55 protein-coding genes and 5 pseudogenes are annotated in these 56,719 nt (G+C 58.4%); 28 read left to right on the plus strand and 32 right to left on the minus strand.

The window, feature by feature from the left end:
- Window positions 1-63: 63 nt before the first annotated feature.
- The 3 genes from P406_RS10530 to P406_RS10540 all read right to left on the minus strand — a co-directional run bounded on the left by P406_RS10530 (window position 64) and on the right by P406_RS10540 (window position 2,229).
- A complete protein-coding gene (locus tag P406_RS10530) occupies window positions 64-618 on the minus strand; it encodes an HAD family hydrolase (RefSeq protein ID WP_046236137.1) in 555 nt (184 codons plus the stop codon).
- A 32-nt stretch (window positions 619-650) separates the two neighbouring features.
- Complete coding sequence (tesB, locus tag P406_RS10535) at window positions 651-1,520, minus strand: acyl-CoA thioesterase II (RefSeq protein WP_003424653.1); 870 nt, start codon at window positions 1,518-1,520, stop codon at window positions 651-653.
- A gap of 139 nt (window positions 1,521-1,659) precedes the next feature.
- The gene (locus P406_RS10540) at window positions 1,660-2,229 is read right to left on the minus strand and encodes a GNAT family N-acetyltransferase (RefSeq protein ID WP_003313831.1); all 570 of its coding nucleotides are present in this window, start codon (window positions 2,227-2,229) and stop codon (window positions 1,660-1,662) included.
- Between the two features lie 120 nt (window positions 2,230-2,349).
- On the opposite strand from P406_RS10540, the gene P406_RS10545 reads away from it, so the two are divergent.
- Window positions 2,350-3,267: a histone deacetylase family protein gene (locus P406_RS10545; protein ID WP_004411874.1), complete on the plus strand. Its 918-nt coding sequence runs from the start codon at window positions 2,350-2,352 to the stop codon at window positions 3,265-3,267.
- 105 nt (window positions 3,268-3,372) lie between these two features.
- Window positions 3,373-4,611 (plus strand): TIGR03862 family flavoprotein, encoded by a 1,239-nt coding sequence (locus P406_RS10550; protein WP_046236138.1) that lies wholly within the window; start codon window positions 3,373-3,375, stop codon window positions 4,609-4,611.
- A gap of 160 nt (window positions 4,612-4,771) precedes the next feature.
- On the opposite strand, the gene rhlE1 is transcribed toward P406_RS10550, so the two are convergent.
- Both rhlE1 and yedA read right to left on the minus strand, forming a co-directional pair.
- A complete protein-coding gene (rhlE1, locus tag P406_RS10555; RefSeq protein ID WP_003340788.1) occupies window positions 4,772-6,100 on the minus strand; it encodes an RNA helicase RhlE1 in 1,329 nt (442 codons plus the stop codon).
- Window positions 6,101-6,162: 62 nt separating this feature from the next.
- Entirely contained in the window at window positions 6,163-7,077 is a 915-nt protein-coding gene (gene yedA, locus P406_RS10560; RefSeq protein ID WP_046236139.1) for a drug/metabolite exporter YedA, read from the minus strand.
- 167 nt (window positions 7,078-7,244) lie between these two features.
- On the opposite strand from yedA, the gene P406_RS10565 reads away from it, so the two are divergent.
- A complete protein-coding gene (locus P406_RS10565; RefSeq protein ID WP_003313835.1) occupies window positions 7,245-7,712 on the plus strand; it encodes an Lrp/AsnC family transcriptional regulator in 468 nt (155 codons plus the stop codon).
- Between the two features lie 4 nt (window positions 7,713-7,716).
- On the opposite strand, the gene P406_RS10570 is transcribed toward P406_RS10565, so the two are convergent.
- The 3 genes from P406_RS10570 to P406_RS10580 form a co-directional block, all read right to left on the minus strand.
- Window positions 7,717-8,328 carry a 3'-5' exonuclease gene (locus P406_RS10570; RefSeq protein WP_003392086.1) on the minus strand — a complete coding sequence of 204 codons (612 nt, stop codon included), beginning with the start codon at window positions 8,326-8,328 and terminating at the stop codon, window positions 7,717-7,719.
- A gap of 21 nt (window positions 8,329-8,349) precedes the next feature.
- Window positions 8,350-8,826, minus strand: coding sequence for an NYN domain-containing protein (locus P406_RS10575; RefSeq protein WP_003313837.1), 477 nt, complete (start codon window positions 8,824-8,826; stop codon window positions 8,350-8,352).
- Between the two features lie 397 nt (window positions 8,827-9,223).
- Window positions 9,224-9,928 (minus strand): DUF2076 domain-containing protein, encoded by a 705-nt coding sequence (locus P406_RS10580; RefSeq protein WP_046236140.1) that lies wholly within the window; start codon window positions 9,926-9,928, stop codon window positions 9,224-9,226.
- A 197-nt stretch (window positions 9,929-10,125) separates the two neighbouring features.
- On the opposite strand from P406_RS10580, the gene P406_RS10585 reads away from it, so the two are divergent.
- Both P406_RS10585 and P406_RS10590 read left to right on the plus strand, forming a co-directional pair.
- On the plus strand, window positions 10,126-10,788 hold the full coding sequence (locus P406_RS10585) for a YciC family protein (RefSeq protein ID WP_003368738.1): 663 nt from the start codon (window positions 10,126-10,128) through the stop codon (window positions 10,786-10,788).
- A 33-nt stretch (window positions 10,789-10,821) separates the two neighbouring features.
- Window positions 10,822-11,964, plus strand: coding sequence for an endonuclease/exonuclease/phosphatase family protein (locus tag P406_RS10590; RefSeq protein ID WP_046236141.1), 1,143 nt, complete (start codon window positions 10,822-10,824; stop codon window positions 11,962-11,964).
- A gap of 65 nt (window positions 11,965-12,029) precedes the next feature.
- Here P406_RS10590 and P406_RS10595 read toward each other — a convergent pair.
- Window positions 12,030-12,467 (minus strand): annotated as a pseudogene (locus P406_RS10595) (hypothetical protein); the annotation flags it as partial.
- A gap of 306 nt (window positions 12,468-12,773) precedes the next feature.
- On the opposite strand from P406_RS10595, the gene P406_RS10600 reads away from it, so the two are divergent.
- The gene (locus P406_RS10600; RefSeq protein WP_024663132.1) at window positions 12,774-13,031 is read left to right on the plus strand and encodes a hypothetical protein; all 258 of its coding nucleotides are present in this window, start codon (window positions 12,774-12,776) and stop codon (window positions 13,029-13,031) included.
- Window positions 13,032-13,164: 133 nt separating this feature from the next.
- On the opposite strand, the gene P406_RS10605 is transcribed toward P406_RS10600, so the two are convergent.
- Both P406_RS10605 and P406_RS10610 read right to left on the minus strand, forming a co-directional pair.
- Window positions 13,165-13,527 carry a hypothetical protein gene (locus P406_RS10605; protein WP_046236142.1) on the minus strand — a complete coding sequence of 121 codons (363 nt, stop codon included), beginning with the start codon at window positions 13,525-13,527 and terminating at the stop codon, window positions 13,165-13,167.
- Window positions 13,528-13,587: 60 nt separating this feature from the next.
- Window positions 13,588-14,043: a winged helix-turn-helix transcriptional regulator gene (locus tag P406_RS10610; protein ID WP_046236143.1), complete on the minus strand. Its 456-nt coding sequence runs from the start codon at window positions 14,041-14,043 to the stop codon at window positions 13,588-13,590.
- A gap of 185 nt (window positions 14,044-14,228) precedes the next feature.
- On the opposite strand from P406_RS10610, the gene P406_RS10615 reads away from it, so the two are divergent.
- From P406_RS10615 to P406_RS29785, 4 genes and pseudogenes are all read left to right on the plus strand, one after another.
- A complete protein-coding gene (locus P406_RS10615) occupies window positions 14,229-15,470 on the plus strand; it encodes an MFS transporter (protein WP_370737598.1) in 1,242 nt (413 codons plus the stop codon).
- On the plus strand, window positions 15,467-16,363 hold the full coding sequence (locus tag P406_RS10620; protein WP_046236145.1) for an EamA family transporter: 897 nt from the start codon (window positions 15,467-15,469) through the stop codon (window positions 16,361-16,363). The genes P406_RS10615 and P406_RS10620 overlap by 4 nt, the downstream gene beginning before the upstream one ends.
- Before the next feature lie 436 nt (window positions 16,364-16,799).
- Window positions 16,800-17,138 (plus strand): DUF7693 family protein, encoded by a 339-nt coding sequence (locus P406_RS30495; protein WP_046236146.1) that lies wholly within the window; start codon window positions 16,800-16,802, stop codon window positions 17,136-17,138.
- 77 nt (window positions 17,139-17,215) lie between these two features.
- A pseudogene (locus tag P406_RS29785) lies at window positions 17,216-17,470 on the plus strand (AbrB/MazE/SpoVT family DNA-binding domain-containing protein).
- 116 nt (window positions 17,471-17,586) lie between these two features.
- On the opposite strand, the gene P406_RS10635 reads toward P406_RS29785, so the two are convergent.
- The 9 genes and pseudogenes from P406_RS10635 to P406_RS10670 form a co-directional block, all read right to left on the minus strand.
- Complete coding sequence (locus P406_RS10635) at window positions 17,587-18,288, minus strand: HEPN domain-containing protein (protein ID WP_046236147.1); 702 nt, start codon at window positions 18,286-18,288, stop codon at window positions 17,587-17,589.
- Between the two features lie 739 nt (window positions 18,289-19,027).
- Window positions 19,028-19,111: pseudogene (locus P406_RS29790) on the minus strand (IS66 family transposase); the annotation flags it as partial.
- A 3-nt stretch (window positions 19,112-19,114) separates the two neighbouring features.
- Window positions 19,115-19,198 (minus strand): annotated as a pseudogene (gene tnpB / locus P406_RS30240) (IS66 family insertion sequence element accessory protein TnpB); the annotation flags it as partial.
- A gap of 47 nt (window positions 19,199-19,245) precedes the next feature.
- Window positions 19,246-20,646: a phospholipase D family protein gene (locus P406_RS10645; protein ID WP_052735673.1), complete on the minus strand. Its 1,401-nt coding sequence runs from the start codon at window positions 20,644-20,646 to the stop codon at window positions 19,246-19,248.
- Between the two features lie 245 nt (window positions 20,647-20,891).
- Complete coding sequence (locus tag P406_RS10650; protein WP_046236149.1) at window positions 20,892-21,395, minus strand: hypothetical protein; 504 nt, start codon at window positions 21,393-21,395, stop codon at window positions 20,892-20,894.
- On the minus strand, window positions 21,388-22,560 hold the full coding sequence (locus P406_RS10655; RefSeq protein ID WP_046236150.1) for a DUF3800 domain-containing protein: 1,173 nt from the start codon (window positions 22,558-22,560) through the stop codon (window positions 21,388-21,390). The genes P406_RS10650 and P406_RS10655 overlap by 8 nt, the downstream gene beginning before the upstream one ends.
- A 60-nt stretch (window positions 22,561-22,620) precedes the next feature.
- Complete coding sequence (locus tag P406_RS10660) at window positions 22,621-22,989, minus strand: hypothetical protein (RefSeq protein ID WP_046236151.1); 369 nt, start codon at window positions 22,987-22,989, stop codon at window positions 22,621-22,623.
- A 313-nt stretch (window positions 22,990-23,302) separates the two neighbouring features.
- Window positions 23,303-25,840 (minus strand): ATP-dependent helicase HrpB, encoded by a 2,538-nt coding sequence (gene hrpB, locus P406_RS10665; protein ID WP_046236152.1) that lies wholly within the window; start codon window positions 25,838-25,840, stop codon window positions 23,303-23,305.
- Window positions 25,841-25,939: 99 nt separating this feature from the next.
- Entirely contained in the window at window positions 25,940-26,524 is a 585-nt protein-coding gene (locus P406_RS10670; RefSeq protein WP_235810300.1) for a hypothetical protein, read from the minus strand.
- Window positions 26,525-26,630: 106 nt separating this feature from the next.
- On the opposite strand from P406_RS10670, the pseudogene P406_RS10675 reads away from it, so the two are divergent.
- Together P406_RS10675 and P406_RS10680 are read left to right on the plus strand one after the other, a co-directional pair.
- Window positions 26,631-26,855 (plus strand): annotated as a pseudogene (locus P406_RS10675) (cupin domain-containing protein); the annotation flags it as partial.
- 244 nt (window positions 26,856-27,099) lie between these two features.
- Window positions 27,100-27,468 (plus strand): hypothetical protein, encoded by a 369-nt coding sequence (locus P406_RS10680; protein WP_046236154.1) that lies wholly within the window; start codon window positions 27,100-27,102, stop codon window positions 27,466-27,468.
- Window positions 27,469-28,049: 581 nt separating this feature from the next.
- On the opposite strand, the gene P406_RS10685 is transcribed toward P406_RS10680, so the two are convergent.
- On the minus strand, window positions 28,050-29,228 hold the full coding sequence (locus P406_RS10685) for an MFS transporter (protein ID WP_046236155.1): 1,179 nt from the start codon (window positions 29,226-29,228) through the stop codon (window positions 28,050-28,052).
- Between the two features lie 192 nt (window positions 29,229-29,420).
- On the opposite strand from P406_RS10685, the gene P406_RS10690 reads away from it, so the two are divergent.
- A complete protein-coding gene (locus tag P406_RS10690) occupies window positions 29,421-30,761 on the plus strand; it encodes an aminotransferase-like domain-containing protein (protein WP_046236156.1) in 1,341 nt (446 codons plus the stop codon).
- Between the two features lie 92 nt (window positions 30,762-30,853).
- On the opposite strand, the gene P406_RS10695 is transcribed toward P406_RS10690, so the two are convergent.
- Complete coding sequence (locus tag P406_RS10695) at window positions 30,854-31,867, minus strand: J domain-containing protein (RefSeq protein WP_046236157.1); 1,014 nt, start codon at window positions 31,865-31,867, stop codon at window positions 30,854-30,856.
- Between the two features lie 122 nt (window positions 31,868-31,989).
- Window positions 31,990-32,373 carry a RidA family protein gene (locus P406_RS10700; RefSeq protein WP_003340858.1) on the minus strand — a complete coding sequence of 128 codons (384 nt, stop codon included), beginning with the start codon at window positions 32,371-32,373 and terminating at the stop codon, window positions 31,990-31,992.
- 167 nt (window positions 32,374-32,540) lie between these two features.
- On the opposite strand from P406_RS10700, the gene P406_RS10705 reads away from it, so the two are divergent.
- Window positions 32,541-33,236, plus strand: a complete 696-nt coding sequence (locus tag P406_RS10705; RefSeq protein ID WP_280136211.1) for a tRNA (adenine(22)-N(1))-methyltransferase — start codon at window positions 32,541-32,543, stop codon at window positions 33,234-33,236.
- 330 nt (window positions 33,237-33,566) lie between these two features.
- On the plus strand, window positions 33,567-34,106 hold the full coding sequence (locus P406_RS10710) for a DsbA family protein (RefSeq protein WP_046236159.1): 540 nt from the start codon (window positions 33,567-33,569) through the stop codon (window positions 34,104-34,106).
- A gap of 9 nt (window positions 34,107-34,115) precedes the next feature.
- Here P406_RS10710 and P406_RS10715 read toward each other — a convergent pair whose 3' ends face one another.
- Together P406_RS10715 and P406_RS10720 are read right to left on the minus strand one after the other, a co-directional pair.
- Entirely contained in the window at window positions 34,116-35,087 is a 972-nt protein-coding gene (locus P406_RS10715) for an alpha/beta hydrolase (protein ID WP_046236160.1), read from the minus strand.
- Window positions 35,088-35,162: 75 nt separating this feature from the next.
- Window positions 35,163-36,089, minus strand: coding sequence for a Gfo/Idh/MocA family protein (locus tag P406_RS10720; protein WP_046236161.1), 927 nt, complete (start codon window positions 36,087-36,089; stop codon window positions 35,163-35,165).
- 275 nt (window positions 36,090-36,364) lie between these two features.
- Between P406_RS10720 and pmcY the strand changes: the two genes are divergently transcribed.
- Together pmcY and P406_RS10730 are read left to right on the plus strand one after the other, a co-directional pair.
- Window positions 36,365-36,784 (plus strand): periplasmic Zn2+ metallochaperone PmcY, encoded by a 420-nt coding sequence (gene pmcY / locus P406_RS10725; protein ID WP_003340868.1) that lies wholly within the window; start codon window positions 36,365-36,367, stop codon window positions 36,782-36,784.
- Window positions 36,785-36,809: 25 nt separating this feature from the next.
- Complete coding sequence (locus P406_RS10730) at window positions 36,810-37,703, plus strand: cation diffusion facilitator family transporter (protein WP_046236162.1); 894 nt, start codon at window positions 36,810-36,812, stop codon at window positions 37,701-37,703.
- A 6-nt stretch (window positions 37,704-37,709) separates the two neighbouring features.
- Here the strand turns inward: P406_RS10730 and P406_RS30010 are convergent, their stop codons facing one another.
- Window positions 37,710-38,429, minus strand: coding sequence for a DUF6515 family protein (locus P406_RS30010; RefSeq protein WP_046236189.1), 720 nt, complete (start codon window positions 38,427-38,429; stop codon window positions 37,710-37,712).
- Here P406_RS30010 and P406_RS30015 point away from each other — a divergent pair.
- Both P406_RS30015 and P406_RS10745 read left to right on the plus strand, forming a co-directional pair.
- Entirely contained in the window at window positions 38,373-38,921 is a 549-nt protein-coding gene (locus tag P406_RS30015; protein WP_167338280.1) for a hypothetical protein, read from the plus strand. The two genes, P406_RS30010 and P406_RS30015, sit on opposite strands and share 57 nt — an antisense overlap.
- Window positions 38,922-39,269: 348 nt before the next feature.
- Complete coding sequence (locus P406_RS10745; protein WP_002555305.1) at window positions 39,270-39,749, plus strand: Lrp/AsnC family transcriptional regulator; 480 nt, start codon at window positions 39,270-39,272, stop codon at window positions 39,747-39,749.
- A 13-nt stretch (window positions 39,750-39,762) separates the two neighbouring features.
- Here P406_RS10745 and P406_RS10750 read toward each other — a convergent pair whose 3' ends face one another.
- The 4 genes from P406_RS10750 to P406_RS10765 form a co-directional block, all read right to left on the minus strand.
- On the minus strand, window positions 39,763-40,395 hold the full coding sequence (locus P406_RS10750; protein WP_003419294.1) for a pseudouridine synthase: 633 nt from the start codon (window positions 40,393-40,395) through the stop codon (window positions 39,763-39,765).
- 79 nt (window positions 40,396-40,474) lie between these two features.
- A complete protein-coding gene (gene amn / locus P406_RS10755) occupies window positions 40,475-41,938 on the minus strand; it encodes an AMP nucleosidase (protein WP_003392026.1) in 1,464 nt (487 codons plus the stop codon).
- Between the two features lie 52 nt (window positions 41,939-41,990).
- Window positions 41,991-43,640, minus strand: coding sequence for an acyl-CoA dehydrogenase family protein (locus P406_RS10760; RefSeq protein WP_046236163.1), 1,650 nt, complete (start codon window positions 43,638-43,640; stop codon window positions 41,991-41,993).
- Window positions 43,641-43,760: 120 nt separating this feature from the next.
- Window positions 43,761-45,755: a sensor histidine kinase gene (locus P406_RS10765; protein ID WP_046236164.1), complete on the minus strand. Its 1,995-nt coding sequence runs from the start codon at window positions 45,753-45,755 to the stop codon at window positions 43,761-43,763.
- 365 nt (window positions 45,756-46,120) lie between these two features.
- Here P406_RS10765 and P406_RS10770 point away from each other — a divergent pair, with 365 nt between their 5' ends.
- The 4 genes from P406_RS10770 to P406_RS10785 all read left to right on the plus strand — a co-directional run bounded on the left by P406_RS10770 (window position 46,121) and on the right by P406_RS10785 (window position 49,971).
- Window positions 46,121-46,918, plus strand: a complete 798-nt coding sequence (locus tag P406_RS10770) for a hydroxymethylpyrimidine/phosphomethylpyrimidine kinase (protein ID WP_032703322.1) — start codon at window positions 46,121-46,123, stop codon at window positions 46,916-46,918.
- A gap of 23 nt (window positions 46,919-46,941) precedes the next feature.
- Window positions 46,942-47,559: a thiamine phosphate synthase gene (gene thiE / locus P406_RS10775; protein ID WP_046236165.1), complete on the plus strand. Its 618-nt coding sequence runs from the start codon at window positions 46,942-46,944 to the stop codon at window positions 47,557-47,559.
- 283 nt (window positions 47,560-47,842) lie between these two features.
- On the plus strand, window positions 47,843-49,126 hold the full coding sequence (hemL, locus tag P406_RS10780; RefSeq protein ID WP_046236166.1) for a glutamate-1-semialdehyde 2,1-aminomutase: 1,284 nt from the start codon (window positions 47,843-47,845) through the stop codon (window positions 49,124-49,126).
- A gap of 296 nt (window positions 49,127-49,422) precedes the next feature.
- Window positions 49,423-49,971, plus strand: a complete 549-nt coding sequence (locus tag P406_RS10785) for a tetratricopeptide repeat protein (RefSeq protein WP_004411930.1) — start codon at window positions 49,423-49,425, stop codon at window positions 49,969-49,971.
- A gap of 42 nt (window positions 49,972-50,013) precedes the next feature.
- On the opposite strand, the gene P406_RS10790 is transcribed toward P406_RS10785, so the two are convergent.
- Window positions 50,014-50,340 carry a DUF1820 family protein gene (locus P406_RS10790; protein ID WP_003313868.1) on the minus strand — a complete coding sequence of 109 codons (327 nt, stop codon included), beginning with the start codon at window positions 50,338-50,340 and terminating at the stop codon, window positions 50,014-50,016.
- 139 nt (window positions 50,341-50,479) lie between these two features.
- Here P406_RS10790 and miaB point away from each other — a divergent pair, with 139 nt between their 5' ends.
- The 5 genes from miaB to lnt all read left to right on the plus strand — a co-directional run bounded on the left by miaB (window position 50,480) and on the right by lnt (window position 55,897).
- Entirely contained in the window at window positions 50,480-51,808 is a 1,329-nt protein-coding gene (gene miaB / locus P406_RS10795; protein ID WP_046236167.1) for a tRNA (N6-isopentenyl adenosine(37)-C2)-methylthiotransferase MiaB, read from the plus strand.
- A gap of 176 nt (window positions 51,809-51,984) precedes the next feature.
- Window positions 51,985-53,007 (plus strand): PhoH family protein, encoded by a 1,023-nt coding sequence (locus P406_RS10800; RefSeq protein ID WP_003313870.1) that lies wholly within the window; start codon window positions 51,985-51,987, stop codon window positions 53,005-53,007.
- On the plus strand, window positions 53,000-53,500 hold the full coding sequence (gene ybeY / locus P406_RS10805; RefSeq protein ID WP_046236168.1) for an rRNA maturation RNase YbeY: 501 nt from the start codon (window positions 53,000-53,002) through the stop codon (window positions 53,498-53,500). The genes P406_RS10800 and ybeY overlap by 8 nt, the downstream gene beginning before the upstream one ends.
- Window positions 53,501-53,505: 5 nt before the next feature.
- Window positions 53,506-54,348 carry a CorC family transporter gene (locus tag P406_RS10810; RefSeq protein WP_003368790.1) on the plus strand — a complete coding sequence of 281 codons (843 nt, stop codon included), beginning with the start codon at window positions 53,506-53,508 and terminating at the stop codon, window positions 54,346-54,348.
- Between the two features lie 28 nt (window positions 54,349-54,376).
- Window positions 54,377-55,897 carry an apolipoprotein N-acyltransferase gene (gene lnt, locus P406_RS10815; protein WP_003419312.1) on the plus strand — a complete coding sequence of 507 codons (1,521 nt, stop codon included), beginning with the start codon at window positions 54,377-54,379 and terminating at the stop codon, window positions 55,895-55,897.
- A 50-nt stretch (window positions 55,898-55,947) separates the two neighbouring features.
- On the opposite strand, the gene P406_RS10820 is transcribed toward lnt, so the two are convergent.
- The gene (locus P406_RS10820; protein WP_046236169.1) at window positions 55,948-56,718 is read right to left on the minus strand and encodes a YdcF family protein; all 771 of its coding nucleotides are present in this window, start codon (window positions 56,716-56,718) and stop codon (window positions 55,948-55,950) included.
- Window position 56,719: the final 1 nt, after the last annotated feature.

Genomic DNA, 56,719 nt, shown 5'->3' on the forward strand with positions numbered 1-56,719 from the left:
GCATTTCTGGACGCTCTGCGTCCTCATGCCGACGCGAATCATTGGCACTATCGGCAGCTCAGATCACCCCAGCATCCCGCGCAGCACTGTGCAATCCTGCGCATGCCAGTCCGTCAGCTCTGGCCATGGGTTGTCCTTCAGGTTGACCAGAACGGTCTTGGCTCCCGCCGCACGGCCGCAGTTCAGGTCATGCATGTAGTCGCCGATCATGACCATCTGCTCCGGCTCGACACTCCAGCGAGTGGCCAGCTGCAGCAAACCTGCAGGGTCCGGTTTGGGAGTCGCCTCGTCGCGGCCCAGCACATCCTCGACGGCAAAGCAGTCATCCAGGCCGATGGCCTTCAAGGTGATATAGGCCAGCTCCTGAGCGTTACGGGTGAGTATGCCCAGCTGATAGCCGCGCGCCGACAACTCGCGAACCAGCTCGACCGCGCCTTCGGCAGGCTGCGAAGCCAACGCCAGCTCGCGTTCATGCTCCAGCAGCCAGGCGTGCTTGGCCGCCGATTCCTCAGCGGGCAGCGCAGCAAGATGCCCAAGAATGTCGTCGTCCTGGGGGATGCCCAATTCACGTTTGATGGCCGGGAAGTCGTGGATAGGGACGGTCAAGGTACCGTCCATGTCGAACACTCAGTGCCGTATACCTTCGAGTGTCATGCCCAATCCTTACGATGGCGGATCAGCCCTTCCTGACTGACCGATGCGACCAGTTGCCCGGCGCGGTTGAAGATACTGCCGCGCGAGAAGCCGCGCGAGTTGCCTGCCCAGGGGCTGTCCATCGCGTAGAGCAGCCAGTCATCGGTGCGCAGGTCGTTGTGGAACCACAGCGAGTGGTCAAGGCTGGCAACCTGCATGTCGCGCTGCCAGACCGTCTTGCCGTGCGGCAGCAATGAGGTGGTCAGCAAGTTGAAGTCTGAGGCATAGGCGAGCATGTAACGATGCAGCGCCTGCACGTCCGAGAGGCTGCCATCGGCGCGGAACCACACGTATTTCACGGGCTCGCCGGGCTTGGGATCGTAGGGATCCTCGGAAGTCACCGGGCGGAACTGGATCGGTTTGGGGCGCAGAAACTTGTCGTGCATCGCTTCGGGAATCAGGTGCGCGCGGCGGGTCAGCAACTCCAGCTCGGACGGCAGGTCTTCCGGGCCGACAATCTGCGGCATCGTCGCCTGGTGCTCGAAGCCCTCTTCGTCGTACTGGAACGAAGCGCTGCAGGTAAAAATCGGCTTGCCCTTCTGAATGGCAGTGACGTGGCGCGTGCTGAAACTGCCGCCGTCACGTACGCGGTCCACCTGATAGACCACCGGCAAACCGGCATCGCCGGGACGCAGGAAGTAGCCGTGCAGCGAGTGAACATGACGGTCCTCTTCGACCGTCTGACTGGCGGCGGACAGCGACTGACCCAGTACCTGACCACCAAACAATTGGCGAAAGCCCAGATCCTGGCTATGCCCGCGGAACAGGTTTTCTTCAATGGCTTCCAGCGTCAGCAACTCAACCAGATCATCCAGCACTTGGCTCATTCTCATTCCTCTCGTACATCGACTTTGCACTGGTACGGCAACAGCAGTCGCTGCATTTTCCGACAGGCCTCGGGCCCATCCCACTGGAACGGAATGATACAGACTTAAGATGGTTGGCTTAATTCAATCTGCACCCTGATCAAGGCTTCAGCGTCTTGAGCCACTGCTCATGGCTGATCCGGTACAGCACGTGCGGCTTGAGCGGGTGGCCGTCCTCAAGGTTCGGGTGATCGAAACTGCCGGACTCATCCTGCTGCATACCGATTGCCTGCATCACCTTTTGTGACGGCTGATTATTGACCGCCGTGAACGACACGATCTCCTTCAGCTCCAGGCGCTCGAAACCACAGCCCAGCGCGGTCCATGCCGCCTCGCTGGCAAAGCCCAGGCCCCAGTGGTCATAAGCCAAGCGCCAGCCGATCTCCACGGCCGGTGTAAAAGGCGCCTTGAAACCCACCACATGCAGCCCGGTAAAACCGATGAACTCGCCGGTGTCCTTGCGCTCCAGCGCCCAGAGCCCGAAACCCAGTTCGGCAAAATGACCGCGCAGCCGCCCGATCATGGCAGCACTTTCAAGGTGGCTCAGGGGCTTCGGAAAATAGCGCATGACGCGAGGGTCCGCACTCATCCGGGCGAACGCCGGCAAGTCATCGTCACGCCACTGCCGCATCCGCAGTCGGGCGCTATCAAGCTTGAGTATCGGTTCCATCGATTCCCCCGTGTCACGAGACATGAATGGGCGTCAGTGCAGCCGTCTGCTACGCCACACAACTGGGCGTACGGATGCTTTACTGGCACTATCGGGCTTCGGCCCTTCAACGGACGCAAAATGTCCCTACCGCTTATCTACCACGAAGACTACAGCCCGGACTTCCCGGCGGATCATCGCTTCCCGATGGACAAGTTTCGTTTGTTGCGCGATTACTTGATCGACAGCGGCCTGACCAGTGACGTTCAATTAATGCGTCCCGAGTTGTGCCCGGCGGACATTCTGGCGCTGGCTCATGACCCTTCCTACATCAGCCGCTACCTTAGCGGTGATCTGTCGCGCGAAGACCAGCGGCGTCTCGGACTGCCGTGGAGCGAGGCCCTGGCACGCCGAACCATCCGTGCGGTAGGCGGCTCACTGCTGACGGCCGAACAGGCCCTCACGCATGGCCTGGCGTGTCATCTGGCGGGCGGCACCCACCATGCGCACTATGACTACCCGGCGGGTTTCTGCATTTTCAATGACCTGGCGGTGATCAGTCAGTACCTGCTGCAAAGCGGCCGCGTGGACAAGGTCCTGATCTTTGACTGCGATGTGCATCAGGGTGACGGCACGGCACGCATTCTGGCCGATACCGAGGACGCCATTACCGTCTCGCTGCACTGCGAAAAGAACTTCCCGGCACGCAAAGCGCAGAGCGACTGGGATATCCCGCTGCCAATGGGCATGGGCGACGCCGATTACCTCAATGTGGTCGACGACCTGCTCAACTACCTGCTGCCGTTCTACAAGCCGGACCTGGTGCTGTATGACGCAGGCGTGGATGTCCACAAGGATGATGCGCTGGGCTATCTGCAGCTCACCGACCAGGGGCTGGCCAATCGCGACGAAGCGGTGCTGCGTCATTGCCTGGGCCGCGACATTCCGGTCATGGGCGTGATCGGCGGTGGCTACAGCAAGGACCGCCAGGCACTCGCAAGGCGCCACGGTATCCTCCATCACAGTGCGCAACGGGTCTGGAACGACATGGGCCTGTGACCCTGCGCGGTACTTCGCCTCAGTCGCAGCGCATGACGTGCGCCACACCTTGAAAGAACGCTCGGGTAGAATGCCCCACCCCTCTGCTATCGATCTTCGCTGACCATGACCGACCTCGCCCCCTCCACCGCCCGAACCGTCGCCATCATCGGAGGCGGCCCTGCGGGGTTGATGGCAGCAGAAGTGTTGAGCCAGGCCGGACTGAAGGTCGATCTGTACGACGGCATGCCATCGGTTGGGCGCAAGTTTCTGCTCGCCGGGGTGGGCGGTATGAACATCACCCACTCCGAGCCTTACCCGGCTTTTCTGGCGCGCTATGCCGAACGTTCGCCGATGATCGAACCACTGTTGCGCGGCTTTGACGCTGATGCCCTGTGCCAGTGGATTCATGCGCTGGGCATCGAGACCTTTGTCGGCAGCTCGGGGCGCGTGTTTCCCACAGACATGAAAGCCGCGCCCCTGCTACGCGCCTGGCTCAAGCGGCTGCGCGATGCCGGTGTCACGATTCATACGCGGCATCGCTGGTCGGGCTGGAACGCTGATGGCAGCCTGCGTATCACGAATGCTGACGGTGAACTGGCGATCAAACCTGCAGCCACGTTGCTGGCGCTGGGCGGCGCCAGCTGGGCGCGGCTGGGTTCGGACGGGGCCTGGCTGCCATGGCTGCAGGCAAGGCAGGTCGAGGTTGCGCCTTTGCAGGCCGCCAACTGTGGTTTCGAGGTAAGCGCCTGGAGCGACCTGCTGCGCGACAAGTTTGCCGGTGCGCCACTGAAAAATATCGCGATGGGCCTGCATGGCCATGCCCTGCGTCTGGGCGAATGTGTGCTGACCGCGACGGGTGTGGAAGGCAGCCTGGTGTATGCGCTGTCGGCGCAGATTCGTGAACAGATCAACCTTCACGGCTCAGCGGTTGTGGATATCGATCTGCTGCCCGGCAAAGCGCTGTCGGACGTTCAAAAAGCCCTGAGCAAACCCCGCGGCTCACGTTCGATGTCCAAGCATCTGCACAGCCAATTGGGGCTGGACGGCGCGAAGGCAGCGCTGTTGCGCGAGCTGGCGCCTCGTGAAGCGTTTGCCGATCCGCTGTTGTTGAGCGAGGCGATCAAGGCGTTACCACTGCCCCTGATCAAACCGCGCCCCGTCGATGAGGCCATCAGCACCGCAGGGGGCGTCACCTTCGAGGCCATGGACGAACGTCTGATGCTCAGGCAATTGCCAGGCGTATTCTGCGCCGGTGAAATGCTCGACTGGGAAGCGCCGACCGGCGGCTACCTGCTGACCGCCTGCTTCGCCAGCGGCCGCGCTGCGGGTTTGGGGATGGTCGAGTGGCTGAACTCACAGTGATTCCTGTGCGTATGCTCTGCGCTCAGCGTTATACATAAATCCTTCTGTGGGAGTGAGCTTGCTAACGAAGACGATGGTCCTGCCACCCTACTTCCAAAGTCTGTCATGGCCTCTTCGCGAGCAAGCGAAGCGTCGCCCGGCTCGCTCTCACATGTGTATATCAAGGCTTCTTCTTGCGCGGACCGGTGTTGAAGACCGGTACTTTACGCACCGGCTTGACCACCGGCGCAGGCTCGGACTCGCCGCTGTCGACCCATTTGCCCAGGTTGCGCTTACTGCCCGACACCTTGGGTTTCTTCGGTTTCTTGGGCTTTTTCAGGATCTGGCCGCTGGCATCCGTGCTCGGCACGCGATGCTCCGGTTCGAAATCCTGCTCTTCCTTGCGCTCCAGGGTCTGGCGGGTCAGCACTTCGATGGCTGACAGCAACTCAACCTCATCGGCACACACCAGCGAAATCGCCTCCCCCGTCAGCCCCGCACGGCCGGTGCGGCCAATACGGTGGATGTAATCCTCGGCCACGATCGGCAGGTCCAGGTTGACCACGGTCGGCAGGTCATCGATGTCCAGACCGCGCGCCGCCACGTCGGTGGCCACCAGAATCTTCACTTCATTGCTCTTGAAGCGGTCCAGCGCACGCTGGCGAGTGGCCTGCGGCTTGTCGCCGTGAATGCCGTCGGCGTTCATGCCCAAACCCTGCAAGCGATCCACCAGTTGATCGACGCCAACCCGGGTCTTGGCGAACACCAGCACCTGCCCCCAGCGATGCTTCTTCATCAGATGGATGAACAGATCCGCCTTGCGCTTCTTGTCGACAGTCACGACCCATTGCTTGACCGACGACGCCGCGACGTTGCGCGGGCTGACTTCGATGGTCAGTGGGTCATTGAGCATCTGCGCAGCCAGCAGACGAATCTCGTCGGAGAACGTCGCGGAGAACAGCAGGGTCTGGCGCTGCTTGGGCAACACCGCATAGATACCGCGCAATTCCTCGGCAAAGCCCAGGTCGAGCATACGGTCAGCTTCATCGAGGATCAGCGTCTGTAACTGGGAGAACTTGACCGCGTTCTGGCGATGCAGATCGAGCAAGCGGCCTGGGGTCGCGACCAGCACGTCCACGCCCCTGCGCAGTTTCATCATTTGCGGGTTGATGCTCACACCGCCGTAGGCCGCGTAGGTGGTCAGCGGCAGATGCTCGGCGTACTGACGAATGCTTTCGTGAACCTGATCGGCCAGCTCGCGGGTCGGCGCCAGCACCAGCGCGCGAATCGAGTTGGGCGCGACTTTCGGGCCTTCCATGGTCAGCCGTTGCAGCAGCGGCAGGGCAAAACCTGCGGTCTTGCCGGTGCCGGTCTGTGCAGCAGCCATCAGATCGCGGCCCGCCAGTACCGGAGGAATTGCCTGAGTCTGTACAGGCGTCGGAGTCTGGTAACCGAGCGCTTCGAGGGCGCGCAGCAAGGGTTCGATCAGGCCGAGAGAGGCGAATGTCATGGAAATACCGTAGGAAAGATTCAACGCAAGGCGCGCAGTTTAACCTGTCCGGCGCGCCTCGGTTAGCTTGTGCGTGTCGATACGGCCTCTCGCGGCGGCGACCGGCGCCATTGCGGCAGGCCAATCAGCACCACGGCACTGATGATCACCACCATGGCCATGCACTCTTCGACACCAATCGTTTCGCCAGCGAACACCACGCCGAGCATCACTGCCACGGCCGGATTGACGTAGGCGTAGCTGGTCGCCGCTGCCGGGCGCACGTTCTTGAGCAGATACATATAGGCGCTGAACGCGACGATAGAGCCGAACACCACCAGATACAGCAGCGCGCCCCAGCCCGCCGCCGTCGGCATATGCGCCAGACGCTCGCCACTCAAGGCACTGCCGATCAGCAGCGTCGCTCCCGCCGTGATCATTTCCGCCGCACTGGCCATCGGACCCTTCGGCAACGGCAGGTGCTTGCTCAGCACCGAACCGAATGCCCAGGCTGCGGCGGCAAAGATCACCACGGCGGCGCCATAAGGGCTGGCCTGCAAATTGGAGCCGAGGTTCAGCAGGCCGATGCCGATCAGGCCCAGCACGATGCCTGCCCATTCAAGATTAGTGGTGCGATTGCCCCAGAACAGCCCGAACAGCAGCGTAAACAGCGGCATGGTCGCCACCGCCAGCGCTGCCACGCCTGACGCAACGCCTGCGTGTTCGGCCAGGGTCACACAGCCGTTACCGCAGGCCAGCAGCAGGAAGCCAATCACGAACGCGGCTTTCCACTCGCGCCAGGTCGGCGCAGGCACGCCGCGAAACCGTAGAAAGCCATACATCAAGCAGCCAGCAATCAGAAAGCGCACACCCGCCATCATTAACGGCGGCCATGATTCCACACCGATGCGGATCACCAGATAGGTAGACCCCCAGATCAGGTACAAGGCCAGAAAGGCACCGATGAGCAAGGGTGAAACACGAACGGATTGAGGCATGGCTAGGCTCTGGGATCATTGTTATGGTTGACCTATTGTATGAAGGCCGAAGTCGGATATTAAGCAGATAAACCTGTTTAAACCGCGCTGAAACTTACGATTCAATGCTTGTTAGGCCTGCTTTCCTCTTATTTTAAAACCGCCCATCGCTGGGTACGAGGCACGCTATGACCCTGGATAAATACGATCGGATTCTGCTCGATGAACTGCTGAAAAATGGCCGGGCGTCTTTTGCGCAGCTGGCGAAACTGGTCAACCTGTCCGCGCCCGCGGTGGCCGAGCGGGTCGCCAAGCTGGAAGCCAGTGGCGTGATTACCGGTTACGAGGCCAAGGTCGATCTGTCGAAAGTCGGCCTGCCGATTCAATGCATCATCGAACTGCGCATGGGCAGCCATGGCAATCAGCAGGCCTACAAGGACCTGTGGAAAGTCCCCGAACTGATCCAGTGTTACCGAGTGACGGGCGACCCGTGTGTGATCATGCGCGCGGCGGTCGATTCGATGCCGCACCTGGAAGACCTGATCAACCGGATCGCCAAGTTTGGCTTCAGCAAGACGTCAATCGTGCTGTCGACGGCAGTGGAGCGCAGCCTGCCGGCCGATTACTTGATCAGCAACGGCAAGCAGGAGCACTGACCGGTCAGACGCCGCGCTGGCGCTTCAGCGTTTCGCTGATCTTCGCGGCGGGGACTTTTTGCAGGGAGCACAGCATTTTGTGAGAAATGGCAGAGATACCGTGGGTCTGGCGCAATTCGTTGGTCAGGTACGCCGTCAGGTTGGCCGCCATTTCCGCATCGGCCATCGCCCGGTGAGCCTTGCCGGTGTCGGGCAGGCGCGCATAACGGGTCAACGTGCCGAGCTTGTGGTTCGGTGCGCCGGGCATCAGGCGTCGGGCCAGCAGCAGTGAACAGGCGAAGCTCTGTTCGCGCGTGCGCTCGATACGCGACAGCTCGTAGTCCCAGAACTTCTGGTCGAACGAGGCGTTGTGCGCCACCAGCGGTGTCGAACCGACGAAATCCGCCACATCGCCCATCACCCTTTCGGCGCTGGGGGCGGTACGAATCATGTTGTTGCTGATGCCGGTCAACCCTTCGATGAACGCAGGAATACGCACGCCCGCATTCATCAGGCTCTGAAAACGCTCGACGATACGCCCCTGCTCCATGATCACCACCGCAATCTCGGTCGCCCGGCAGCTATGGCCCGGGGAGATACCGGTGGTTTCAAAGTCGATGACTGCAATACGTTCCAACACTGGCCTGGCCCTGTAAATTCATTTCAACAACAACGCGCCTTCGATCGGCACGTAACGGCTGGCGGCGCGGATCAACGAGTTCGCGGTCAGCCCCGGTACGCCGTAGGCGACCGCCTCGACCCCATGCTTGCTGATCACGCGTTCGAGCAACATGTCGAAATCGCCATCCCCCGACGCCAATACGATTTCGTCCACTTGCGGCGCGAAATCCATGATATCGATGGTGATGCCGACATCCCAGTCCCCTTTGGCCGAACCGTCGCTACGCTGGATGTAGGGCTTGAGCCTGACCGTGAACCCCAGATTGCGCAGGATCTGCTGGAACTGCTGTTGCTTGCTGTCGCCACGATCGATGGCGTACGCAAACGCGTGAACGATCTCGCCGCGCTTGCTGATATCCGCCCACAAGGCGGCGTAATTGAAATGACAGCCATGCGCCTGGCGCACGGTGTAATACAGGTTCTGCACGTCGGCGAACACCGCGATCTTCTTCACCGCAATTCCTCATGGCGGGCAACATGCCCACGGGTTACAGCGATCCGGAACGTGAATCGGCGCCCAGTATGCCAGTTTGAGGAAGGAATTGAGGGATGGATCGGTACCGGCCGCTGTGAAGCCCGTGCGTCATGGCACAGATTATCGTTCCCACGCTCCAGCGCTCATCGTTATACACAAGTCTGCTCTTGATTCTGGCCGCAGGCCGTGGGAGCGAGCTTGCTCGCGAAGAGGCCGGTAACCCCTGAAAATGGAGCATCTGTACCATCGTATTCGTGAGCAACGCGGATCGCCGCCCCCGACCTGCGGGCAGAAGCTCGAAAGTCACGCTTTTCGGGCTCTTGGAGATTTGTGCATAACGATGAGCGCTGGAACGTGAAGAACGACCGTCACATCCTCAAACGAACGAATCATCGTCCGAGAAACTGTCGCCACCATCGTCGAAATTATCGTCAGCCGTGTACTGCTGATCCGGCTGTCCCCAACCGCCCTGGTCATTGGACAAGCCGGTGTCCTGAGCCTGTGGCGCGTCGTGAATAACCTCGACGATCTCCTGCGGCTGGCTGTGGTGGCTGAACATGCTGCTGATACCTTCTGCCAGCAGCACACCGCCCGCGACACCGGCCGCGGTCTTCAGCGCGCCTCCAAGAAAGCCGCTGCCGGCAGCCGGAGCAGGCGCGGCATAACCACCCTGCGGCGCTACGGGCGCAGGTGCAGGATTGAAACCACCACCATCACGCCAGCCGCCACTGGAAGGCTGGCTCGGTTGCGGCTGCGATGCGCGCGGGGCGCTGCTGCCAAAGATACTCGACAAAAACCCGCCACTCGCTGGCGCGGATGAGGCTTGCCCCTTGGCCTGCTGGAGCTCGGCCTGCAACTGCTGAATCTGCTCGTCGCGCTGTTTTACCTGCTGATTGAGCTGATTGACGGCTGCTTCCTGCACCAGAATCGCCTGCGTCATGTAGTACGGCGCAGCGGGCTGGCGGGTCAGATGCTCCTTGATACGCGCCTCGGCCGCAGCATCTCGCGGGGCGGATGCCGTTTCAGCGTCTTTCAGTTTCGAGAAAAGACCGTCAATCAGGGTTTGCTCTTCGCTGTTCATGACCACCTCACTGAGTTGCCACTGGAATTCTTCCCTGCCGCAATGGCAGGACCATGTGCAGAAAATGGGGCCTCATCGACGCGCTTCAATGACATGAAGAAAAAGATAACAAGGCGTGCGTCGAAAACCACTGCGCTTGGTTCGACAGGGGCCATGGGCTAAAGTGTGCGCCTGCTTTTAGCCTGCGATCTATCTCCATGAACCCGTTGAACATCATCCAGGATTCGCTTTATTTCTTTCGGCGTAATCTGGGCAGCATCGCGCTGCTGTGCCTGCCTGTCGTGATCCTTGAAGTGCTGGCCAAACAAGCGCTGGGCAGCGCCATGTCCGCCGACACTTCACCTGCCTACGCATTGGTGATCGGGCTGTTTTTCTACCCTGTCTATACGGCCGCGCTGATCCTGTTTCTCGACGCACGCAGCCGTGGCGAGGACGTACACACCCGCGATGTACTGGCCATGGCCGTGCGCCTGTGGCCGACCTTCGCCGTGCTTTCGGCCATGAGCACCCTGCTGATCATGTTCGGCCTTTCACTGTTCGTCGTGCCCGGCATCTGGGTGATGATCAAACTGGCGTTCAGCGAGTACCTGCTGGTTCTGCGCAAACTCACGCCGTTCATGGCCATGCGCGAAAGCATGCAGATGACCACCGGACACTTCACGCGCATTCTGGTGTGCGTACTGAGCGTCTACATTCCCCTGTGGCTGCTCGAGGGAGCCAGCCTGTACCTGTTTCCGGAACCGCAAAGCGCAGCGGTTTCCGTAATCACCGACAGCATCGGCAGCTTCCTGCAGCTGTTCACCACCATCGTGACGTTCCGCCTGTTCATGCTGATCAGCGAGCCCGCGCACCGCGCCTGAAGCAAAGGCTGACGTTAGGCGCGTCGATTCGGTATGCTCAATGCCGAATCCCTCACTGAGCGCCAGGCGCTCCAAGTCGAGCCGATGCCCCGTTTACTGCTACGTCTGACCCTGTACGGCTTGCTGCTGGTCGCCGTATTGCTGTTACTGGTGTTCCAACTGACCTGGCGCCCTCCAGCCCGTGAATTACTCACGGCCAACTGCAACCCTGCGGTCGAGGCACCGAAACTGGTGCCGGGGCAAGCGCTGAAAGTCATGACCTGGAACATCCAGTACCTGGCAGGTAAACGCTATGTGTTCTGGTACGACATGGCCGACGGCAGCGGCCCGGACGAACGCCCTACCCATGAAGACCTTGCCTACAATCTGGATGAAGTGGCACGGGTCATCCGTGACGAACAACCCGACATCGTGCTGCTGCAAGGGGTCGACGATGGCGCCAAGAACTCCGACTATCAGGATCAGCTGGCGCTGATCAAGGAGCGTGTGGCGGACCTCTACCCGTGCAGCACGCAGGCCTTCTACTGGAAGGCAGAGTTCGTACCCAACCCGCATATCTGGGGCAGCGTCGGCAGAAAACTGGCGACCCTCAGCCGCTTCCACATCGACAGCGCCGAACGTATACAACTGCCGGTGCCCGACGCCAACATCATCAGCCGTCAGTTCCAGCCAAAGGATGCCTTGCTGGTCAGCTACCTGCCCTTGCGTGACGGCGGCAAACTGGCCGTCATCAACACCAGCCTAACCACCGCCAGACACGCCGGCGACACCGCACAAAAACAGGTCGCGGCCACTGAAACGCAGCTGGACAAGCTGGAAAGCGGCGGCACGCCCTGGCTGATCGGCGGCGACTTCAACCTGCTGCCGCTGGGCCAATACCAGCGCCTCCCCGAGCAACAGCGCCTTGGCTACGCCGCCGACAGCGAACTGCACGAGCTGTGGGACAAATACCCGATGATCCCCGACAACGCCGAATCCAGCGGCATCGACCGCAGCAAATGGCTGACGCACTTCCCCAACGACAGCCGCATCAACGGGCCGGACCGGACGGTGGATTATCTGTTCTACAGCCCAAGCCTGAAGCGGGTCAGTGCGCGGGTGCGCAGGGATGACACGTTGTTGATCTCTGATCACCTGCCGGTGATTGGAAGGTTTTTGTTGCCGGTGGTGCCTTGAAGGGGCAAAGCGCACTCAGGCTTCAAGGGTGCTCAACATCCGTCCCCAGCATCGCGTCGAGTGTTTGCTGAAGCTTCGATGCGCTCTCCGGGCGTGATTTCGCCTTCATGCTCATTGCCCGAAAATATGGGCTCATAACCTTTTCCGGTGAACGTAAAGAATTTCGTTTTTCCATCAGCCGTCAACTGGGCAAGGGCTGCGTTCACTAGCGGGAGAGACCGATCGTCAGGCTCAAGCGCGCGGTCATATCCATCAAACTCGATGCCCATAAAGTTGGCCTCATCAGCATCATCCGTGTAACAGCGCGCGACGAGGGACAAGGTGCCTTCCGTGAAGTAGTACATATCGTACTCATAGTAATAGTCGTAGAAGCCGTCCTTATCCTGCTCGCTGGCGTCGATATGGTGATACCGCTCCATGAGGATTGAACCCGGGCCTTGGCATGTCCACTGGGGTTTGAGCTCGCGTTTACGGTTGTCATCCCGTGAGAAGATGGTTTTCATCCAGCGCTTGATAAGGGATTTGAAAACAAATCTGGCAGTGTTCAATGTCTTTCCCTGGTTACCCGATTGCTCGGCGACGTTCCGCGATCAATTCCTGAGTATTCGCGTGGTTGAAAATACCGGAGCCAAGCGAAAATGGCAGCCCTATAGCCGTCGATAAGCTGGCGAGTCACCGAGCATCTGAATGTCGTCCTTCAGCGGCCAACAGGGTCAAAACAGTTTGAACCGTTTCTCAGCGCGCTCGCCTAATGATTAGCCCATGGATACTTCCATGGACGACGTGCCAATACCGGCATACACCAAAGGGTGATCAACATGGCTAAAGACGACAAGAAAAGTAAAGGCGAAGCCTCGAAAGCCAGCAAGGACTTGAAAGACAAGAAGGCATCACCTGCCAAGAAATCTGAAGCGGCCTCGACGCTTTCCAAGTCTTCCGAAAAGAAAGACAAGAAAAAAGACGCCGAGCCAAAGAAAGCGGCCAAAAAAGCTGATAGCAAGCCAGAAAAGGCCAAGAAATCAGACAAGGTTGAAAAGGCTGAAAAGCCGGCTAAAAAGAAAAAGTGACATCTGCTGCCTGCCAGGGCGTTGCGCCCTGGCGTTCTCTGGGTATCTGAATATCCAACATTTGATCAAGTGTTCCAGACCGGGTACGTTGAATAGCAAGCATTCGATGCTAAAGCACCGACCAGATTGGCATTCAGGCCTTCACATCACTCACCATCGTATCGAGGGCCTCCTCGAACTTCGATAAATCTACTTCTAGCCCAGCTCCGTAAACAGCTATGCCGCGCGCGCAGTCGATAGCGACGGTTATTCCGGTCCCGGTGAGCCCTCCGGGGTATTTACGTAGTTTCAGCTCGACTCTTGTTGCATCCAGCCAGATTGCTCGATCGGCTGTCCAGAGGCTGCTTTTAAACGTAAAGACACAACTGTTTTGCTGTGTATCGATGATGACGGGCGGAAAAACCCAGTGTGAATTGCCCGCTTCCCACGGTGTTGCCTCGACCCGATAGCGGCCGTCAGGTGACAAGGCGAGGGTTTCGATGTCTTCGACGTACATAGAACCAACCTCATGACGCGGCATGCTCACTTGAGCAATTGACAAATAAACATGAAGCTTTTAGGACTCACGCTTGATCCGAAGCCGATGACAGTCTGCTGAAGTCAACGCCTTACCGGTTTTCGAGCGAACCATGAGAGTTTCGACAGGCTGCGACGATTCGTTATCCAGCAGTACCGAATGAGTATCGCCCTTGCTGAACAGAAAGCGTTCGCCCCACTGGCGCATGCTTACTACAACAGGAAATACGGCGCGCCCCATCTCGGTAAGCACGTACTCTTTGTAAGCACTGCCATCCGACGCTGGCTGCACATCAAACACTCCTAGCTCAACCAGCAGCTTGAGCCTTGCAGCAAGTATGTTCTTGGCCAGCCCAAGGTTTTTCTGAAACTCGCTGAAACGGCGAACGTCGTCAAAGGCCTCTCGGAGGATCATCAATACCCAGCGATCTCCAATTGCCTCAAGCGCGCGGGCCACAGGGCATTCGCTTTGTGCCATCAATTTCTGTCTGGCCATGTATCTCCGACGTCAGGCGCCAACCAAATAGTGTGCAGAAGACATTCTGTCGGGTGGATGCAAAACCCACAACGGTAGTTGCAAATTAAAACCAGTGCTGCTAAAAATCAACATCTGGTTTTAATTAGAAACCACATCAGGGACGAATTATGACACTGAATACTCGATCTTCCTTGAAGGCAGGCATGGAAACTGATCGTGAATCCGGCAATACGGCAGCATTGCTTTCGCACACACCGCGCACTATCAGCAGACGCCTGATGTTCTTGTTTGCCACCACCTGCGCCTTGTCCGTTGCCAACGTCTATTTCGCTCAACCACTGCTGGATTCAATGTCAGCCAGCCTTTCGGTAGGTACAGGAGTCATTGGCATAGTCGTCACTGCGACACAGATCGGATACGCCCTGGGCTTGCTGTTCGTGGTGCCGCTGGGCGATATGTTGAACCGCAGGACACTAATCCTGACGCAGATGCTGATCTCAGCCGTGGCTTTGTGCGCGGTGGGCCTGTCGCAGAATTGGGGCATGCTGCTCGGCGCAATGATGCTGGTCGGGCTGACGGCCGTTGTGGTTCAAGTGGTCGTGGCCTACACCGCATCGCTGACGAGCCCCGAACAACGTGGTCAGGCCGTAGGAACGGTGACAAGCGGCGTTATTCTGGGCATCTTGCTAGCGCGCTTCGTTTCCGGCGCAATGGCTGATCTGGCGGGCTGGCGAGGTGTCTACTTCGTTTCGGCTGCCTTGATGGTCGGCATGTCACTGCTACTGTATCGCGCCATGCCGACGTCTCAAGCGTCGCAAGAAAAAGGTAACTACTGGCAGCTTCTGGGCTCTGTTTTCACGCTTTACAGAACCGAACGCACATTACGTGTCAGAGGCACCTTTGCCCTGCTTATATTCGCGGCATTCAGCGTGCTGTGGACCGCCATGGTTCTTCCGCTCAGCGCAGCGCCTCACTCGCTCTCACACACGCAGATCGGCCTGTTCGGCCTGGCCGGGATAGCTGGTGCACTTGCGGCAATGCAAGCGGGACGTCTCGCAGATAAAGGGCTAGGTAACCGCACAACAGGCATTGCGCTGGCACTGCTGACCTTGTCGTGGCTGCCAAGCGCATTTATTGACAGCTCATTGCTGGCGTTGGCCGTCGGAGTAATTCTGCTGGATTTTGCCGTGCAAGCAGTGCATGTGACCAACCAGAGCCTGATCTTCGCTGCAAAGCCCGATGCGCAAAGCCGGCTGCTAGGCGCCTATATGTGTTTCTACTCGTTGGGCAGCGGCGTCGGCGCCCTGGCGGCCACTTACACTTATGCGAATTCTGGCTGGGTCGCTGTATGTCTACTGGGTGCAGCCATCAGCGGTATTGCGCTGCTGTACTGGGCGTACCTGCAAATTCCCTCCGTGATTCATGACAAGGCAAATCATCAATGAAACCACTGCACATAGCGCTGGCTGTGCTGGTCATGGCCATCTGGGGAATCAACTTCTCAGTGATCAAACTGGGGCTGACAAACGTCGATCCACTCATTCTGGCAGGGCTGCGCTTTAGTCTTTGCGCCCTGCCAGCGATCTTTTTCGTCCGTAGACCCAATGTGCCTTGGCGATATCTCATCGGTTATGGGCTGGTCTTCGGCATCGGGCTCTGGGGAATAGTCAATCTGGGCATCAAAGCCGGGCTTTCGGCCGGGATCGCCTCGCTGGTACTACAGTTCAGCGCGTTCTTCAGCATCCTCCTAGGCAGTTGGGTATTCAGGGAAGCACTGAACCGGTTCCAGATATTGGGCATGCTCATTGCGCTCAGCGGTCTGCTCAGCGTCATATTGATCAGCGACGGCTCGGTCAGCCTTCTCGGCATGCTACTGGTGCTGGTGGGAGCGTTGTCCATGAGTGTGGCCAACATCATTAACAAAAAAGCCAATACCAGGGATGTCTTTGCTTTTCTGGTGTGGTCCAGCGCCTTCTCGCCTATCCCCCTGTTCGCCCTTGATTACGCCATTAACGGCAGCGTCGGCTACATCATGTTTGCGAACCATATCGGCACCACCGCAGTACTGTCGATTCTGTTTCAGGTCTATCCCAACACCCTGTTCGCCTACTGGATTTGGAACTCGTTGCTCAAGACCTATCCCATTTCAACTGTGGCTCCGCTGTCGCTGTTGGTGCCTATCTTCGGGATGCTGGGCTCGGTCGTGATATTTAACGAGCATATGTCGACGGGCAAGGTACTGGCGGTGCTTTTGATTGTGGCGGGACTGGGCGTTGGGTTATATGGAAGGCGGATTTTTGATGGGTTGATTGGGCGGGACGGCAGAGTTTTGAGGTGACAGGTTGAGCCGGTTATCCAGGTAGGGGCGGGAGCTTGAACGGGCAGATAGCCTCCTGCGATTTTCCTGCTCGCGCTTCGGCGGGCGGTTTGAAAAGGCATGTCCTCAAACTATCGCTATTGCCCTTATGCCTGATGCGTCATAAGGCAGCTTGAGCGAGACGCTGGTTTTGCTTCATGCTCTTCCCTGCTAGAAGGCTTGCCACATCTCAACGCCAGGAAATGGCATGCAGGCCTGTATGAAAATCGACCGAAATCACTTAAGCAAGCGGTAGAGTCGATAGGGTTGGTTTGGCAGAGTACCTATCACCGTGGAATAGTCGATGCGATAAACATGGCTTCCATCGTGAAAGAAATACTTAGCTAATTGATGAGCCGGGCCCATTGTCCCGAAGGATCGACCTCCCGTTGACGCCACTTCATACCGCAGCTTAGCGATGACGCGAGCTCAGACTGATTTGAACACAACCTTCCTTCTCACTACCCTCGAGGATTGCCAAGTGCTAACGGACGCCGCGCTGGGCAAACGCATCATGATGCGAAGCACCATTCAGTCATTGAATGAGAGCTACCACGGCCTAATGCCAATCGAGATTGAGGGCTGGCGACTCAACCTCTTAAATGATTGTGACACCCTGGACTACTGCGAGTATTGCAGGTCGCCTGATGGCAGAGTATGGACACTTGAGCTCTGGCTGCGCGACGGAGTTGATCCTGTCGAGCTAATGAGTTCAAGGGAGCGTGAACGGCTCGAGCAGTTGCTCGCCGCGCTCTAAGCCTGCACGCAAAGCGCGTTGCCATTGCCGGCCTTAAGCTATGGAGAACACAAGTGAGAAAGCCACCGATATAAATCATGATCGAAGAATGGGATGGTGACGGTGCAATCCGAACTCCCGATGAGGCGCTACAGGACTTGGAGCTAGACGTCGGCGACGCGGTGTATTTGATACAAGAATTTGTCGATAATATGCGCTGCCTTGTCCTATAAAAAAGCTTCAAATCGCGGATCGCGATGGACGAACTGACGGAAGCATGGGATAGCGGACAGCTTCCGAACTCCAACATTAAGGGAGATGTTGTTCGCGCATTTTTTATGCGAACGCAATAGCCCTTAACGTTGGTATGTAACGCGCCAACAAAAACCTTACGCCAGACCGTTCAAAGCCTAGGTTGTTCAGGAATGCATACAATACGGAGCAGCCGTCTCAAGCGGCGCGTTATGAATCACAACAAGCCTGCCGGGTCATCAACTTCTATTCCCATGGAAGTCGCAGCCCTAGCCAAACTCACCAACATTTCTCGAACGACGTCGAAGCTATTTGCTATTTCTTCTCGCCCCAGACCTATCATTTTTGCTTCATGCACAATGCTGTTACGTTTCTTTTGCAACTCAGAAACTCTATCCTGAAGATCTTTAGGGATAGAAAAACCTGAAACATTATTTATCCTTTTGCAGACCTTCGATATATCACCATTACTGGCCTTAGATGCTAGCTCCCTTGCCATCTGACTGAGTATTTCCTCCTTATCCTCTTCAATAAACAAGTTCAGCGAGACTGTGGGATCACCCTTATCACGCACAATATAATCAATCATCAACTTAGGTTTTTTAAGGAACACCACGCAAAAAAAACTTATTACATTGTCCTCCAAATAGGTATAGGCAGTTACCAACATCATGTTCCCATAATGTATCCGTGCATCAACTATCTCTTCACGATAGTTATTTTCCACCCTAGACCTAAAATTTTCATCTAGAGAGGTAACTGATCGACTGACTAACTGACCGGTTTCGTCCACTGACTTGAACTGCCATTTCTCGAAGTGGGTCTTCAATGCACCTTCATCTTCAAGCAGATCCCAAAGTGTTTCAAACCTAGCGGGACTGAAGATCAGAGGCCCTAGTGCCTTTCCAAGGTCAAACATAAATTCTCCTTTTCATATGGGTCAAATCAAGATAAAAAAGCCAGCAAAACGGAGCATCTCCGTTGAGCCAAGCTCCCTAGTATCGCTCGATAAACCGCTTAAGCAAGCACAATTCGAACTCAACACCAAGACATTGGACGACAATAGCTAATGCAGCTCAACGGGCCAGAGCGAAACCATGGGTAACTACAGATTAGAATATTCTAAACCTGATATGAATCAGGCACTTCCGTATGAGAACGTGGGCTGCAGCGGAATTCGAGTTGCCTTTCAACCTAGGTGCGAATAATGTCAGCGTAAATGAATGTCCCAAACTCGACCCTCCATGACTGATTTCTCCGTTAATCTTGGCGAATGCAGACCCGCTTGTAACGAAGACAGCTTTCCTGGCCGGCATGGTCGCACCTGAAACCGCAGCCTGCTTGAGCAGACTGTTGATGGACTCTGACGCCCATTATTCAAAGATCATCGACGGGTGCGATACCTTAGCCCCATTGCGCTTGGAGGGTGCCGTGTTGATGTCCGCCAGTATTCAGGAGGGTGACGCAACTGCACGCATCGCAGACCAAGTCAGTAACGGTCTCGACTTCGATTTCTCCAACTACTTTCATCGCTAACCCCTACGATAGCCTATGACCTTTCGGCGACAGATAAATGCGGTAGCTAAGGGGATACGATAGGAGGTTGGGATGAAGTCGTAAACCACCACCGCCGTTTCGCAAAACTGGCTGGTGGCTTAGACCCAAACATAAGAACAGTGGGTTTTCTTCGAGCCTGGAGCAAGCATATGTACCCGCGTTTCGTCGGCGTGGATAACCTGCTGCCTAGCGCCTGGCCAATGAAATTTACCTTGGCTCAAGCGATGTGCAGCCAGCCAGACGCCAATTTCATCGTGCACCAGCACTTTCATGCATTGAAAATGCGTTGAACTTGGAATCAAGTAGAACTTACAGCTGCCTAGAGTTCCATTAAGTGGTCGATCAAGTCGCGCAGTGCCGACTCTGATTCGACAGTGACTTTGTAGGCGGCGTTGTGAATTCCACCAGAGAACACACGACCCAACGAGGTAGACTTGTTAGCGCCTGCGATGTTTTTTAGGTCGCTAAGCCCCGGCAAATCTGGAGGCTGTCTGTCCAACCGTATATATAATCCGCCCTTCGTATTTGGGTCAAAAGCGAACTCCGTACCTTTTTGGGACTTTAGTTTGTAACACCAAAACTTGTCCTTGTTATCTCGCGCTCTCAGCTCAACCTGCGCTGACAGAGACGCCAGCACTTGAACCGCTTCCTTGCCGGAAATTCGACGTATCCCTGGGGGTGCTTCCCCTGCATCCTGTAAGATTTTAGCAACTTCAGCGAGATGGATGACCCGCACAGAGTCATCCCCATTTCCGGCTTTCCATACCTTCTCAATACATGGCTTTAAAACTACCCCCATAAGCTCCTGTGCCTGATTTCCGAATGGCAGATCAAGGAGTGTTTCGACGGGGTTGGCGATATCGAGGGTGCCGAGCGCAGAGTCGTCATACTGCACCTCAGCTCGCTGGCCTAAAAGCCTGCATGCCCCGAAAACTCGAACTCCATTTCTAAGGCCCCAACGGATATCTACATATTCGGCACGAATATCCGAGGGAAAGTCGGGCCAGTTTTCGTAGCCCCATAGCTTAATGCTTGTCTGAACGACGTGTAGCGGGGCAATGGATTGAGCTTGAATCGTCTTGAGTGTCGCTTGAGCCGCTGGAGAGAGATTCTGCCGGTAAAGCAGAGCGTACGCATTTGCACGACGCAGGCTAGAAGCCGTGAAGTCTGTAAAAGAAAAAAACTCTGGGGTAATGACAGTAGCAGGCGTCGGAGGCTGGCGGTTCCGCTCCCAAGCAATCTGAGCTGCCTGAATGTCGGTGTCCTCAATTGCCCTCGCATGGGCTGATGACCAGAGCGAGTCAAACCAAGCTTGCATTTTATCCAGTTCAGAACGCTCTCGAATGTGCACTCCAGCCTCAAGCCAATGCGCAGAATCCTCGTCCTCCAGACCGAGTCCATTTGCGGAAATATTAGCAGAGCCTATAACCGCCTGCGTCTTGCCTATAACAACCTTTGCATGCAAAACATCACACTGTCGAATTTGAACCTGTAAACCTACCTCCCGCGAGAGCGCTAGAAAACTCTCGATGACACGCGGATTGGTGCCGCCAGTTTTAAGGTTGCAAATAATCCGGATCGGCTTTTTTGTCATAGGATGGATTAGCTTCTGGGCGCCACCACCCCAAAATGCGACTGCCACGTCAAGCGACTTTTCTTCCGCTACGAGGCGCGTCAGAGTTTTCCTGTAGCCGTTTGGAGGGATGAATGATGAGGTCACGAGCGATCCTTGCGATGGTTAAACTGTTAGAGTTCGAATCATAACCTGATGCGCAGCGCTCGGATTGCCCATACAGCGCCGGAAGTGCAGTGAATAATATCCTGTGCACGCCGCTCAGCCCTTTAGTCGAATTATGCCGGTAGCGTTCGCTCGTAGGCGACTGCCTAGTCATTAGGGAGTAGCTGGCGACACGGTACCACCAGCGCTAGACTCTAGGACGACAGTTGATTCTCTGACTCACAGGGCTAATGGCGGGCCCAGCGCACCCTAGCTATCGACATAAATTGCCTAATAGCCAACGCACCCCGTTCATTTCTGGCTTTGGAACCTGACAAAGTCAGAGCTGCCTCAACCTTGACACGACTCGCTTCGTACATTGCAAATGCGTTGAATTCGGAATCGAGTAGCACCAACAACACAGTATCGAATGGCTGTCGAAGATCGATCGCCCCCATACGACCGGTAATCTTTAGCGGGTTCAGGATACAGCGGCCCTTGATCTGGATTCTCGCGACGCCATCTTCCAGCGTCTCAGTAGCGTCGTAACCTGCCTGCCTTGCAGGATGGAGTATTAGACCAAGTCTTATAGCCGCTTCATACTCTGCAACCTCGCCGGTCACTCCCAACGGCTTGCCGGTCAGGCGATAGAATCTGCGCGCGAGCACCTTAGCCTCTTTCAAAATCTCTAAAATTTCATCTTGGATCAATGACGCCTCCTGAGGTTGGGCGCCATGACTGAGTTCAGTCATCTGCAAAAACCTCAAGCGCAGCGAGCAGCTTGGCTAGCTCAGTAAGGTTGGCCGCAGTGACGATGTCATATTCTCCTCGACTGCTCAGTCGATACACCTCGCGGGCCTTTTTAACTCGCTCGAGAAGAGGAACGACGATACCTGATGCCCGCTCTAGGAAGTCATTAATGTCCGCACGTGTTTGGGGAATTTTATAACCCTTGACGGCGCTAGAGATAATTACCCCCGCATCGCGGAGTTTAGCAACGCCACTGGAGCGAATTCTCTGGTCGTTGACCTCTCCGAAACCACTGTCTTTGAGGTGGGCAATGATCTCCGCAGTTGGCACATAGTCTTTGGTAACGAATTCGCTCTGAAATCTCAAGAATCGTAAGATGCTTAGCTGTAGGTGCTCACTCTCATCACGATGCTCCTCGACGCGCTCGCTAAAATGGTCTGCTTGGCGGAGAGCTTCCTGGCGTACTTGGTAGTCAGCATATCCAGACTCATTCGTAGGCGGCGGCAGAAGAGACTGGTACCTGGATGGCCACTCCAGCATGCCCAGAGTCAGGCTGCGCAGGATCTTTTTGTAAGCAAGAACTGCTTCTTCCGATGCTTTCCCTTCGTAGATATGAGCCACTGAGCCAGCAAAAAAATCTGCAACCTGAACCAAAACGTTGTCTTTACTGGATACCGTCTGGAAGGCATCTTGATCGCCAAACAGATCGTCGACGAATCGTTCCACAACATAGCTTCTGAGGCTCTCCTGAAACTCCTGTCCTCCGTGCTCATCTACCATCATCCGAAGGTCAGAGTACGCACGGAATAGACGCCCATAAAGCAACCCACTCACGTATTTAATGAACGAGGTCTTGATACGAAGACCACCATCTTTGTGGATTCGACCTTTATCAACGACGGTGAAATAGAGCTTGAATGGCAGCTCGGCTAGCTCGGTGAGGATCCGGGCACGGCGATCTGCATCCTTGAGTTTCAGGTTGCTGGATTTGATCTCGCCTGTTTGAAAGTGACGCTTTCGGAGTTCCTCAGCTTGGAAATAGGCAGTCTCCAAGTCTTTCTCTGCCACCAGAATGGCGCACACGATGAAAAAATCCGAGCTCCCGCCCTTTGACGTATCGAGGCCGGAATTTCCGGATTCATCCACGAAGGCATACGTTCTGTCCATGGCCGTGCTCCATAAAAAACTGATTGGGCGCGGTAGGTCGCCCAGTGCAGGGTTGCAGCCTCAGTTCGTTGCAGTAGTTGTGCCTGGCGCAGGGCCTTCGCTGAACGTGTAGTTGATAACCACGTCATTGCGGATCAAAACGTCGAGAGTTTTCTGAGTGCCCGTAGTCGTCACCTTCATGGTGACCACGTAGCTCTGGGCATGGGCTGAGCCGTTGGTGTAGGTGTATATCCACTTCTCGTCAGTCTCGCTGACTGCGCTCTTGGCGTAAGGCTCACCAAACAGCGACTTCAACTCAGTAGTCGTGGTTTTGCCTTTGATGATGCTCGCTACACTGGACGACCGAAAGTCTCGGCCCGCGGTGTAGTGCGATGTAGCGCAACCGCCAAGAGTGACACACATACCCATGACTGCGATGAGCTTTTTCATATCCATCCTTGATCGTAGAAAGCTCCAAATCTAGCTGGCATCGAAGCTAAAAGCCATCACCAAGGTGATCCGCTAATTTCGCGCATCGGCAGACAACCCATTGCACATGATTGCTCAACACATGGCGAGAAGGAGACTGCAGCGAGTTCGTCATAAAGATCGCTCTTCCACAGCTTTTGGGCGGTAGCGATGCACGACCGACCCTTGAAGCAAGATCAGTCCTGCTCAATTTGCCCAAGAGAATCTGCTTACTGTGATTCCTAGACTTCTGGTAATTACCCCCAGCCGTCCAAAAGACTGAGGATAACCGCACTCAGGGCTTCCTAGGCTTGGCTCTAGCGGTCGGCTCTGCCACTAAAGGGTTATCAGGCCAAAAGTGCTTTGGGTATCTACCCTTGAGATCTTTCTTCACTTCCGCATAGGTACTCCGCCAGAAGTTGGCAAGATCTTGTGTGACCTGTACAGGTCTCCGGGCCGGCGACAACAAATGCAGTGTCAGCGGTTGTTTCCCGTGAGCAATCCGAGGCGTTTCGGCCAGCCCGAATAACTCCTGTAGCCGTACAGCAAGGATTGGCGGGTGCTCTGAATAGTCGATACGAATATTCGAGCCAGAGGGCACTTGCAGAGTCTGGGGTGCCTGCACCTCCAACTGTTGCGGCAATGGCCATGGCAGGAGGTTGCGCAGGATGGAGGACAGGTCGAGCTGGCTGAAATGGCTGAGCCGGGTGACTTTGCCCAGGTAGGGCATCAGCCAGTTTTCGAGTGTCGCCAGCAGTTGTGCGTCACTCAGATCAGGCCACTCGCTCGCTGAGCTTTTCTCGATATCCAGGCCGCGCAACAGTGCAACACGCGCCTGCCACTGACGCAGTTCCGTCGTCCAGGGCAGCAGTTCCAGGCCTTTGCGGCGCACCAGCGCCAGCAGCGCGTGGCTGCGGGTTGTCTCGTCGAGGCCGGTCAGTGGTTCGCGACTGATGATCAGTTCACCGACTTTGCGCTGTCGCTCGGCGCGGAATACACCTTCGCGTTCGTCCCAGTCGATCTGGTCCACGCTGATGACTTGCTCGGCCAACACCGAATCGAACAGTGCCGGATCGAACTCGGCGGCGAGGTAGATGCGTTCTTCGCGCTGGCCCTGACGACTGCCCAAATCCGCGATGACTAGCCATGGCTGTTTCATCAGCGCATCCGCCTCGGCGAACAGTGCCGCGCGGCCGTTGGCCAGTCGGTATTCGGCTCCGCCCGCTCGGCGTTGCTGTGCGACGCGATCCGGGTAGGCCAGCGCCAGCAAGGCGCCCAGCCAGCGTGAGTGGTCCGGATCGCTGACCGGGCTGCTCGCTGCGTCGCGCAGATACCCGCGATATTGCCGCGACAGTTGTCCGGCCCGTTGTACCCCGCCTTGTGCGCCGCGCGCCGCGCGTTCTGTGCCTGCCAGCAGAGTCAGGCGACTGTGCAAGTCAGCGCCAGCACCCCGCAAGATATCGCGCTCGCCCAGCAAGGCTGCGAGGTCACAGGCTTGCGGAGATAGGCCAAGGTCATGCCCACGAATGAGAAGATGGGCAATACGAGGATGAGCAGGCAACTGCGCCATTGCTTGCCCATGGGGTGTGAGGACACCGTTAGCATCCAGAGCACCCAGCCGACAGAGCAGATCACAGGCTTGAGAGAACGCTGCAGTCGGTGGGGCATCCAACCAATGGAGCTGATCAGGTGTAACACCCCAGCGAGCTAAGTTCAGAGCCAATGCCGCGAGATCGGCCTGCTGGATTTCTGGGGCGCTAAAGCTGGAGAGTTGCTCATGTTGGGCTTCTGACCACAACCGATAGCAGACTCCGGGTTCGAGCCGCCCTGCCCGGCCAGCCCGCTGAGCGGCGCTGGCCTTGGAAATTCGCTGAGTCGCGAGGCGGGTCATTGAACTGCGCGGATCGAAACGTGGCACCCGCTCCAAGCCGGCGTCAATGACGATGCGTACGCCCTCGATAGTGATGCTGGTCTCCGCGAGGTTGGTGGCCAGTACAACTTTGCGCTTTCCGGACGGCGCGGGCTCGATAGCTGTCCGCTGTTCGCTCAGCGAAAGCTCGCCGTACAGCGGACAGAGCAGGATCTGTGAAGCGTGACCAGGTGACTGCTTGCTGAGCCATTCCTCCAGATCGCGATGTACACGTCGAATTTCAGCTTGGCCTGGGAGAAACACCAGCACACTGCCCACCTGCTCTTCAAGCACATCGATGCAGGTGGAGACGACGCGAGGCTCTACATACTCTCCTGGTTGCAGGGATTTGCCCCAGACAACGTCCACAGGATACATCCTGCCTTCACTGCTCACGATCGGCGCACCGTTAAGCAGTGCGGATATCCTCTCGCCGTCCAGCGTGGCGGACATCACCAACACCTTCAGCGGCAAGTCTTCTCGGAAGAGTTCACGACCATTCAAGGCGAGCGCCAGAGCCAAGTCTGCGTCCAGGTTCCGCAAATGGAACTCGTCGAAGATAATCAGGCCGACACCATCCAACGACGGATCATCCTGCAGCCGGCGTGCAAGAATACCTTCAGTCACGACTTCGATGCGGGTCTTGGGGCCAACCCGGCTTTCGAGACGGATTCTATAGCCGACAGTTTCGCCCACCTGCTCCCCGATTTCCTTTGCCATCCTTTCTGCTGCGGCACGAGCTGCCAATCGACGGGGTTCGAGCATGACGATTGTCTGGCCGGCCAGCCATGACTGATCAAGGAGCGCAAGAGGGACGCGTGTAGTTTTACCTGCGCCTGGCGGAGCTTGGAGCACTACCTCATTGCGATCGTGAAGGGCTTTGAGAAGGGCCGGCAGGGCGGCATCGATCGGCAGCGAATTCATGGGGTCTCCGGCAGTATTACCGGATTATACAGGCTGCAGGGGCAGGCACGTCATACCGACATACCCGACGACCAGATCCGACCTTGAGCACTTGGACGCTCAAACTGGTGGTTTCCTGATCGCTTCGCGGGGTAAATGGAGGCCGGCTATCTTCGAGCGCATCTGCGGATTATCGACGATCCATTTTGATCGTTGCTCCTTTGCTCGCCATTGCTCGCGAACAGCCTTGGACACATCCGATCCCTTGCCACCGACCAAAGCAATCTGGCGGTACAGCATGCCGTCAGCCTGATAATCCTCGGGGTGGCTGACCATATCGAACTCGGCTACAAGCTTATCCTCTTCCAACTGCGCAATGACTGAGGAAATACAGTGTTCCATCTCGCTACGCTGGATGACCCGCTCACGTTTGCCGCAGAGGGTATAGATCACTTGTTGATCCCACCATGCAAGCAAACTCTCAGCAGCCTTGAGTCGTTGCTCCTTGGGGATGATGTTCAGTCTTTTAGAAACCGCCTCAGGGATTTGCCCGATGGTGACACTGTCCTGCTGAATGTGAATGCTTCGGAGCAGACTCAATCTGACCGAAGCATCAAGAGCTAGAAACGCTTCACAACCAGCGGCACGTGGCCCATGAGGAGTTTTGTCACCCGCAGACTTGGCGCTAGCACGGTCGTTGAGCACTCTGACAGCCTCCTCAACCATCGAAATGAGGAACTCCTCGCGATCAGCATTCTTGTTGCACAACGCCAGTAATGGCGAGTTGTCGGGCACCTTCCCCAACGAGACAAGATGTGACGACAACGTGTTCCTGCTGACCGAAAACCAGTCGACCTACATCCCGATTGCTTCGGTTCACCGTCTGCGCAACTCGGGCAAAATCCCGTTGGAAATCATCGAAGTTCAATCGGGTAGCTACCTGGGCGAAGACGACATCGAGCGTTTCGAAGACGTCTACGGCCGCTCCACCTCAGGCATCGAAGCCGGCGTAAAGACCCAGACCATCGCCCGTTAATACCGCTTCACCCAGTAGTACTAGCCCCCGTCAATCCTCTGCGTATTCCCCATCCGCAGAAGATTTTCGGGGGCCTTTTATTGTGCGGGGAATACCGTTTTGTTGTGGGCTATTAAAGCCTCTGCATTCATCGCGAAACTGACTAAGTACTGTCATTAGTGACAGTACTCATCGCCTCCTGAATTTCTTATCTTGGTGTTGCTGCGACAAAGCCTTTTTACCGCACTCACCTCTGGAGAAAAAAATGGATCAAAAATCGACTCGCCCCATTCCAAAGTTTGAAAATGCTGAGGAGTTCAAAATTACACGAAATCGGCCAGCAACGATCATTTTGCCCGCTTATCCACCTGATGAAGTTCTTCCAGCCTACGTAGGTATAGGAATCTACCGCACGGAGGCCACTGGAGCTCCAGCACATACGGTGGAAACCGCACCTTTCCAGCAGCCTGTTGCAGGCATAGAGACGCGATTTGAACTGACACTGGAAGAGATGAGCTATATAGCCGGGCCAAACATCAAGTCACTGATACTGGGGGAACGTTACGCGGCCCAGTCAGGAGAAGGCGGATTTCCCGCTGATATAAAGTCACCACCGTACACCGTTGTCGGTTAATCGGCCCCTGGCCCACCAAACACCTCATCTACGTGTCTGGTTGACCTGTTGGAACTGCCAAACCCAAGTGAAGGCTGCGATCCGAGTTAATGACCCATCGCATCGCAGCCTTCGCACGCGCTCGGCAGCGCTTACAGGGATTCAGCTTTCGCGGGCACGCGCGCGAACGCAGCGATACCAAAATCAGCGATTTGGTCTCCCCCTCCCCTTTCGGTACGATGCCCTCATCTGCAATCGCGAGATCGACACGATGATTTTCGGCGCCGTACTCCTGTTTACCTGACTGGTCCTGCTTCTGCGCTATCCCTCCAAAGCGTTGCCCGTTTTGCGTTGGAGCGGATGAAGGGCTTTCTTGTTTTGCTGATAGCCAGAATCGCAAGCTCTCCCCTGCCGAGGTGCCGACATCGAATCTCGTCGCCCGCCTGCATACCCCTTCGAGAGCTCTGCTATCAGGTCATCACGAGAGGTGTGACTCATACACCGCAGTCGGTGCTTTTACCGCCCCCTCGTCTGGACGGCCACGCGGGCTCCCGGAGAGATGCGGGGAGATGCGGGGAGTATACCGGGGTGGGGTTGGGGAATCAGGGTGAGTCTTTTAGTCGAACAGCCGTCGCCAGCAGCAATGCGATGCACAGCGCCATGCAAATAGCGTTGGTGCCAGCCCAACCTACCGTGCAGAGCAATAGCGAAGGAGTGAACGCGCCAATTGTTGCAAGGATTGCGATAGCCAGATCGTTTTTGCCTTGCATCTGCATGGCTCCCGAGTTGCTCTGCTGAGCGTTGGCCAACAGTGCGCCGCCTCCAACATAGGTCAGGTTCCAGCCTAACCCTAGAACGATCAGCGAAAAAACCATGACCTCGTGACTGCTCGATCCCATGTTTATGGCCGAGCAACCAATCAACATGATCAAGCCTGCACAGACGGTGGTTTTGATTCCGATTTTCTGGATGATCACCCCGGTGAAAAAAGAGGGCGCAAACATGGCTATAACATGCCACTGAATCGCAACGCGAACATCCGAGAAGTCCTGATACATATGCTTCATGTGCATCGAAGCCTGAATCATCAGCAAGTTCATGACTCCGTAACCCAAGGCTGCGACTGCCATGGCAATCATGATCGTCGGCGTGATCGAGTTACGGGGCTCATTCGCGGGCGTTCCATTTCCGCTGAGAGTTACAGGCATTACCGGATCGTCAGGCAGACAAACGGCTATCAACAACGATAACGCTGCCAGGCCAATGAACGACGCATAGCACAACGAAAACAGGGGATAGCCGCCCAAGTCTCTGAGCACCTCAGTAAGTGTGGGCCCAACGATGGCGGCAATGACCCCGCCGGCCACAACCAGCGAGATAGCCTTGGGCTTTAACGTTTGATGCAGATTATCGGTCGCCGCGAACCGGTTGAAGTTGGCAAATGCGATATACACGCCAAGCGCAGCATGGCTGAAAACCAGCAGTGGGAAATGCTGATGCTCAACGGCCCAAAAGCCGCTCAGGCCAGAGATCACCAGCGGGATAGCGCCCAGCATGAAAGCTTTTTTTCGGCCGATGCGACTCATCAATCTGGAAACGGGGTATGTCGCCAGCATCAGCAATAAGAATTGAAAGCCATACGGTACGGTCGAGAATCTGATATCGGGTGCAAGTGCCGAGCCGACAATGGCTGCCATGGTTACAGACATGACGGCAGTGGTCAGATTAATGGACTGCGCGGTGAAATACAGATAGGTGCGTCGAGGCAGCGTGTTCGTCATGGACAGTGCTCATGGTGGAAAGGAGCTGCCGTCTTTTTCACAAAAAGCTCAGACATCAATGGATGCGTCGCCTTGTTCTCAGCCTCAGCAGCAGATGCATGCTCGCATCTGTACGGCGTCCGTAGGCACACAGTCGACGAGCTTTCTGATTAACTGTTAGGCTATTTTTTCTATCAGTTTGACGAAGCCGCCATGCCCAACAACGCCCTTTATGACTCGCTTAAGCAGCGCCTTGAATCAGGCGAGTGGCTGGCTGGACAACGTATGCCGTCGATAAGGAAACTGGCCTTGACTGCCGACGCGAGTTACCACGATGCGGTCTCGGCCTATGCGCGTCTGGTGAGTGAAGGCGTGCTGTCGGCTTCTCCCGGACGCGGTTACTTTGTGAGCAGTCATGCCACCCATGTAGATAACGTGCGGGAAATAGAGTGCATGAGCGCCGACCCACTGTTCAGGCTGCTACAGGCAGGACCGCACTACACCAAGCTGGGATGTGGCTGGCTGCCACCGGCATGGCGAGATACCGAATTGCTGGCCAAGGCCATTCGGCGCACGGCGCGGCTGGAGCAAAGTTCGCTGGCCGAATATGGCGACATTTCCGGCTATCTCCCGATGCGTAAACAGCTTTGCGTTCACATGAAGCGTCTCACCCGTATCGACATCAGACCCAGTCAGATCCTCACCACTCTGGGAGCGACGCAGGGCCTGGACCTGGTTGCCCGCCTATTGATCAAGCCCGGTGACCATGTATTCGTGGACGAGCCGGGCAATGGCAACCTGATCAGGTTGATTCAGTTGGCGGGCGGTCATGTTGTGGGTATAAGGCGGACTCAGGACGGGCCGGACATCGCCGAGATGGAGAGTTATCTGGCGAAGCACACGGTCAAAGCGTTTTTCTGCAATAGCACCTTCCACAATCCGACCGGCAGCAACATCAGCCCGCACAACGCCTTCAAGGTTTTGCGTCTTGCTGTAGAGCACGAGTTCTTTGTGGTCGAAGATGATGTCTACGGCGACTTCAGCCCCACTGTCCGCCAGACGTTTGCCGAGCTGGATAATCTGGATCGTGTGATCTACGTCGGCAGTTTTTCCAAATGCCTTTCCGCTTCGCTGCGCGTGGGTTATATCGCCTGCTCACAAGAGCTCATTGAGCCGCTGACACGCTTGAAACTACTGACGTGCGTTGCCGTTCCTGCGTTCTGCGAGCGGTTCGTCAACACCATTCTGGCGGATGGTACTTATGCCCGACACATGCAGGATGTTCAGCAGAGGCTTATCAGCCAGCAGGTCCAGACTCAACGCGCCCTGCGAGCAAGAGGCTGGCAATTCGATATAGCACCGCAGGGCGGCATGTTCATCTGGGCCTATCACCCGGACATCCCTAACCTGGAGCCCTTCATAAAGGAACTTGAACAACACAAGATCCTGCTGATGCCGGGCTCGGCGTTCTCGGTGTCGCGCGACTACCAGCGTTTTGCGCGAATAAACTGCACGCATTTTTCCGAGGCAATAGAAGAACGTTTTTCAGTGTAATCAACGAAGAGCAGCGTTTAGTTATCGGGGCTACTTGCGCGTGGAGCCCACTGCTCAGAAACACTGCCGCCAGCACGCCTCACGCCGAAAAGTCAGGTCTTGAACTCGTCACCGTTCTCATCAATAAGGCCATTGTCGTATTTCTTGCGCAATTCTGGATCGGACAAAATCCTGAACGCATTTGAAATCACTTTGAAACGCTCAGTCGCCTCAGCCTCGTTACCGACGTTCTTATCAGGATGATTCTTCAGCGAGGCCTTCTTGTAAGCCTTTTTGACTGCGGAGAGGTCCGCCGTCATGTCCGAGAGGCCCAAGTGCTCGTACAACTGCTTGACGGGTGGCTTGGCGGGGGCGGAATCGTCCACCTTCGCGGATGCGCCAGCAGCGGGTGTTTTGTGGGGTCGCTCTGTTGACGGCCGCTGAGCGCCTGAATTGGACTGGGCTTTCGGCGGTGGTGGCGGCGCGCTGTTGGCCTGGGGGCGAGCGCTTGGAGGCGTTTGCGGGCGCGCTTGCTGTTGAGTGCTTTCAGATCTCCAGGAGGGTCCCGGTGTGGGTCGTCGCACGCGATCGGTGTTCTGCTGACGAATCTCGTTGATCACCTGGTCAGCGATGTCGTTCATCAGTTTGTTCAGCTTCAAGTTGCTGGAGAAGAATGCGTAGTTCGCCTCACTGCTGTGCTTGCCATGCTCAGATTCGGGCCTGGCCATCGCGTCGGCCAGCGTCTTGCCCAGAGAGAACAACATCTTGCCCTGGCTGTCGCTGACGCCCAAAAAGCTCATCACGTTGCGCATCGACTTATCGCGCTCCCAGACAACGCTGGCCACGTCGAAGGCAGCTCGCGCCAGATTGAATCGGCCTCCCCCTTCGTGCGTCTCGACATGGGTCACCGGTTCCTTGCCGAGCAATGCGTCCAGAATCACCTCGAGGCCTTTCTGCTGGCGCTCGTTGAGCCGGCCTTTCTGCTCCAGCAATGAACTGTTGACCTGCAACGCCACTTTGCCAGCGATATGGCTGACGACGTTCATCGCGCGGTCTATCGTTGGCTTTGTCGAATCGCTGAGCGCCACACGCGCCAACGAAGATGCAAGGTTGGTGAGGTTGATCATCTGCTTCTCCGGAAACTCATACCGCCTTGGTGGCAAGCAACGAGATCCGGTTCCACAGGATGTGCAACTCTGCACAGGTGCAAAGCGCTGACGCGAGCATCAGTCAGGTATGCGCCTAACGGTCAGCCCGCCTTGGCCGCCATCGCCGTCACTTCAACCCGCATGCCCTCAACCGCCAACGCCGCCACGCCCACCGCTGCGCGCACGGGCCACGGTTTTTTGAAGAAGCGTTTGTACACTTCGTTGAAGGCAGCGCGATCGGCCATGTCGGTCAGGTAGATGGTCAGGTGCATGACCCGGTCCATCGAGCTGCCGGCGCGTTCGAGGGCGTCTTTCAGGGCTCGCAGGGTGCATTCACTCTGCTCGGTGATGCCGCCCAGTTCCAGGCTGCCGTCGGGATGGGTGGGGATTTGGGTGCTGACCAGCACGCCGTTGAAGTCGGCGACGTCAGAGGAGATGGACTCCGGGTCTGGATCGGGGGTGAAGGTGATGTCTGCGTTTGCCATGGGATCTCTGCTTTGCAAAGGATGGAAAACGCCAAGCCTACGCGAGCGACAGGTGGGGGTCGAGCCGTGGGCTTTGTCGCGGAAAGTTGAAATGCGCCGCGTTGCTCTACAGAATCGCGCCCGGACCCGGCCACGCTGTCGGGCGTTTGGGGTGAAAGGGGTTGCCGTTGAACGAACAGAGATTGTCCATGCGCCTTGAGCGTGTGGCGACGCACGTACCTGCCGGTGCACGGCTGGCTGATATTGGCTCGGATCACGGCTATCTGCCGGTGGCGCTGCTGAACCGGGGTGTCATCGCGGCAGCGGTGGCTGGCGAGGTGGCGTTGACGCCGTTCTGCGCAGCCGAGCGTACCGTGCGCGAGAACGATCTGGAGGATCAGGTCAGCGTGCGCCTGGCCGATGGTCTGGCGGCGATCGAAGCGGAAGACGCGATCACCGCGATCAGCCTCTGCGGCATGGGCGGCGAGACGATTCGCGACATCCTTGAAGCGGGCCAGGCGCGCCTGAGCGGTCAGGAGCGCTTGATCCTGCAACCCAACGGCGGCGAGCAACCATTGCGCGTCTGGCTGATGAAGCATGACTACCGCATCGTCAGCGAAGAGGTGCTGCGGGAAAACCGTTTCGACTACGAAATCATCGTCGCCGAGCGCACAGGCCCCGTGGAGTACACGGCTGAAGAGTTGTATTTCGGCCCGCTGCAGATGCAGGCGCGCAGCCCGGCGTTTCTGCTCAAGTGGCAACGTCTTCTGGGCAAGAAACACAAGACGCTGCACAACTTCGAACGCGCGCAGCAAGCCGTGAACGAAGAGAAGCGGCAGGACGTTGCGCAACAGGTCCGCTGGATTACCGCGTTGCTGGCCTGAAAATCGAACTCATGCCCGAACCGGCTCTCAAACCCGCATGATCCGCAGTTCAGGCTGTAATGCTGCCTGCATCTGGTACAGCCTGAATCAGGCGTCAACGCTGCAATGGGTGACGCGGAGCGTCACGAACTGCATTCCCACGCGGAGCGTGAGGAACGAGAGGTGTCCGGGAGATACTTTTCGTGGAGCGCGGCGCAGCGTAAATCAGCCCGGCGCGCCTTGTTTATCGTGCCAGTGCTCTGCGTGAGGAACGATAGGCGTCCGGGAGATACTTTTCGTGCCTATGCCCGGCGCGCCTTCTGTACAACCATCGACGGGAGTAAAACGACCATGCATTCAGACGCACTTTCCTGGGGCCACGGGCCTCGTCTGTTCGAAGTCTTCCTTGAGCCGACCTGCCCCTTTTCGGTGAAGGCCTTCTTCAAGCTCGATGAGCTGCTGGCTCAGGCCGGAGAAGACAGGGTCACGGTCAAAATCCGCCTGCAATCGCAGCCCTGGCACATGTTTTCGGGCGTCATCGTGCGCTGCATTCTGGCGGCTGCGACCCTTGAAGGCGGCAAGCAAAGCGCCAAGGCGGTCATGACGGCGGTTGCGTCGCACCGTGAGGAATTCGAGTTCGAACACCACGCCACCGGCCCGAACATGGATGCGACGCCCAACGACATCATCGCGCGCATCGAGCGTTACAGCGGCCTGGCGCTGGCGGAGGCTTTCGCCAATCCCAAGCTTGAGCAGGCCGTGAAATGGCATGCCAAATACGCTCGCCAGAACGGCATACACGTCTCGCCGACCTTCATGATCGGCGGTCTTGTGCAGCCGGGCTTGAGCAGTGGCGACCCGGTATCGAAGTGGGTCGCGGAAATAGGTTGAGCGACGAGCTCAACCCAGCGCATCGATCCGCTCATTGATCCACTCGCGGCTGCGCGCCAGCGCCTTGAGCGCCAACGTGGTCGGGAAGTGGATGAAGCCGTGCGGCGACTCGGGCATGAGGTGCATTTCGACCTCTGCCGAGTCGGCCCAGCGCTCGGCCATTTGCAGTGTGTCATCCAGCAACGGGTCGATCTCTCCGACGAACATCAGTGCGGGCGGAAGGCCGGTCAGATCGCCATACAGTGGTGACAATGGCGGTTCACGGCGTTTATCGTCGCTTCGATCAGGGGTGAGCGCGCGCATGGCGCCGACCATGCCCGGACCGTCCAGCACCAGCGTCTCCGGCCCCGCGGTGCGCACGCTCTTGGTCCCCGTCAGGTCGTAGACGCCGTAGTACAGCACCGTACCCACTATCCGTTCGAGCAGATCAGGTCGGCTTTTCAATTTCAGAAGCGTGGCTGCGGCAAGATGCCCGCCAGCGGATTCGCCGACCACGATAACCGGCAGGCCGGCAAACTCCTCGCAGTCTTTGCCCAACAGCCAGCAGGCGGCGGAAAAACAGTCCTCCATCAGGCCCTCGATGGGGGTTGTCACAGCAAGTCGATAATCAACCGAAACAATGGCCACGTCGCAGGCGTTAACCATGCCGACGTTGAGATCATCGTTCATCTGGGCGTTGCCGATCACCCATCCGCCGCCGTGGATATCGAACACCACGCCCCGGGGTTTGCCTTTGGGGCGGATGATGCGCACGGGCACCGGTACGTTACCCGAGCTGACCGTTCTTTTCTCGATGCGAAGGTCATGCCCTCCCGGTTTCAGGGCACTGCCGATCTGCGCCGCACGCAACAGCGCCTGAATCAGCCGTGGCGTGACGCAATTGCGAATCTGGAAACGCGGCATCCGCGCGAGGGTTTTATTAAACCGTCGTACTTCTACCAACTCCTGCTCACTGGAAGGCCAAGGCTGTTTTGTGTCCAATTTCTGCTCTCTTGTCAGGCTGACGTATGCAGGGGCGCGCAACGCTGTTTGCCCCCACCTGTACCTGAGAGGCTCTCAGTCGTAGAACGGTTCAACGGATGCCCGACTGCCCACGAAAAAACTGTCCGCGACCAGCCGCAACGGTTGCAGGTCCAGGTCACTGGCTGTATCGCCGATTAGCTGCTGGAAGTGGCGATACACCGCGGCGTACTCGCCCTCTTCCGAAACAGCCTGACGCACGCCGTCGATACTCAACACTGCACCGCCGTTGTCCAGGCGCAACGTGCCTTCGGCGCAGCGAATCTCGATGCTCCAGAGTTCGTCGTGACCATGGTCGAAATCGAACTCGGCGCGGATATCGAGATGGCGCGTGTCGGACATTTTGATGGACGCAGCGATAGGCGACTGGCAATTGCTCGGCACGCGCAGTTCGGCAGACTCGACGAACAATGGCAGTGGCAGCAGGTGCGTCACGATCGACAGGGCATTGATGCCCGGATCGAACACGCCCAGGCCACCGGGCTGCCAGATCCACGCCTGACCGGGGTGCCATTTGCGCACGTCTTCTTTCCAGTCGATCTGCACGCTCTGCAGGGTGCGGGTGGACAACCACTCACGCGCCGCTTCGATACCCTGCGCGTAACGCGAATGCCAGGCGAACAGACCGCTGACGCCCTGCTCTTGCACCTGGGCCACCAACGCCATCGCCTCACCCAGGGTCGCGCACGGCGGCTTCTCGACCAGCACGTGTTTGCCGGCCGCCAACGCCTCTTGCACCAGGGCAAAGCGACCTTGCGGGGGCGTACAGAACGCAATGGCGTCAACCTGCAGCCCGCTCGCAAGCAGTTCGCCCAGGGATTTGAAATTCTCTACCCCGGCGCACGGCTGGCCTTGCGTAGCCACGGCCACCAGCTCAAACGCGGGATTGGCGTGGATCGCAGGGACGTGTTGATCCTGCGCAATCTTGCCGTAGCCCACCAGACCGAGACGAATCGGTTGCATACATGACTCCTGAGTTTTTGTAATTATCGTGCGGCACAGTAAACCAGATGTTAATCGTGGTCGGTAAGGGGCATCGACGCGGGAGCTGTGTTCCTGGCCGATCTCACATTCGATAATCTTCAGCGGCCGCTCAGGGCCCTGCGATTCTGCAGTTCAGAATGCTCCGCATCCCATTTGGTTTAACTTCACGAGCGCAGAACCACGCCATCACTCAATAGTCTTAGCCTTGCAGTCATTGCCTTGTATAGTTGCCCTCTTCATCTCAGGAGCTTTCCATGCGCATTCCTTCTCGCTTGATCGGTGGCGTTCTGGTCGCCACGTTGCTGACTCAGATTTCGGCCTGCGGCAGCATTTTCTATCCTGATCGTCGTGGTCAGATCGATGGCAAGGTTGACCCGGCCATTGCGGCGCTGGATGCTTTCGCGCTGCTGTTCTATATCGTTCCGGGCGTGATTGCGTTTGCGGTGGACTTCGCCACCGGCGCGATCTATTACGGGCCCGGCGAGCATGCGCAGATCGATCCGCAAAAGCTGCAAAAGGCGCTCAAGGCTGATGGCAGCGTCGACAACACCAAGCTGCAGGCCATCATTGAAACCGAGCTAGGCCGTTCTCTGCCGTTGAACGATCCACGCCTGATCCAGCACAAAGGCAGTGTGGAACAACTGGCAGCGCTGGGCCTGGTCCCGGCCGCCTGATATCGATCCCGTTCAAGGAAGCGTCATGAGCACCACTGCCGAACATTCCCGACTGCTGCGGCTCGCGACGCGGGCCTCGCTGGCGGTTGCCACGACGCTGATCCTGGCCAAGGGCGTTGCCTGGTGGCTGAGCGGCTCGGTGAGCCTGCTGGCCGGTCTCACCGACTCGCTGCTGGATGGCGCCGCTTCGTTCCTCAACCTGCTGGCGGTGCATTACGCATTGCGCCCTGCCGATGACGATCATCGCTACGGACACGGCAAGGCGGAAGCGCTGTCGGGCATGGCGCAGGCGTTGTTCATCACCGTCAGTGGTGTGCTGATTGCCGTTCAGGCCGTCGAGCGCATCCAGAACCCGGAACCGCTGGGCGCGCCGCTGCTGGGCATGGTGGTGATGGTGGTTTCCATCGCGCTGACGATCGCACTGCTCACTCTGCAATACCGGGTGATCAAGGCGACCGGCTCGGCAGCGATCCGCGCTGATTCGCTGCACTACCGTTCAGACCTGCTGCTTAACGCCAGCATTCTGGTGGCGCTGACGCTGGCGTATTTCGGCTGGCAGCAGTTGGATGCGTATTTTGGTCTGGGCATCGCGGTTTATATCTTGTGGAGCGCCTTTCAAATCGCCCGCGAAACGATATCGGTGCTGATGGATGCGGAATTGCCCGCCGATGTCAGTACTCAAATGCTGGCACTGGCGTGCGAAGTGCCGGGCGTGCTCGGGGCGCATGATCTGCGTACACGAATCTCCGGCAATCACTGGTTTGTGCAGTTGCACCTGGAGCTACCGGGTAGCCTGACGCTATCGGTCGCCCATGCAATTTGTGATCAGGTGGCTGACGCCATTCACAAGCAATTCCCGAAGGCCGAGGTGTTGGTACACGCCGACCCTCAGGAAGTCGTCAAGCAGGCCGGTGCCTGACCGCCATCAGTTGACGCTGTAACCTCGCCCCGCCAGGCACGCGCCCATCGAGCGACGATACAGATCGACCACGTCAGGCGGCGGCTGGCCGGTGACATTGGCCGGGTCGAAACCGCTTTGCTCCGCAGCCCAGCGGTAGCACTGGTATTTATCCAGCTCGACCTGCTGCGGGCTCTGCCCGTTGGCAGGGTAGGCCACCGGATCGTAGCCATTGCCCTGTTGTTCGGCCGGCGGAGCCTGATACACGGCTTCGTTCTGCGGCGGATTGACCACCACATAGTCCTGACTGTCCGGCTGGTAGGCGTAATAGGTCCCGGCAGCCAGAAACAGCAGGCTGCTGCCGATCCATACTTCCTGAGAGTAGGACGGTAGTCTGCTGACACGCACGCCGTAGGGCGGTGTCACCACGACATAACGCGGGCCTTGCGGGCGATACCAGTAGCCACCCGAGTAGTAATAGTCCTGACCACGATAGGGAATACGCGAGTAGCCACCCGGTACGCGATCTATCGCATGGCCAGGCCGATATTGCGGACCTGGCCCCCAGCCATTGCCGTGCCCGTCGGGACGCCCTTCCCAACGGTCATTGGGGCGACCGTTGCCGGCCTGCCAGTTGCGGTTGTTACCGCGTGGAATGTCCTGGTAATAGCCCTGACGCGGCGGCTGGGTTTGCCACGCCTCTTTCGGGCCGCTCTGGATCGGCAGGTTGTCCTGGGCTTGGCGCAACTGCTGACGCTGCTGGTTTTGCTGCTGCTGAATCTGGCGCTGCTGATCACGCTGTTGCTGCTCGATCTGCTGTTGCTGCTGGCGCTCGACGTTGCGCTGCTGCAGCTGCTGTTGCTGGATCTGCTGCTGTTGCTGACGTTCGACCTGACGCTGCTGATTCTGCTGTTCCTGAATCTGGCGTTGCTGATTGTTCTGCTGTTGGTTGATCTGCTGTTGCTGCTGACGCTCGACCTGGCGCTGCTGGTTTTGCTGTTGTTGGATCTGCCGCTGCTGATTGTTCTGCTCTTGAGCACGCTGCTGTTGCTGCTGACGCTGCTGCGCGTTTTCACCGGGGCTGCCGTAAAGCGGATTGCGCGGTGGTTCATCACGTTCGTCGGCCAGCGCCTGAGCACTGATGCTCAGACACAACAGACTTACACCCGCAAACTGCCAGATGCCAGATTTCATGCTTTCCTCACTAGAGCGCGGGTTGACGTTATTAAGACTGTTTAAGCGTAGCGCCGTTCTGCGCACTTTATCAGCAGACAAAGAAAAGGGGACCAAATGGCCCCCTTGAGATACTTCGTCCTGGCGCAGCGCTTTTGACGCTGGCTCACCTCATGCCGTCTTCTGGACAGTATGTAGCCCGGGGGCCTGGCCCACCCTGTCGGGTGGGAGGCCGCGACTGGCCTGATTCGGCGGGTCGCGCTGGACGCTGTGTCCGGGCAGTGATTCTGTTTAAAAGAATAGGCCTGAGGCTAAGGCAGAAGATTGCTAATATTGCGGATTAAAACATTACTTGCGCAATTTTTGACTTCAGATGAATAATCCAGCGCAATTGAATTGATAATGGGGTGCATCGTGAGCAAGCTCGACAGATACGACCTGAGCATTTTGGCTGAATTGCAACGGGACGCGCGGATATCCAACCAGGAATTGGCCGAACGCATTGGTCTGTCACCGTCGCCCTGCTCGCGCCGGGTCAAGCAACTGGAAGACGACGGTTATATCGTGCGCCAGGTTGCCTTGCTGGACCGCAAGAAACTGGGTTTGAACCTGACCGCCTACGTGCTGATCGGTATGGACCGACACACACCCGAGCGCTTCGAGAACTTCGAGCAGCAGATCCGCAATCTGCCTCAGGTACTGGAATGCAGCCTGGTGACCGGCATGGACGCGGACTATCAACTGAAAGTGGTGGTGCCGGACATGGATCACTATCAGAAACTGCTGCTGGGCCATCTGACCCGCATCGAAGGCGTGACCAGCGTCAAATCGAGCTTTGTGCTCAATCAAGTGCTGGCCAGCACCGAAATGCCGCTGACTCACCTGCGTAACTGAGCGGGCACCTGCGTCACAGTTTTGCGGCGACTTCCCTGTACTGGCCCTGATCAAGGCCCTCAAGCGTCCAGTCGCCAATCCTGACCCGCACCAGGCGCAGGGTCGGCAAGCCGACTGCAGCAGTCATGCGCCGCACTTGCCGATTGCGCCCTTCCTTGATCACCAGCTCCAGCCAGCTTGTCGGCACGCTCTTGCGAAAGCGCACGGGCGGGTTACGCGGCCAGAGTTGCGGCTCCTCGAGCTGCCGCGCTTCGGCGGGCAAGGTCGGCCCGTCGTTGAGCTGGACACCGTCGCGCAACTGCTGCAACTGCTCATCGCTCGGCTCGCCTTCGACCTGTACCCAGTAGGTCTTGGCCAGCTTGTGCTTGGGATCGGCAATGCGCGCCTGCAACTGGCCGTCGTTGGTCAATAGCAGCAAACCTTCGCTGTCGCGATCCAGGCGCCCAGCCGGATAGATGCCGGGGATCTTGATGAAGTCCTTGAGCGTGGCCCGCCCCTCCTCATCGCTGAACTGGGTCAGTACATCGAAAGGCTTGTTGAACAGGATCAGCTTCGGCTCGGCCGGTGGCGCTTTGGCGACACGCCGGGCAGCACCTGCCGGTTTGGAGGCAGGACGGCGGGAATCGGGGCGTTGGGTGCGGGACATGAGAATTCGGCAATCGGAAAACAGAAAGGGCCACTTTAGTGGCCCTTGGTGCAAATACCAATCTATTAACGGCAAGCCATCAACGGAATGGCGGCTCGTCGAAGCTGCGCAGTTTGCGTGAGTGCAGCGAGTTCAGCTCGGTGCGCAGCAGGTCGAGCGCAGCAATACCGATCTTCAAATGCTGGCTGACAGCACGTTCATAGAACGCATTCGCCGAACCCGGCAGCTTGATTTCGCTGTGCAACGGTTTGTCGGATACGCACAGCAACGTGCCGTAAGGCACACGCAGGCGATAACCCTGAGCGGCGATGGTGCCACTTTCCATGTCGACCGCCACTGCGCGCGACAGGTTGATCAGCGGACGTTCCTGAGCCCAGCGCAGTTCCCAGTTACGGTCGTCATAGGTCAACACCGTGCCGGTGCGCAGGCGCTTCTTGAGCTCTTCACCGCGCTCGCCGGTAATCTGCGCAGCCGACTCCTGCAGGGCCAATTGCACTTCGGCCAGGGCCGGAATCGGGATATGCGGCGGCAGCACACGGTCGAGAATCCCGTCGCGACGCATGTAGGCGTGAGCCAGCACGTAGTCGCCAATGGTCTGCGACTGACGCAGGCCGCCGCAGTGACCGATCATCAGCCAGCAATGCGGACGCAGCACGGCGAGGTGATCGGTGATGTTCTTGGCGTTGGACGGGCCGACGCCGATGTTGACCAGCGTCACGCCGTGACCGTCTTCGGCGATCAGGTGGTAGGCCGGCATCTGATAGCGGTGCCAGACCACGCTGGCGACGATGGCCTGCGCTTCGTCCTGGCCCATGCTCTTGTCGACTACCACGTTACCCGGCAGGACCATGCGTACGAAACGCGGGTCTTCGCGGAGCTTTTCCAGGCCGTGCAGAATGAACTGATCGACATAGCGATGGTAGTTGGTCAGCAGAATCCACGGCTGCACATGGCGCCAGTCACTGCCGGTGTAATGCACCAGACGGCGCAGCGAGAAATCCACCCGCGCAGCGTCGAACAGCGCCAGTGGCAGCGGGTCGACGTTGGCCCAGTCGTAAAGACCATCGGCAATGCCATCGGTGGCAGCCGACAGGTCGGTACTCGGGAACACCCGTGCCAGCGCCGCAGCGGTGACGCCCGTGCCGGCCAGCTCATCGCCCTGCTCGACCACGTAAGGATAAGGAATGCTCTGCTCGCTCATGCCGACTTCGACCGTCACGGTGAAATCGTTCATCAGCGGGACAAGTTGTTCGAGCAGGTACTTTTTGAAGGCCTTGGGCTGCGTGACGGTGACGCTGTAAGTACCCGGCAGTTGCACCTTGGCGTAGGCGCGCGTGGTCACCGGCACTTCGCCTTGGCATTTGTAGACCAGGCGCAATTCCGGATAGCTGAATTGCGCGCGCTCTTCGGCGGTGGGTTCGACGCGGTCTTTCAGGTAGCGCTTGAGCGCCTGACTCAGCGCACTGGTGGCGCGTTCATGCAGCTCGGCGAGCCGTTCTACAGCCTGCTCGGCGGTGTCGACAACAACAAAGGCTTGGGTCACGATTCATGTCCTGTCTGATCTTGCAGACGTGCATCGTAACGGGTTCGCGTGCTCATGCCACCTGTGGCGAGGACCTTTGCAGCAATGTTTCTACGTCGACGCCCTTTGGCAATGCGCCATACACTCGCCCGCTGGACACCAGTCGACCGGCAATAAACCCGTCACTGACCGCAGCGTTACCCGCTTCCAGCAGCAACTTGCCCTGCAAGGCGATGGCGATGTCTTCGGTCAGTTGTCGGGCGCGGTACTGAATGTCGCCAGTGTCCTGAAACGCGGCCTTGAGCGTGCCGATGTGCGCCGCCAGATGCCGGTCACCATGCCCGTCGCCCAGTTCGTCGAACAGCGCATCGAGTGCGCCGGGCTCTTTGGACAGGGTTCGCAGCACATCCAGGCATTGCACGTTGCCGGAGCCTTCCCATGTCGAGTTGACCGGCGCTTCGCGGTACAAGCGGGGCAGAATGCTGTCCTCGACATAACCGGCGCCGCCCAGGCACTCGGCAGCTTCGTTGATCATGGCCGGGGCGCGCTTGCAGATCCAGTATTTGCCCACTGCCGTGACCAGGCGCACAAAACGCTTTTCGTAATCATCATCCAGGTGGTCAAGTGCGCGGCCCATACGCAGGGTCAGGGCCAGTGCGGCCTCGCTTTCAAGGGCAAGGTCAGCCAGCACGTTCTGCATCAACGGCTGCTCGGCGAGCAACCGACCACTGACCGCACGGTGCGCGCAATGATGCGTTGCCTGGGTCAGCGCCTGACGCATCAGGGCGCTGGAGCCGATCATGCAGTCGAAACGGGTCATGGCGACCATTTCGATGATGGTCGGCACGCCGCGCCCTTCCTCACCGATCATCCACGCCAGCGCGCCGCGAAACTCGACTTCGCTGGAGGCGTTGGACCAGTTGCCGAGCTTGTTTTTCAGCCGCTGAATGTAGAACTCGTTACGCGTGTCGTCCGGCCGGTGGCGCGGCAGCAGAAAACAACTGAGGCCCTTGTCGGTCTGCGCCAGGGTCAGGAAGGCATCGCACATGGGCGCCGAGCAGAACCATTTGTGCCCGACCAGTTCGTAGGCCTGGCCGGGGCCGCCCGCCCCCACCGGGAACGCACGCGTGGTATTGGCGCGCACGTCGGTGCCGCCCTGCTTCTCGGTCATGGCCATGCCGATGGTCGCGCCGTTCTTGTGCGCAATACCCACGTTGCGTGGATCGTACTCAGTCGACAGCACCTTGGGCAGCCAGATTTCAGCCAGGTCCGGTTGCAGCCTGAGCGCAGGCACGCTGGCGAAGGTCATGGTCAGCGGACAGCCGCTGCCGGGGTCTGCCTGGGTATGCAGATAACTCATGGCCGCGCGTGCGACATGCGCACCGGGCTGCGGATCGGTCCATGGCAACGACGGGATGCCATGCTCGATGGCCGTGCTCATCAACTGGTGATACGCCGGGTGGAATTCGACCAGGTCAATGCGGTGCCCGTAGCGGTCATGGCTGACAAATTCGGGCTTGTGCTGATTGGCCAGAAAACCCGCCGCCATCAGCGGGCCACCTGCCAGCGCACCATAGGCGTCGATACGCGGCTGCGCCCAGCCCGCCCCGAATCGGCGGCTCCATTCCTGAAGCGGCACGTCGATAAGGTAAAGGTTTGCCCCTTCGAGCGGCGGCGGTTGATTGGTGACTTCGTGGGTTTCGGCGAATTGATTCAGGTTCATGAGTCATCTCCTGCCTGCGTACACGCAACATGCACTCAGTGAACCACGCGCTCGGCCCTCGCAAAAGTGCCGTAGCCGCCTAACCCTCGGCGCTTTCAGCTGATGACGCTATAAGGCCGCTTATATCCCCCATTGAGCCTTGAGTTCAGGCGCCCTGCGCACTGCGCCCGGCACGACCATCAGCATCGGGACGCTCAGCGTGAAACAGCTGCCCTTGCCGGGCTCGGAACGATGACTCAATTCGCCGCCCTGCAGCTCGACCAGTTTCCGGCAGATCGCCAGGCCGATGCCCAGCCCGCCGTACTCACGGGTCATGGAGCCGTCGACCTGAAAGAAATGCTGATACAGCCGGGCTTCGTCCAGGCGGCTGAAGCCGATACCGCTGTCCATCACTTCGACCCGCAGGTACAGACGCTCCAGGTCCTGCGGATGACCACTGAAACGCACCTGCACTGCGCCCTTTCGGGTGAACTTGATGGCGTTGTCCACCAGACACTCGATGCACTGGTAGAGCTTGCTCGCGTCGCCGCGAAGGCTCGGCGGCAGTTTATCGTCCAGATCGAGCGTCAATATCAGGCCCTTGGCATGAGCCGCGCCGCTGAAGCGCTCCTCCAGCCTGTCGGCCAGATCCTTGGGCGCAAACGACTCGCAGTCAGCGAACAGCACACCGGCCTGCAACTCGGTGAGGGTCAGGATGCCGTTGATCATGCTCATCATGTCGCGCGCCGAACTGGCGGCGGTTTGCTGATACATCTCGACTTCGTCGTCCATGTCCAGCGTCTGCATGACCTCCAGCGACCCGATCACCCCGTTCATCGGCGTGCGCAGTTCATGGGTGAGCGTGGCCAGGAACTCGTCCTTCAGCCGGTTGCTGTTGGCCAGTTGCTGGTTGAGACGTTCAAGGTCCTGACCGGCAGCCAGCAAGGTTTGCGCCTGTTGCCGGCGGGCGTGGTTTATACGGTCGGCCAGCGCCATCGACAGGAAGGCCATCTCCAGCACCGTGCCGATGTGCGAGGCGTACATGGTCAGGAAGGTATTGGGCAGATAGCCGAGCAGCATCAAGCCGAAGATCAGTCCGCTGACCATGAACACCGACCAGGCGAGCACAAAATAGCGCCCGACCCGCTCGCCTTTGATGACCGCAACGATACCCGCCAGGTAGATCGTCACGGCGCCTGCCATGACCAGCTGAGCCGCGCCGCGCAGGGCCGGCCCGTAGCTGAGGAACAAGGCCATGCCCATGACCAGTACGGCAGCGCCGATGACCGCCAGCAGCAGCCGGTCCAGCCAGCGGCTCAATTGTGCCGTGCCCAGAAAGCTGCGCGAAAACTGGCAGGCGAATAACGTCGCCAGCGATATCAGGAAGGGGGTCGACGCATTCGCCCACCAAGGGCTGTCAGGCCACAGGTATTCGATGGCAACGCCATTGATCGACATCTGGTAAAGCCCGAACGAGGCGACGTACAGCAGGTAATACAGGTAATCCACCTCACGAACGCTGAGGTAGATGAACAGGTTGTAGACCAGCATGCCCAGCAGCACGCCGTAGATCAGACCGAAGACGTAAACCTTGGAGGGCTGCGCATCCAGATAGGCGTGGGTGGACCAGAGGTAGAGCGGTGCCTGAACAGCGCCTTCGCTGCGAATACGCATGTACAGGGTTCGCGGCTGGCCAGGCGGCAGGTCCAGCTGGAAGAGGTAGTTGTTCTGGGCGAACTGACGGCTGGAGAACGGCAGCATATCGCCGGTATGCCAGGCGCGAGTGGGCTGCCCGTCGGCATCCGGGCCGTAGAAGTCAATGTGGTCCATTGGCGGATAGGCCAGTTCCAGCAGCCAGTCGTTATGGATGCTGGCGTCTGTGGGGCGATAGGTCAGCTCGACTTTCAGCCAGAAGGCGGAACGCGAATACCCGGCGTTGAAGGTTCCGGCAGGCACGGGCTGAAAGGCACCGGCGTGAGAGGCGGCGCTGACGCTTTCGATGGTCGCCTCGCCGGTCGGGTCCTCGAATACCTGAATGGCACGGCCCAACGGCAGAAAACGAGTGTTTTCATCAAACTCGACTGCATGACTCTGCAACGGCAGCCAAAGAGCCAGAATGATCAACAGATAGCGCATTGAAGCCCCAAGGTAGGTCGTCGCGTTCAATCCATCCATTGATTACGACGTCCCGCAAATTTCTATCCTTGAAACAGGCTAATGATTCAAACACACCATTGAACGTGCACATGTACCGGCAGACATCAGTAAGCACCCGAACCGTCACTCGTCAGCCTTGCCACTCAAGCATAGCCGCTAATAGCTGAAAGACAGTATCGCGATCAAAATCAAGGCAATAGCTCTATATCGGTGACTGCAGAGCAAACATGAGTACTTTTTAAGGTTTTGTCGAGCCCGCCGTCGTCGCCGATTGACCTCGATCCGCAAGAAAAAACCGGCACCCCGAGCGGCCCGCGAAAGGTTTAGTGATAAGCTCGCGCACCATGAATATCTATAGCTCCCGCCCCGTAGTCCTTTGCCTGTCCGGCCACGACCCTAGTGGCGGTGCCGGTATGCAGGCCGATATAGAAGCCCTGCTCGCCCAAGGCTGCCATGCCGCTCCGGTGATTACCGCGCTCACCGTGCAAGACACGGTGAACGTCAGTGATTTCCGCGTGCTGGATCGCGACTGGGTGATGGCGCAAGCCAATGCAGTCCTCAATGATTCGAGCGTAGCAGCCGTCAAGCTGGGCATGCTGGGCTCACTGGAAATGGTCGATACGGTCGTCGATCTGCTTCTGGCTCACCCGCACTTGCCCATGGTCTGTGATCCGGTGTTACGCGCTGGCGGCGGCGGCAGACTGGGCAAGGACGAGGTCGGCTACGCCATGCGCGAGCGCCTGTTACCGCTGTCGACCATCGCCACGCCGAACCTTCCGGAGGCCCGCATTCTTGCCGAGTTGCCCGAAGGCACTGCGGATGAGTGCGCTGACAAACTACTGCCGTTTTGTGAATATCTGTTGATCACTGGCGGTCATGGTGATGAACAGCAAATCCATAACCGCCTGTACCTGCGCGGCGGCCAGACCCACACCTTCGTCTGCGAACGTCTGCCCGGCAGTTACCACGGCTCTGGTTGTACCCTGGCCAGCGCACTGGCCGGGCGCATCGCTCAGGGACAGGAACTGGTCAGCGCGGTGAAGTCGGCACTCGACTACACCTGGCGAACCCTGAGGGATGCCGAACAGTTAGGCCGCGGGCAATTCGTGCCACGTCGGCTGCCGCTGGATTTTTGCTCGTAACACATCGCCATGAGGGTCGATTCATGAAACTGCGTGGCCTGTATGCCATTACCGACAGCCAGTTGCTGTCCGGAAAATTCCTGTCGTACGTCGAAGCTGCGCTGGACGGCGGCGTGACGCTGCTGCAATACCGCGACAAGAACAGTGACGAGTCCCGCCGTCTGCGCGAAGCGACCGAACTGCTCAAGCTCTGCGAACGCTACAAGACCCGGCTGATCATCAACGATGACGCTGAGCTGGCTGCGCGGCTGGGGGTTGGTGTGCACCTGGGGCAATCCGACGGCTCGCTGCCCGATGCCCGCGCCCTGCTGGGGCACAAGGCGATTGTCGGGGCTACTTGTCATGGCCGCGTGGAATTGGCCGAGCAAGCCAAGGCTGACGGCGCGACGTATGTGGCATTTGGCAGGTTCTTCAACTCCCAGACCAAGCCCGGCGCCCCCGCCGTGCCGCTGGACCTGATCGCTCAGGTACGTGCCCGGGTCCACCTGCCGATCGCGGTGATTGGCGGCATTACCCTGGAGAACGCGTCGCAACTGGTCGAGCACGGCGCCGACCTGCTCGCCGTGGTGCACGGTTTGTTCGGCGCTGAAAATACTCAGGAAGTGACGCGCCGGGCACGTGCATTCACGGCGCTGCTGTAGAGCGCAATCAATGTGGGCGCGAAGCCGGGCGACGCTTCGCTTGCTCGCGAAGGCGATGGTTTAGACCCGCTATTTTCGGGGCCTGCATTGCCCCCTTCGCGAGCAAGCTCGCTCCCACAAGTACGTGGATCCTCATTCGCAGCCGCGCTTCATTTGATATAGTGCGCGTTCCTGCGCCTTCTCTGGCTCATGCCACCCAATAAAGCAGCCCACCCTGAAGCTGCCCGCCTCGGCTGACTCCAGCGTAGACACGAATTCCCCGTTTCAAAGCAGAGACCCGATCATGTCCCGTTCCGAAACACTGTTCGCCAACGCCCAAAAACACATCCCCGGTGGCGTCAATTCGCCGGTTCGCGCCTTCAAGAGCGTGGGTGGCACGCCGCTGTTCTTCAAGCACGCTGCGGGCGCCTACGTGACTGACGAAGACGACAAGCGTTATGTGGATTACGTCGGCTCCTGGGGCCCGATGATTCTTGGCCATAGCCACCCCGACGTGCTCGACGCCGTGCGCAGCCAGCTGGAACACGGCTTGTCCTACGGCGCACCGACGGCCATGGAAACCGAAATGGCCGACCTGGTCTGCGAACTGGTGCCGTCCATGGAAATGGTCCGCATGGTCAGCTCGGGCACTGAAGCGACCATGAGCGCGATCCGGCTGGCCCGTGGCTTTACCGGCCGCGACAGCATCCTCAAGTTCGAAGGCTGCTACCACGGTCACTCCGACAGCCTGCTGGTCAAGGCCGGCTCCGGCGCGCTGACCCTGGGCGTGCCCAGCTCGCCCGGCGTACCTGCAGCTTTCGCCAAACACACCCTGACCGTGCCCTTCAACAACCTCGACGCCGTGCGTGACCTGCTGGCCGAAGTGGGTCAGGAAGTAGCGTGCATCATCGTTGAACCCGTAGCTGGCAACATGAACTGTGTGCCGCCCGCGCCTGGCTACCTGCAAGGCCTGCGCGACCTGTGCGACGAGCACGGCGTGGTGCTGATTTTCGATGAAGTGATGACCGGTTTTCGCGTAGCCCTCGGCGGCGCACAGGCTTATTACGGCGTGACGCCCGACCTGAGCACCTTCGGCAAGATCATCGGTGGCGGTATGCCGGTCGGCTGTTTTGGCGGCAAACGCGAAATCATGTCGCACATCGCACCGCTCGGCCCGGTCTATCAGGCTGGCACCCTGTCAGGCAACCCGCTGGCGATGGCGGCCGGCCTGACCACCCTGCGCCTGATCAGCCGTCCCGGCTTTCACAACGAACTGAGCGACTACACCCGTCGCCTGCTCGAAGGTCTGCAACAGCGCGCCGATGCAGCCGGTATCCCGTTCGTGACGACTCAGGCCGGCGGCATGTTCGGCTTGTACTTCAGCGAAGCCGAAGAAATCGTCACCTTCGAAGACGTGATGACCAGTGACTCCGAGCGCTTCAAGCGTTTCTTTCACCTGATGCTGGACGGCGGTGTGTACCTGGCGCCTAGCGCCTTCGAAGCGGGTTTCACCTCTATCGCCCATGGCGATGCCGAGCTGAAACTGACCCTGGATGCCGCAGAAAAGGCATTCGCTGCGTTGAAATAAGCTCGTCAGGCATCACTCGCGCAGGGTGTCAGTGAACCGGCGCGAGTGATGACTGCGAATGAAACTGAACGTTAAGTATGCATTTTGCTTCTACAATGCAATGCGAACGCTGCACAGACACGCTGACGACCATCCTCTTTCAGGTAATCCGCCCGTAAAAAAGGCTGTTTTCAGGCCGTGCAGCAGAAAATCCGTAAAGACTTTGTAAGGTTGGCTCTGCTTATTTCATAATGCGCAGCCAGCACGTTTAGCTGGTCGGGCATGCCCGCACCTTTTTCAGAGGTAAGTCGACTCCCATGAACCGCACCGGCCGCACCCTTGTATTGGGCTGCCTGTTGCTTGTCTATCCCCTGCTGGCAAGTGCCGGCGGCAACTCGTTGTTAGTACCGGCGATGGGTCGTTGCACCCTCAATACCCAGCCAGAGAACCTGCCTGCAGCGCTTGAAGCCTGCCAGCAGGCCGCCAAGGGTGGGGACGCGCAGGCACAGTACGAGTTGGGTGAGTTCTATTACGAGGGCAAAAATGCACCTCGCGATTTGCCGCAGGCGCTGAATTATTTCGAGCAGGCTTCACTGCAGGGCCATGCCCAGGCGCAGTATCAACTGGGCTTGATGTTCAGCCGTGGCGAAGGTGTGCAGGCCAACAACATTCAGGCGTACATCGTGCTGAAGATGGCCGCGGTCAACGGTTCGGAAGAGGCGCTGGACGCTGCCGACGAAGTGTCGGCGAAGATGCCGCGTGACGAACTCGAGGTGGCCACTCAGGTACTCGGCCAGATTTTCCGCAAATACCTGCTTGAACTGCAGACCGCCGAAGGGCGCAGTCCTTTCTCTCCGTTGCCCTGATCAGGAATCTTTCAGGGCAATCGCGATTCACACCTGCAACGCTTACTTTTCCGGCATCGGCATGGGGAACGGCATCACATTGCTGGTGCCGCGCGCTTCGCTGATTTTCGGTGTGCCCATACGCTCGACTTCATCGATGCGCACAATCGAATGCATCGGCACGAAACTGCGCACCACGCCTTCGAACTGGGCCTTGAGCTTCTCTTCGCTGGGGTCCACCACAACGGTCGTGCGCTCGCCGAAGACGAATTCTTCAACTTCCAGAAAGCCCCACAGATCACTTTGGTAGATCTGCTTGGCGTACATCTCGAACACCTGTCCCTGGTTGAGAAAAATCACCTTGTAGATTGGAGCTTCGCGTTTGGTCATAACGGGCGGGTAACGATCAGAGATGAAAAAGGGGCACGGACTATAGCATGTCCGTCCGCCTCGTCGGACAGCCGACGCTAGGAACCCGAGCCCTTCATCCTTATAATGCGCGGTTCACTGACACGGTTGATCATCACGCATGGCCAAAAAGCTTTATATCGAAACCCACGGTTGCCAGATGAACGAGTACGACAGCTCGCGCATGGTCGACCTGCTGGGCGAACATCAGGCCCTGGAAGTCACCGCTCGCGCGGAAGACGCCGACGTGATCCTGCTCAATACCTGCTCGATTCGTGAGCGCGCCCAGGACCGGGTGTACTCCCAGTTGGGCCGCTGGCGTGAGCTGAAGCTGGCCAATCCGGAAATGGTCATCGCTGTCGGCGGCTGCGTGGCCAGCCAGGAAGGCGCAGCCATTCGTGATCGCGCACCCTACGTGGACGTGGTGTTCGGCCCACAGACCCTGCACCGCCTGCCGGAAATGATCGACGCCGCACGCGTGACCCGCTTGCCGCAGGTCGACGTCTCGTTCCCGGAAATCGAAAAATTCGACCACTTGCCCGAGCCGCGCGTCGATGGCCCGAGCGCTTACGTGTCGGTGATGGAAGGCTGCAGCAAATACTGCACGTTCTGCGTGGTGCCCTACACCCGCGGCGAAGAAGTCAGTCGTCCATTCGACGATGTGCTGAGCGAAGTGATCCACCTGGCCGAAAACGGCGTGCGTGAAGTCACCCTGCTGGGGCAGAACGTCAACGGTTATCGCGGCACCACCCACGACGGCCGCGTTGCTGACCTGGCGGACCTGATCCGCGTAGTCGCCGCCGTCGATGGCATCGACCGCATTCGCTATACCACCTCGCACCCGCTGGAGTTTTCCGACAGCCTGATCCAGGCCCACGCGGAAGTGCCGGAACTGGTCAAACACCTGCATTTGCCCGTGCAATCGGGTTCCGACCGCATTCTGGCGGCGATGAAGCGCAACCACACCACGCTGGAATACAAGTCCCGCTTGCGCAAGCTCAGGGCCGCGGTGCCGGGCATCAGTATCAGTTCCGACTTCATCGTCGGCTTCCCCGGCGAAACCGAAAAGGATTTCGATAACACCATGAAGCTGATCGAGGACGTGGGTTTCGACTTCTCGTTCTCGTTCGTTTACAGCCCACGCCCGGGCACACCCGCCGCGGACCTCAAGGACGACACGCCGGAAGCGCTGAAGAAAGAGCGACTGGCCGCGCTGCAACATCGCCTGAACCAGCAGGGTTTCGAGATCAGCCGGCAGATGGTGGGCAGCACCCAGCGCATTCTGGTGACCGACTACTCGAAGAAAGACCCAGGCGAACTCCAGGGGCGCACCGAGAATAACCGGATCGTCAATTTTCGCTGCGACAACCCCAAATTGATCGGGCAGTTTGCCGATGTACACATCGATGATGCGCAGCCTCACTCGTTGCGCGGCTCGCTGCTACAGTAAAGCTTGAGTGTCGCCGCAGAAACGAATCGCCGAATGAATTCGTTTCTGCGCGGTCCCTACCATTGAGCACGGTGAATCCCTGGCGCAGCCTTTAACAAGGCAAAGCTTTCGCACAACCAGCGCTAGGGGTATTCTTCAATACATCTCAATTGCCGCCGGACGGCCATTAAACGACCTTGAACGCACCCATAGAACCTCATCGTTTCACCCTCGAGCCTTTCGAGGCCCATCGTTTCGCCAACTTGTGCGGGCAACTCGACGAGCACTTGCGCCTGATCGAGCAACGCCTGGACATCGAGATCCGCAATCGCGGCAATCAATTCGAGCTCATTGGCGACCCCAAACAAAATCATTCCGCCGAGAACCTGCTGCGCCGGCTGTACCGGGAAACCAAAGGTACCGAGCTGACGCCGGACATGGTTCACCTGTTCCTCCAGGAATCGGGGGTGGACGGCCTCGACAATCACCCTGCCGCCGAAGTCGGCGTCTCGCTGCGCACCAAAAAGGGCATGATTCGCCCGCGCGGCCTGAACCAGCAGCGTTACGTCAAGGAAGTCCTCAGCAACGACATCAACTTCGGCATCGGCCCTGCGGGTACCGGCAAGACCTACCTGGCGGTGGCCTGCGCGGTGGATGCACTGGAGCGCGAGCAGATCCGACGCATCCTGCTGGTGCGCCCGGCGGTCGAGGCTGGCGAGAAGCTGGGCTTCCTGCCCGGCGATCTGGCGCAGAAGATCGACCCGTACCTGCGCCCGCTGTATGACGCGCTGTACGAGATGCTCGGTTTCGAATACGTCGCCAAGCTGATCGAGAAGCAGGTCATTGAAGTGGCACCGCTGGCTTACATGCGCGGACGCACCCTTAATAACAGCTTCATCATTCTCGACGAAAGTCAGAACACCACCGTCGAGCAGATGAAGATGTTCCTGACCCGTATCGGCTTCGGCTCCACGGCCGTGATCACCGGCGATATCACCCAGGTCGACCTGCCCAAGGGCACTCGCTCCGGGCTGACGCACGTCATCGATGTGCTCAAGGACGTGCCGGGCATCAGCTTCACGCATTTCAAACCCAAGGATGTGGTTCGCCACCCACTGGTGCAGCGCATCGTCGAAGCCTACGAGCGTTTCGACGACCGCCTCAGCGATGGTCCGTCGGGCAACAACAGTTACCCACGGGACAAACACCGCGATGCTTGAGCTGGACCTGCAGATTGCAAGCGAGACAAGCGCCCCTGACGAAGCCCGATTCCGCCTCTGGTGTGAAATGGGCTTGCGTCAGCGCAGTGCCGACTCCGAGCTGACCATCCGCCTGGTTGACGAAACCGAAGGCCGTGAGCTCAATAACACCTGGCGACACAAAAATTACGCAACAAACGTGCTTTCATTTCCGGCGGACGTTCCAGACGACATGCTGGACATCCCGTTGCTGGGCGATCTGGTCATCTGTGTTCCGGTTGTCAACCGTGAAGCCGTTGAACAGGGCAAGTCCGTCGACGCGCACTGGGCGCACATGGTCATTCATGGCTGCCTTCATCTGTTGGGTTACGACCACATCGACGATGAAGAAGCCGAAGAAATGGAAGCACTGGAACGAACGTTGCTTAAGGAGCTGGGCTATCCCGATCCTTACGCCGACGACGAAAGTGCCGACCTCCCCCATTCAGACACACCAAGCAAGGACCACGAGTAAGGGCTATGAGCGAAGACCGATCGAGCAACGGGCAAAAGTCATGGTTGGGTAAACTGACCCAGGCCTTTGTCCATGAGCCGAAAAACCGCCAGGAGCTGCTTGAGCTGCTGCGCGAAGCCCACCAGAACAAACTGCTGGACAGCGAAGCGCTGGCCATCGTCGAGGGCGCCATTCAAGTGGCTGACCTGCAAGTGCGCGACATCATGGTGCCGCGCTCGCAGATGATCAGCATCAAGGCGACCCAGACACCCCGTGAATTCCTGCCGGCGGTCATCGATGCTGCGCACTCGCGCTATCCGGTGATCGGCGAGAGCCACGATGACGTGCTCGGTGTGCTGCTGGCCAAGGATCTGCTGCCGCTGATTCTCAAGGCCGACGGCGACAGCGATGACGTCAAGAAGCTGCTGCGTCCGGCCACCTTCGTGCCCGAATCCAAGCGTCTCAACGTGCTGCTGCGCGAATTTCGCGCCAACCACAACCACATGGCCATCGTCATTGACGAATACGGCGGCGTGGCAGGCCTGGTGACCATCGAAGACGTGCTGGAACAGATCGTCGGCGATATCGAAGACGAGCATGACGTCGAGGAAGACAGCTACATCAAACCGCTGCCCAGCGGCGACTTCCTGGTCAAGGCCCTTACGCCGGTCGAGAATTTCAACGAGTTCTTCGACAGCACGTTCTCGGACGACGAGTTCGACACCGTGGGCGGTCTGGTGATGAATGCCTTTGGCCATCTGCCCAAGCGCAACGAAATCACTGAAATCGGTGCCTATCGTTTCCGCATCCTGAGCGCTGACAGCCGTCGCATTCATTTGCTGCGCGTGACGCCCATTTCACGTCCGTAAACACCTGATGCTGCTTTAAGGAATCTACATGCGCTGGATAACCCGCCCCGGCTGGCCCGGTAACCTGCTGGCCCTGGCGGCTGGCGGGCTCACGACCCTGGCCCTGGCGCCCTTTGACCTCTGGCCTCTGGTGCTGGTAGCAGTGGCGATGTTCTATCTGGGCTTGCGCGACCTGAACCCGCGCCAGGCACTGGCCCGTGGCTGGTGCTATGGCTTCGGTCTGTACGGCGCCGGCACCAGCTGGATCTACGTCAGCATCCACACCTACGGCGGCGCTTCCGTACTATTGGCCGGGCTGTTGATGCTGTTGTTCATCGCCGCCATTGCCCTGTTCTTCGCCCTGCCCGCCTGGGTCTGGGCGCGCTGGCTGCGTCGCAATGAGGCACCGCTGGCCGATGCGCTGGCCTTCGCAGCCCTGTGGCTGTGGCAGGAAGCGTTTCGCGGCTGGTTTCTCACCGGCTTCCCGTGGCTCTATTCCGGCTACAGTCAGCTCGACGGCCCACTGGCCGGGCTCGCCCCCGTCGGCGGCGTATGGCTGATTTCGTTCTCGCTGGCGCTGACTGCTGCACTGTTGTGCAACCTGCACCGCCTGCGTGCACGCAAATCGTTTCTGGCCATGGGCGTTGTGCTGTTGCTGGCTCCGTGGGTCATAGGCCTGGCCCTCAAGGGGCACGCCTGGACATCGCCGTCCGGCGCGCCACTGAAAGTCGCGGCGATGCAGGGCAACGTCGAACAAAGCATGAAGTGGGACCCGCAAAAGCTCAACGATCAGTTGGCGCTGTACCGCGACATGACCTTCCGCTCGCAGCAGGCAGACCTGATCGTCTGGCCGGAAACCGCCGTGCCGGTGCTCAAGGAAAGCGCAGAAGGCTATCTGTCGATGATGGGTAAGTTCGCTTCAGACCGCGGCGCGGCGCTGATCACCGGCGTACCGGTGCGTGAACCGACCGGGCGCGGTGAGTATCGTTATTACAACGGCATCACGGTCACAGGTCAGGGTGACGGCACCTACTACAAGCAGAAGCTGGTGCCGTTCGGTGAGTACGTGCCGCTGCAGGACCTGCTGCGGGGGCTGATTTCCTTCTTCGACCTGCCAATGTCGGACTTCGCGCGCGGGCCGAACGATCAGGCGTTATTGCAGGCCAAGGGTTATCACATCGCGCCGTTCATCTGCTACGAAGTGGTCTATCCAGAGTTCGCCGCAGGCCTGTCGGCACAAAGCGACCTGCTGCTGACGGTCAGCAACGACACCTGGTTCGGCACCTCGATCGGCCCTCTGCAACACTTGCAGATGGCCCAGATGCGCGCGCTTGAAGCGGGTCGCTGGATGATCCGGGCAACCAACAACGGCGTGACCGCGCTGATCGACCCGTTCGGCAAGATCACCGAGCAGATTCCGCAGTTCGAACGCGGCGTGCTATACGGCGAAGTGGTGCCCATGCATGAACTCACGCCGTATCTGCACTGGCGCTCGTGGCCGCTGGCGATTGTCTGCCTGCTGCTGTTTGGCTGGGCGTTGATGGCGGCACGAATTTCCAAGACCGTCTGACTGCACGAAGCCGGTTTCATCTGCCTGCAGGTGAAATCGGCTTCAGATGGTCATTGTCCTTTGCGATAGATCCACGGATACACCAGCAAGCCTGCGGCTTCATTGAGCAGCACCCCGCTCTGCGTGAACACGCGACTTTCAGGCAGCCAGCCACCAAAAGGCCTGGCGTTGTCGACCCCCATAAAGCCGACCGGCGCCCCCACTACCGTGAAACCTGCCTGCTCGAAACTCCAGCGTGCCCGCGACATATGCCAGGCCTGAGTCACCAGCACCACGCGCTTGATACCTTGCGGCTGCAGAATCGCGGCGCTCATGGTCGCGTTTTCCCACGTGGTGCGACTCAACCCCTCCTGCCAGCGCACCGCTACAGCAAAATCATCCTGCAGCGACTGCGCCATGATCGACGCTTCGCTGGGCGGCTGGTCAAAATGCAGGCCGCCAGAGGTCAGTATCGGCAGTCCGGACTCTTTCGCCAATCGAGCCGCCAAACGCAAGCGCTCCAGCCCAAGACCGGTGGGCGTGTCTGTGCCCCAGGTCGGCGAGTTGCGCTCGCGCCCGTTGCCCAGCACCACAATGGCATCCGCCTGCTGCGCCAGCGTCGCCCACTGCTGTTGCGGCAAGGGCGGGACCTGCTCCAGTTTACGAGCGACAAACTCTACGGCGACCGGCAGGCTCATCAGCCACAATCCGCCGAGCCCGACCGCGAAAAACGTCGTAGCCAGACGTGGCCGCGTGCGACGCAACCACCAGCCAAGGATCAGCAGGACAAACAGAATGCCGGGCGGCAAAAGAAGGGCTTTGAGCAGGTAGCGCAGCGGCATC

This window comes from Pseudomonas syringae pv. coryli str. NCPPB 4273 (genome assembly GCF_000972175.1).
In the GTDB taxonomy this organism is placed as follows: Bacteria; Pseudomonadota; Gammaproteobacteria; order Pseudomonadales; family Pseudomonadaceae; genus Aquipseudomonas; species Aquipseudomonas syringae.

Bases quoted from the DNA above. Each gene is read 5' to 3' on its own strand.
- P406_RS10530 (WP_046236137.1), bottom strand. From the start codon at position 618: ATGGACGGTACCTTGACCGTCCCTATCCACGACTTCCCGGCCATCAAA.
- tesB (WP_003424653.1), bottom strand. From the start codon at position 1,520: ATGAGCCAAGTGCTGGATGATCTGGTTGAGTTGCTGACGCTGGAAGCC.
- P406_RS10540 (WP_003313831.1), bottom strand. From the start codon at position 2,229: ATGGAACCGATACTCAAGCTTGATAGCGCCCGACTGCGGATGCGGCAG.
- P406_RS10545 (WP_004411874.1), top strand. From the start codon at position 2,350: ATGTCCCTACCGCTTATCTACCACGAAGACTACAGCCCGGACTTCCCG.
- P406_RS10550 (WP_046236138.1), top strand. From the start codon at position 3,373: ATGACCGACCTCGCCCCCTCCACCGCCCGAACCGTCGCCATCATCGGA.
- rhlE1 (WP_003340788.1), bottom strand. From the start codon at position 6,100: ATGACATTCGCCTCTCTCGGCCTGATCGAACCCTTGCTGCGCGCCCTC.
- yedA (WP_046236139.1), bottom strand. From the start codon at position 7,077: ATGCCTCAATCCGTTCGTGTTTCACCCTTGCTCATCGGTGCCTTTCTG.
- P406_RS10565 (WP_003313835.1), top strand. From the start codon at position 7,245: ATGACCCTGGATAAATACGATCGGATTCTGCTCGATGAACTGCTGAAA.
- P406_RS10580 (WP_046236140.1), bottom strand. From the start codon at position 9,928: ATGAACAGCGAAGAGCAAACCCTGATTGACGGTCTTTTCTCGAAACTG.
- P406_RS10585 (WP_003368738.1), top strand. From the start codon at position 10,126: ATGAACCCGTTGAACATCATCCAGGATTCGCTTTATTTCTTTCGGCGT.
- P406_RS10590 (WP_046236141.1), top strand. From the start codon at position 10,822: ATGCTCAATGCCGAATCCCTCACTGAGCGCCAGGCGCTCCAAGTCGAG.
- P406_RS10605 (WP_046236142.1), bottom strand. From the start codon at position 13,527: ATGTACGTCGAAGACATCGAAACCCTCGCCTTGTCACCTGACGGCCGC.
- P406_RS10610 (WP_046236143.1), bottom strand. From the start codon at position 14,043: ATGGCCAGACAGAAATTGATGGCACAAAGCGAATGCCCTGTGGCCCGC.
- P406_RS10615 (WP_370737598.1), top strand. From the start codon at position 14,229: ATGGAAACTGATCGTGAATCCGGCAATACGGCAGCATTGCTTTCGCAC.
- P406_RS10620 (WP_046236145.1), top strand. From the start codon at position 15,467: ATGAAACCACTGCACATAGCGCTGGCTGTGCTGGTCATGGCCATCTGG.
- P406_RS30495 (WP_046236146.1), top strand. From the start codon at position 16,800: ATGACGCGAGCTCAGACTGATTTGAACACAACCTTCCTTCTCACTACC.
- P406_RS10635 (WP_046236147.1), bottom strand. From the start codon at position 18,288: ATGTTTGACCTTGGAAAGGCACTAGGGCCTCTGATCTTCAGTCCCGCT.
- P406_RS10650 (WP_046236149.1), bottom strand. From the start codon at position 21,395: ATGACTGAACTCAGTCATGGCGCCCAACCTCAGGAGGCGTCATTGATC.
- P406_RS10655 (WP_046236150.1), bottom strand. From the start codon at position 22,560: ATGGACAGAACGTATGCCTTCGTGGATGAATCCGGAAATTCCGGCCTC.
- P406_RS10660 (WP_046236151.1), bottom strand. From the start codon at position 22,989: ATGAAAAAGCTCATCGCAGTCATGGGTATGTGTGTCACTCTTGGCGGT.
- hrpB (WP_046236152.1), bottom strand. From the start codon at position 25,840: ATGAATTCGCTGCCGATCGATGCCGCCCTGCCGGCCCTTCTCAAAGCC.
- P406_RS10680 (WP_046236154.1), top strand. From the start codon at position 27,100: ATGGATCAAAAATCGACTCGCCCCATTCCAAAGTTTGAAAATGCTGAG.
- P406_RS10685 (WP_046236155.1), bottom strand. From the start codon at position 29,228: ATGACGAACACGCTGCCTCGACGCACCTATCTGTATTTCACCGCGCAG.
- P406_RS10690 (WP_046236156.1), top strand. From the start codon at position 29,421: ATGCCCAACAACGCCCTTTATGACTCGCTTAAGCAGCGCCTTGAATCA.
- P406_RS10695 (WP_046236157.1), bottom strand. From the start codon at position 31,867: ATGATCAACCTCACCAACCTTGCATCTTCGTTGGCGCGTGTGGCGCTC.
- P406_RS10700 (WP_003340858.1), bottom strand. From the start codon at position 32,373: ATGGCAAACGCAGACATCACCTTCACCCCCGATCCAGACCCGGAGTCC.
- P406_RS10710 (WP_046236159.1), top strand. From the start codon at position 33,567: ATGCATTCAGACGCACTTTCCTGGGGCCACGGGCCTCGTCTGTTCGAA.
- P406_RS10720 (WP_046236161.1), bottom strand. From the start codon at position 36,089: ATGCAACCGATTCGTCTCGGTCTGGTGGGCTACGGCAAGATTGCGCAG.
- pmcY (WP_003340868.1), top strand. From the start codon at position 36,365: ATGCGCATTCCTTCTCGCTTGATCGGTGGCGTTCTGGTCGCCACGTTG.
- P406_RS10730 (WP_046236162.1), top strand. From the start codon at position 36,810: ATGAGCACCACTGCCGAACATTCCCGACTGCTGCGGCTCGCGACGCGG.
- P406_RS10750 (WP_003419294.1), bottom strand. From the start codon at position 40,395: ATGTCCCGCACCCAACGCCCCGATTCCCGCCGTCCTGCCTCCAAACCG.
- P406_RS10760 (WP_046236163.1), bottom strand. From the start codon at position 43,640: ATGAACCTGAATCAATTCGCCGAAACCCACGAAGTCACCAATCAACCG.
- P406_RS10765 (WP_046236164.1), bottom strand. From the start codon at position 45,755: ATGCGCTATCTGTTGATCATTCTGGCTCTTTGGCTGCCGTTGCAGAGT.
- P406_RS10770 (WP_032703322.1), top strand. From the start codon at position 46,121: ATGAATATCTATAGCTCCCGCCCCGTAGTCCTTTGCCTGTCCGGCCAC.
- thiE (WP_046236165.1), top strand. From the start codon at position 46,942: ATGAAACTGCGTGGCCTGTATGCCATTACCGACAGCCAGTTGCTGTCC.
- hemL (WP_046236166.1), top strand. From the start codon at position 47,843: ATGTCCCGTTCCGAAACACTGTTCGCCAACGCCCAAAAACACATCCCC.
- P406_RS10785 (WP_004411930.1), top strand. From the start codon at position 49,423: ATGAACCGCACCGGCCGCACCCTTGTATTGGGCTGCCTGTTGCTTGTC.
- P406_RS10790 (WP_003313868.1), bottom strand. From the start codon at position 50,340: ATGACCAAACGCGAAGCTCCAATCTACAAGGTGATTTTTCTCAACCAG.
- miaB (WP_046236167.1), top strand. From the start codon at position 50,480: ATGGCCAAAAAGCTTTATATCGAAACCCACGGTTGCCAGATGAACGAG.
- ybeY (WP_046236168.1), top strand. From the start codon at position 53,000: ATGCTTGAGCTGGACCTGCAGATTGCAAGCGAGACAAGCGCCCCTGAC.
- P406_RS10810 (WP_003368790.1), top strand. From the start codon at position 53,506: ATGAGCGAAGACCGATCGAGCAACGGGCAAAAGTCATGGTTGGGTAAA.
- lnt (WP_003419312.1), top strand. From the start codon at position 54,377: ATGCGCTGGATAACCCGCCCCGGCTGGCCCGGTAACCTGCTGGCCCTG.
- P406_RS10820 (WP_046236169.1), bottom strand. From the start codon at position 56,718: ATGCCGCTGCGCTACCTGCTCAAAGCCCTTCTTTTGCCGCCCGGCATT.